The organism is Methylotetracoccus oryzae (assembly GCF_006175985.1).
GTDB lineage: Bacteria > Pseudomonadota > Gammaproteobacteria > Methylococcales > Methylococcaceae > Methylotetracoccus > Methylotetracoccus oryzae.
The window spans coordinates 1-57,671 of sequence record NZ_SRSH01000009.1; the positions used below are offsets into that span (position 1 = coordinate 1).

At 62.2% G+C, this 57,671-nt stretch carries 43 protein-coding genes (1 of these 43 running past the window's edge); 25 read left to right on the top strand and 18 right to left on the bottom strand.

Annotation, left to right across the window (positions count from 1 at the left end; genetic code table 11):
• The first annotated feature begins 171 nt into the window (after nt 1-171).
• The 3 genes from BWR02_RS10330 (at nt 172) to BWR02_RS21470 (ending at nt 2,444) form a co-directional block, all read left to right on the top strand.
• Nucleotides 172-1,416, top strand: a complete 1,245-nt coding sequence (locus BWR02_RS10330; RefSeq protein ID WP_236102118.1) for a glutaredoxin family protein — start codon at nt 172-174, stop codon at nt 1,414-1,416.
• Nucleotides 1,417-1,464: 48 nt separating this feature from the next.
• The gene (locus BWR02_RS10335) at nt 1,465-1,995 is read left to right on the top strand and encodes a DNA-deoxyinosine glycosylase (protein WP_139557664.1); all 531 of its coding nucleotides are present in this window, start codon (nt 1,465-1,467) and stop codon (nt 1,993-1,995) included.
• A gap of 323 nt (nt 1,996-2,318) precedes the next feature.
• Nucleotides 2,319-2,444, top strand: coding sequence for a hypothetical protein (locus tag BWR02_RS21470; RefSeq protein ID WP_268921412.1), 126 nt, complete (start codon nt 2,319-2,321; stop codon nt 2,442-2,444).
• Between the two features lie 96 nt (nt 2,445-2,540).
• Here the strand turns inward: BWR02_RS21470 and BWR02_RS10340 are convergent, their stop codons facing one another.
• Genes BWR02_RS10340 through BWR02_RS10355 form a run of 4 tightly spaced genes read right to left on the bottom strand, consistent with a single transcriptional unit; the run spans nt 2,541 to nt 6,789 of the window.
• Nucleotides 2,541-3,413 carry a metal ABC transporter substrate-binding protein gene (locus tag BWR02_RS10340; RefSeq protein ID WP_139557665.1) on the bottom strand — a complete coding sequence of 291 codons (873 nt, stop codon included), beginning with the start codon at nt 3,411-3,413 and terminating at the stop codon, nt 2,541-2,543.
• A 50-nt stretch (nt 3,414-3,463) separates the two neighbouring features.
• Nucleotides 3,464-4,651, bottom strand: coding sequence for a hypothetical protein (locus BWR02_RS10345; protein WP_139557667.1), 1,188 nt, complete (start codon nt 4,649-4,651; stop codon nt 3,464-3,466).
• Between the two features lie 6 nt (nt 4,652-4,657).
• Nucleotides 4,658-5,314, bottom strand: coding sequence for an ABC transporter ATP-binding protein (locus tag BWR02_RS10350; protein WP_139557668.1), 657 nt, complete (start codon nt 5,312-5,314; stop codon nt 4,658-4,660).
• The gene (locus BWR02_RS10355; protein ID WP_139557670.1) at nt 5,311-6,789 is read right to left on the bottom strand and encodes a hypothetical protein; all 1,479 of its coding nucleotides are present in this window, start codon (nt 6,787-6,789) and stop codon (nt 5,311-5,313) included. The genes BWR02_RS10350 and BWR02_RS10355 overlap by 4 nt, the downstream gene beginning before the upstream one ends.
• Before the next feature lie 1,266 nt (nt 6,790-8,055).
• Here BWR02_RS10355 and BWR02_RS10360 point away from each other — a divergent pair.
• From BWR02_RS10360 to BWR02_RS10400, 9 genes are all read left to right on the top strand, one after another.
• Complete coding sequence (locus BWR02_RS10360; RefSeq protein ID WP_139557671.1) at nt 8,056-8,433, top strand: hypothetical protein; 378 nt, start codon at nt 8,056-8,058, stop codon at nt 8,431-8,433.
• A 1,383-nt stretch (nt 8,434-9,816) separates the two neighbouring features.
• Nucleotides 9,817-11,946, top strand: a complete 2,130-nt coding sequence (locus BWR02_RS21075; protein WP_201276227.1) for a LamG-like jellyroll fold domain-containing protein — start codon at nt 9,817-9,819, stop codon at nt 11,944-11,946.
• A gap of 216 nt (nt 11,947-12,162) precedes the next feature.
• Nucleotides 12,163-12,774, top strand: a complete 612-nt coding sequence (lexA, locus tag BWR02_RS10370; RefSeq protein WP_139557672.1) for a transcriptional repressor LexA — start codon at nt 12,163-12,165, stop codon at nt 12,772-12,774.
• An 8-nt stretch (nt 12,775-12,782) separates the two neighbouring features.
• Entirely contained in the window at nt 12,783-13,400 is a 618-nt protein-coding gene (gene imuA, locus BWR02_RS10375; RefSeq protein WP_139557674.1) for a translesion DNA synthesis-associated protein ImuA, read from the top strand.
• 223 nt (nt 13,401-13,623) lie between these two features.
• Nucleotides 13,624-15,117 carry a Y-family DNA polymerase gene (locus tag BWR02_RS10380; protein ID WP_139557675.1) on the top strand — a complete coding sequence of 498 codons (1,494 nt, stop codon included), beginning with the start codon at nt 13,624-13,626 and terminating at the stop codon, nt 15,115-15,117.
• A complete protein-coding gene (locus tag BWR02_RS10385; RefSeq protein WP_139557678.1) occupies nt 15,101-18,214 on the top strand; it encodes an error-prone DNA polymerase in 3,114 nt (1,037 codons plus the stop codon). The genes BWR02_RS10380 and BWR02_RS10385 overlap by 17 nt, the downstream gene beginning before the upstream one ends.
• A 142-nt stretch (nt 18,215-18,356) precedes the next feature.
• Nucleotides 18,357-19,064 (top strand): fluoride efflux transporter CrcB, encoded by a 708-nt coding sequence (gene crcB, locus BWR02_RS10390; protein WP_139557679.1) that lies wholly within the window; start codon nt 18,357-18,359, stop codon nt 19,062-19,064.
• On the top strand, nt 19,040-19,354 hold the full coding sequence (locus BWR02_RS10395; RefSeq protein WP_139557681.1) for a putative PII-like signaling protein: 315 nt from the start codon (nt 19,040-19,042) through the stop codon (nt 19,352-19,354). Before crcB ends, BWR02_RS10395 begins: the two co-directional genes overlap by 25 nt.
• A 1,624-nt stretch (nt 19,355-20,978) precedes the next feature.
• Entirely contained in the window at nt 20,979-22,451 is a 1,473-nt protein-coding gene (locus BWR02_RS10400) for an FG-GAP repeat domain-containing protein (protein ID WP_162560102.1), read from the top strand.
• 224 nt (nt 22,452-22,675) lie between these two features.
• Here BWR02_RS10400 and BWR02_RS10405 read toward each other — a convergent pair whose 3' ends face one another.
• On the bottom strand, nt 22,676-22,891 hold the full coding sequence (locus BWR02_RS10405; RefSeq protein WP_139557684.1) for a hypothetical protein: 216 nt from the start codon (nt 22,889-22,891) through the stop codon (nt 22,676-22,678).
• 312 nt (nt 22,892-23,203) lie between these two features.
• Nucleotides 23,204-25,639 carry a LamG-like jellyroll fold domain-containing protein gene (locus BWR02_RS10410; protein WP_139557686.1) on the bottom strand — a complete coding sequence of 812 codons (2,436 nt, stop codon included), beginning with the start codon at nt 25,637-25,639 and terminating at the stop codon, nt 23,204-23,206.
• Nucleotides 25,640-26,128: 489 nt separating this feature from the next.
• Here BWR02_RS10410 and BWR02_RS10415 point away from each other — a divergent pair, with 489 nt between their 5' ends.
• The 9 genes from BWR02_RS10415 (at nt 26,129) to BWR02_RS10455 (ending at nt 38,851) form a co-directional block, all read left to right on the top strand.
• On the top strand, nt 26,129-28,441 hold the full coding sequence (locus BWR02_RS10415) for an NADP-dependent malic enzyme (RefSeq protein WP_139557688.1): 2,313 nt from the start codon (nt 26,129-26,131) through the stop codon (nt 28,439-28,441).
• A gap of 7 nt (nt 28,442-28,448) precedes the next feature.
• Nucleotides 28,449-29,816: an aldehyde dehydrogenase family protein gene (locus BWR02_RS10420; RefSeq protein ID WP_139557690.1), complete on the top strand. Its 1,368-nt coding sequence runs from the start codon at nt 28,449-28,451 to the stop codon at nt 29,814-29,816.
• 200 nt (nt 29,817-30,016) lie between these two features.
• Nucleotides 30,017-30,412: a CBS domain-containing protein gene (locus BWR02_RS10425; RefSeq protein ID WP_139557691.1), complete on the top strand. Its 396-nt coding sequence runs from the start codon at nt 30,017-30,019 to the stop codon at nt 30,410-30,412.
• Between the two features lie 122 nt (nt 30,413-30,534).
• Entirely contained in the window at nt 30,535-30,951 is a 417-nt protein-coding gene (locus BWR02_RS10430) for a hypothetical protein (protein WP_139557693.1), read from the top strand.
• Nucleotides 30,952-31,186: 235 nt separating this feature from the next.
• Nucleotides 31,187-31,393, top strand: a complete 207-nt coding sequence (locus BWR02_RS10435) for a hypothetical protein (RefSeq protein ID WP_129883781.1) — start codon at nt 31,187-31,189, stop codon at nt 31,391-31,393.
• A gap of 801 nt (nt 31,394-32,194) precedes the next feature.
• Nucleotides 32,195-32,470: an RNA recognition motif domain-containing protein gene (locus BWR02_RS10440; protein ID WP_139557695.1), complete on the top strand. Its 276-nt coding sequence runs from the start codon at nt 32,195-32,197 to the stop codon at nt 32,468-32,470.
• Nucleotides 32,471-32,568: 98 nt separating this feature from the next.
• On the top strand, nt 32,569-32,859 hold the full coding sequence (gene rbp, locus BWR02_RS10445) for an RNA-binding regulator (RefSeq protein WP_139557697.1): 291 nt from the start codon (nt 32,569-32,571) through the stop codon (nt 32,857-32,859).
• 590 nt (nt 32,860-33,449) lie between these two features.
• On the top strand, nt 33,450-37,142 hold the full coding sequence (locus BWR02_RS10450) for an FAD-dependent oxidoreductase (RefSeq protein WP_139557699.1): 3,693 nt from the start codon (nt 33,450-33,452) through the stop codon (nt 37,140-37,142).
• 260 nt (nt 37,143-37,402) lie between these two features.
• Entirely contained in the window at nt 37,403-38,851 is a 1,449-nt protein-coding gene (locus BWR02_RS10455; protein WP_139557701.1) for a response regulator, read from the top strand.
• Between the two features lie 20 nt (nt 38,852-38,871).
• On the opposite strand, the gene hemE is transcribed toward BWR02_RS10455, so the two are convergent.
• From hemE to BWR02_RS10495, 8 genes are all read right to left on the bottom strand, one after another.
• Complete coding sequence (gene hemE / locus BWR02_RS10460) at nt 38,872-39,936, bottom strand: uroporphyrinogen decarboxylase (protein ID WP_139557703.1); 1,065 nt, start codon at nt 39,934-39,936, stop codon at nt 38,872-38,874.
• Between the two features lie 79 nt (nt 39,937-40,015).
• Nucleotides 40,016-41,101, bottom strand: coding sequence for a 3-dehydroquinate synthase (gene aroB, locus BWR02_RS10465; RefSeq protein WP_139557705.1), 1,086 nt, complete (start codon nt 41,099-41,101; stop codon nt 40,016-40,018).
• The gene (gene aroK, locus BWR02_RS10470) at nt 41,098-41,625 is read right to left on the bottom strand and encodes a shikimate kinase AroK (RefSeq protein ID WP_328591517.1); all 528 of its coding nucleotides are present in this window, start codon (nt 41,623-41,625) and stop codon (nt 41,098-41,100) included. The genes aroB and aroK overlap by 4 nt, the downstream gene beginning before the upstream one ends.
• 83 nt (nt 41,626-41,708) lie before the next feature.
• Complete coding sequence (locus BWR02_RS10475; protein ID WP_139557707.1) at nt 41,709-43,985, bottom strand: type IV pilus secretin PilQ; 2,277 nt, start codon at nt 43,983-43,985, stop codon at nt 41,709-41,711.
• Nucleotides 43,982-44,515 carry a pilus assembly protein PilP gene (locus BWR02_RS10480; protein ID WP_236102120.1) on the bottom strand — a complete coding sequence of 178 codons (534 nt, stop codon included), beginning with the start codon at nt 44,513-44,515 and terminating at the stop codon, nt 43,982-43,984. Before BWR02_RS10480 ends, BWR02_RS10475 begins: the two co-directional genes overlap by 4 nt.
• Nucleotides 44,516-44,612: 97 nt before the next feature.
• The gene (locus tag BWR02_RS10485) at nt 44,613-45,257 is read right to left on the bottom strand and encodes a type IV pilus inner membrane component PilO (protein WP_236102122.1); all 645 of its coding nucleotides are present in this window, start codon (nt 45,255-45,257) and stop codon (nt 44,613-44,615) included.
• Nucleotides 45,254-45,829, bottom strand: coding sequence for a PilN domain-containing protein (locus BWR02_RS10490; protein WP_201276228.1), 576 nt, complete (start codon nt 45,827-45,829; stop codon nt 45,254-45,256). Before BWR02_RS10490 ends, BWR02_RS10485 begins: the two co-directional genes overlap by 4 nt.
• Nucleotides 45,826-46,890 (bottom strand): pilus assembly protein PilM, encoded by a 1,065-nt coding sequence (locus BWR02_RS10495; protein WP_139557710.1) that lies wholly within the window; start codon nt 46,888-46,890, stop codon nt 45,826-45,828. Before BWR02_RS10495 ends, BWR02_RS10490 begins: the two co-directional genes overlap by 4 nt.
• Nucleotides 46,891-47,141: 251 nt before the next feature.
• On the opposite strand from BWR02_RS10495, the gene BWR02_RS10500 reads away from it, so the two are divergent.
• Together BWR02_RS10500 and BWR02_RS10505 are read left to right on the top strand one after the other, a co-directional pair.
• Complete coding sequence (locus BWR02_RS10500) at nt 47,142-49,541, top strand: penicillin-binding protein 1A (protein WP_236102124.1); 2,400 nt, start codon at nt 47,142-47,144, stop codon at nt 49,539-49,541.
• Nucleotides 49,542-49,576: 35 nt separating this feature from the next.
• Nucleotides 49,577-50,203, top strand: coding sequence for a hypothetical protein (locus tag BWR02_RS10505; RefSeq protein WP_139557712.1), 627 nt, complete (start codon nt 49,577-49,579; stop codon nt 50,201-50,203).
• Nucleotides 50,204-50,329: 126 nt separating this feature from the next.
• Here BWR02_RS10505 and rpmE read toward each other — a convergent pair whose 3' ends face one another.
• Nucleotides 50,330-50,533: a 50S ribosomal protein L31 gene (gene rpmE, locus BWR02_RS10510; RefSeq protein ID WP_129883770.1), complete on the bottom strand. Its 204-nt coding sequence runs from the start codon at nt 50,531-50,533 to the stop codon at nt 50,330-50,332.
• Between the two features lie 157 nt (nt 50,534-50,690).
• Here rpmE and BWR02_RS10515 point away from each other — a divergent pair, with 157 nt between their 5' ends.
• On the top strand, nt 50,691-51,470 hold the full coding sequence (locus BWR02_RS10515) for an exodeoxyribonuclease III (protein ID WP_139557714.1): 780 nt from the start codon (nt 50,691-50,693) through the stop codon (nt 51,468-51,470).
• Nucleotides 51,448-52,767: an AmpG family muropeptide MFS transporter gene (locus tag BWR02_RS10520; RefSeq protein WP_139557716.1), complete on the top strand. Its 1,320-nt coding sequence runs from the start codon at nt 51,448-51,450 to the stop codon at nt 52,765-52,767. Before BWR02_RS10515 ends, BWR02_RS10520 begins: the two co-directional genes overlap by 23 nt.
• A 7-nt stretch (nt 52,768-52,774) precedes the next feature.
• Here BWR02_RS10520 and lpdA read toward each other — a convergent pair whose 3' ends face one another.
• The 3 genes from lpdA to aceE all read right to left on the bottom strand — a co-directional run.
• The gene (gene lpdA, locus BWR02_RS10525) at nt 52,775-54,214 is read right to left on the bottom strand and encodes a dihydrolipoyl dehydrogenase (RefSeq protein WP_139557718.1); all 1,440 of its coding nucleotides are present in this window, start codon (nt 54,212-54,214) and stop codon (nt 52,775-52,777) included.
• 151 nt (nt 54,215-54,365) lie between these two features.
• A complete protein-coding gene (gene aceF, locus BWR02_RS10530) occupies nt 54,366-55,703 on the bottom strand; it encodes a dihydrolipoyllysine-residue acetyltransferase (protein WP_139557719.1) in 1,338 nt (445 codons plus the stop codon).
• Nucleotides 55,704-55,713: 10 nt separating this feature from the next.
• Nucleotides 55,714-57,671: the 3' portion of a pyruvate dehydrogenase (acetyl-transferring), homodimeric type gene (gene aceE, locus BWR02_RS10535; protein WP_139557721.1), read on the bottom strand. Its footprint extends 727 nt past the window's final position; 1,958 of the gene's 2,685 nt are visible here — the last part of the coding sequence; its start codon lies beyond the right edge, outside the window — the gene reads right to left on this strand; its stop codon occupies nt 55,714-55,716.

The window sequence follows — 57,671 nt, forward strand, 5'->3', positions numbered from 1 at the left end:
GCTGAGGAAATTCCGTTCCCGCTTTGAATGGCTTGGGCGCACTCTCGCGGTGCCATCGTCACCACCGGTAGCACCTACTCAAGTGCTCGGAACGGCAACGTATTGAGCTTTTACGACACCCTCCAGGAAAGGGGGGAATGGTTACGCTTCGAAAAGGGGTACGAAGATATGATGCAGCATCGTAAACAGACGCACCTGGCCAGGGTGATCGCCATCGGTATCCTTGGCGCTCTGCTGGTGGGGTCGGGGCCCGCGGGTGCGGTTGACCGGCCGTCTGCCGAGGTTGCGACCGAGGAAATCGAGGTCTTCATCCGCGAGGGCTGTCCGCATTGCGACCAGGCAAAGGAATTCCTCGCCCGGCTCGCCCAGGAACGCCCCAATCTCCGTATCGTGCTGCGGGACATCCGGCGGGATCCATCGGCCCTGGCTCGTCTGCAGCAGCTGGCGGAGACCCACCGCCAAAGTGCGCGGGTGCCCGCGTTCTTCGTGCACGGGGAGTTGATCGTCGGGTTTTCCGATGACGCGACGACCGGGCGGATGATTCGCGACGGCCTGTCCGCCCTATCGCCGGAGAGCGTTGCCGCGGGCGATGCCGGCAGTTGTGAAGCGGAAGAATCGCTTTCCTGCGAAGCGCCGACCGAGGAATCTTCTGTGACCGCGGCGAAGACGCATGGTCCGGCACCCTACGAGATCGAATTTTTTGGTCGCAAACTGTCGGTGGAACAGATCGGGCTGCCGCTGTTCACGCTGGCGATGGGGCTGCTCGACGGCTTCAATCCCTGCTCGATGTGGGTCTTGTTGCTGATGATTTCGCTGCTGGCCCCCCTGGGTGACCGGCGGCGGATGCTGGCGATTGCCGGCACATTCATTGCTGTGGAGGGCCTCGCCTACTTCGTCTTCATGGCCGCCTGGCTGAACATGTTTTTGTTCATCGGGCTGTCACGCATCTCGGAACTGATCATCGCGGCGATCGCGCTGTTGGCCGGTCTGCTGAACCTTAAGGATTACTTCGCTCTGGGTTGGGGGCCCAGCCTCTCCATCCCGCAGTCGGCGAAACCGGATATCTACGCCCGGATGAGAGCCATCCTGCATGCCGACAATCTGGCTGGGGCCCTGGTCGCGACCGTGGTCCTCGCGCTGCTCGTGCAAGTCGTCGAATTCATGTGCACCTCCGGTTTCCCGGCGCTCTATACCCGCATCCTGACCTTGCACGATACTCATGGCATCGGTTACTACGGTTATCTGCTGCTGTACAACCTGGCCTACATGTTCGACGACCTGGTCATTCTCGGCATTGGCGTCGCCACGCTGAGCCAGCATCGCCTGCAAGAACGGGAAGGTCGCTGGCTGAAGCTGATCAGCGGTCTGGTCATGGTGGCGCTGGCGGTCTATCTGGTCGTTGCCGGCCAAGCGTGAGAACGGCGCGCGTGTCGCGGTGGGGCTGGTGAGGTCAGAGCCTCCGGCATGACCACCGTCTGCAGTTTCCCTCCGGTGGCCGACTGCAACGCGCGGGTGCTGATACTCGGCAGCATGCCGGGTGTCGCCTCGTTGCAGGCCGGCCAGTATTACGCCCATCCCCGGAACGCGTTCTGGCCGATTCTGGCCGCTCTCCTCGACTGGCCCAGCGGCGTGGCTTATGCGGAGCGGCTGGCCCGGCTACGTGCGGCGCGGATTGCCCTGTGGGATGTGCTGCAATCATGCCGGCGCGACGGAAGTCTCGATGCCGCTATCGACGATGCGTCCATCGTACCGAATGATTTCGGTGGGTTTCTGCTGCAGCACACCCGCATCACCCATGTCTTCTTCAACGGCAGCAAGGCCGAGAGTGCGTTTCGCCGATATGTCCTGCCGGAACTGTTCTGCGCCGACCGGCTGGTCTGCGAACGCCTCCCGTCGACGAGCCCGGCGCACGCGGCTCGCGGCTTCGACGAGAAACTGCGCGCATGGCGTCGTGTGATTCAGAGCCCTTGCGTCGATCCTTCCGACGGCACTTGATCGCTGCGGCATCTGCGGCAGTCGGCACGCGAAATGCCTGATCCGGATCCGCCGTTCCACGTCCCGACACCCAGAGCTTCCGTTGTCCATTACGCCATGTCGCAGTGCTGGAGCAAGCGGCACACATTCTGCTTCGTACAGCAAACGGACAGACGCCGACATGGTCTGTTCGGCAGCTTCATCGGGCATGATTCGCTCCGGGCAACCAGGTTTCCCGTAGTCGCCCTGGAGCCAACGAGGGTGCTGGCAGGCTAAAGTCGTTGCGCCCGCCACGCTATCCGCCCATTCCATGGCCCACTTCCCAATCCAAACGAGAACGACGAGTGATTTCCCATACGATCAAGCTAGGTGCATTGTTGATTACCGTTTGCCTGCTGACTGCCTGTGACAGGGAAGGTCCCTTCGGCAACACCCCGGGCCCCAAGAAGCCGGACTGGCTGCAGCACTGAAGCGTACTTGAACCCGAGAGCGGACTGGCTGCTCTCCGGCAAGGAAGGCCGGGGGGTGCCGCTGCGCTGAACCTCCCCGGCGCCCCTCTCGGAGCCTCAGTGACGGTATGCCGTGCGCAGGTTTTCGACGTTGGTCCGCATGACGCTCAGGAAATCGCCATCGGCCGGCCGGTTTCCGCAAGGGTTGAATACCAAGCTATGCACGCCGAGTTTCACGAGGCGCCCGGCGATCGCCAGGCTCGGTTCGGCTTCCCAGATCATCGTTCGTGCCGGGTGCCGGGCCAGCAACTGTTTCAGCGCAACCCATTCGGTCTCCGGAGGCATCTCGTTGGGTTCCCAGTGCACGCTTTGCAGGTTGAGGCCGTAGCGCCGCGCGAGATACTGGTAGATGGGGTGGGATCCCAGTAGCGGAAGTCCCGGTTTTTCAGCCGCAATGGTCTTCAGTTCCCGATCCAGTGTGGCCAGATCCGTCTTCAGCGCGTCGAGGTTGGTGTTGAAGCGGGTAGCCAGCGTGGGGCGCTTTCGTCTCATCGCCTGGCCGGCTGCATCGGCCTGCTGTCCGGCCAGTTCCAGGTCCAGCCATGTGGTGTAGGCCGTGCCCGAATGGGTGTGCTGTCCTCCGGGGCCGTGGCTGTGTGTCACGGCATTGTCGACCACGATCAGGCGGTCCTTGAAGCCAGCCGAGGTGTCTACGAGCTTCATCTGGGGCAAGGTCGCGCGTGCTCGCCATTTCTCCAGATCGGCTCCGTTGAGAAGGATCAGGTCGGCCTTCTGCAGAGCGATGATGTCGGGGATGCCTGGTTGCCAGAAGGGCGGGTCCACATCGGCCGGGATCGGGAACTCGACCGTGACGGCCGGCCCGCCGATGCGTTCGGCGAAATACGCGACCGGGTAAACGGTTGCGGCCACCCGCAGCGTGCCGGCGGGGGGCGCGCCAAGGGCGGTGGTTGCGGCGATACCCATAAGCATCGCCAGGGTGTGTTGCAGTGCACGCGTTCGAGAGAGCACGGAGACCTCCTTCAGGGGATGACGAAATGACGGACGAGTTCCGTCGACTGGTGACGGACGAGTGCGAGCAGCAGCAGGCACAGTCCGGAACTGGCGATCGCAATCAGGACCAGCTCGGCTGCGGCGAGTCGCAGCACGGTCAGGCGGCTGCAACCCAGCAGTACGATAGTGTCGATCTCCCGCTGTCTCAGCCGTAGCGACAGCGCGAACACCAGCGCGACGATCAGCAGTGTTGCGATGCCCACGAGCAGCAGCACGCCGTCGAACAGCGCCCCGACGCGGAAAATGTTCTGCAACAGGGATTGTGTCGTTGCAGCCGGGTCGACGATCTGAACGCTGTTTAGGGGGGCGAGATAGCGTCCCCGCAACAGCGTCGTGGCCCGTTGATCCGGCGGCACGGCGATCACGGCGGTGATCGGGTAGGTCGCCGGGTCGCCGTGGAAATGAAAGGAACCGACATTTTCGGGGGTGATCTCGGTGTAGGTCAGCAGCTTCGTCTGGTCGACCTGAATGTTCGTGGCCGGGACCGCAGCTATTCGAGGCGTCATTCCACCGCCCTCCGTGACGGCGGTGTGCCCATGCCCCAGCCCCTCAATGACCCAGGCGGTCTGCAGGTCGAGGAACACCGCCTCGTCGTCGGGCGTGTGGCTGCGTCCAAGGATGCCGGCGACGTGCAGTTTCAGCGGATAGATGCCCGCGAGGTCGAACAGATTCTCGGGCGTCGTCAGCAGCGGATCGCCGGGTTTGAGCCCGAGCTTGGCGGCCGCTTCGAAGCCCAGCACGCAGTCGCCCAGCATCGCCAGCGGTGCACCCGCGACCGGTTTCAACTGACGGAAATCGAAATAGTCCAGCGTGACACCGACCAGCGGCTGACCACGGACCCTAAAGCGCGAGTAGATGGGCAGCGCCTCGGCCCAGCCGGTGGCAGCGACCTGCTCGGCGTCAGCCATCCGGATCATCGGCGGGTGCGCCGCGTTGAAATACAGCGCGCTGAGGGTCAGGTCGAGCGCGCTGCCTCGTGCGCCGACCAGTAGCGGTGTGGATTTGGCTCGGGCCGTCATCAGCGCCTCGCCCGCGTCGAGGATACGGTGCAGGGCCAATGGCAACGTGATCAGCAGCCCCAGCGATGCGATCAGGATCAACGAGCGTGTCCGGTGGTGACGCAGGTAGCGCCATGCCAGGTAGAAATCGTGCCGCATCGGTGATCAGGCGTGGAATTGGGCGAAGTCCACGACGCGGTCGAAGTGCGGGAGCAGTTCGTGGTCGTGGGTGACTGCAATCAGCGTCGCGCCGCGGCGATCCGCTGCCCTGACGAGGAGGTCGACGATGCGCAACTTGTTCGCCGGATCGAGATTTCCGGTCGCCTCGTCGGCCAATAGCAGGCCGGGTTCGGTCAGAAGTGCGCGGCAGACGGCGGCCCGCTGGCGCTCGCCCTGTGAAAGATCGCGTGGCATGCGGCCCAGCTTCCCGCCCAGGCCGACGTCCTCGGCCAACGCCCGTGCCCGTCGGCGGACTTCGGCGTCCAGCGTCAGGATGTGGTTGATCCGATAAGTGTGCACGATGTTATCGAACACATTCAGATAGTCGAGCAGTTCCAGTTCCTGAAATACGAACCCGATCCGGCTGATGCGGAAGTTGCGCCGTTCGCTGTCGCTCATCCGATGTATCGCCCTGTCATCCACCTCGATCGCGCCGTGTTGGGAGGTTACGATGCCGGCAATCAGTTTGAGCAGCGTCGTCTTGCCGGTGCCGCTTGCGCCGATGATGGCCACTTTTTCCCCGCGGGACACGGCGAAATCCGGCACGCGTAAAGAGAAACCCGACCCAGGGTAGGAGAACGCGAGGTCGTCAATACGGATCATGTCCGTTCGCCGCCATCGAGGCGCTGGCCATCGAGAAAGGTGAGCCCGACGATCTTCCAGCGCCCGTTTCGGTCTCCGCTCAGCGCGATGCGGGCCCGGTACGCATTACGGCGCGGGTGGGAGTGGCCCCAGTGCGATACCGTCCCGTGCGCGATCCACTGCGCATCCATCTCGCAGGTGTCGGGCCCGGTACCCGCGTCGACGATCTCGGCCGACAGGATTTCGATCCGGTCGACCTTGCCCTCTCCCCCCAGTCCTTCCTGCTGACGCAACAGGGCCCGCCGCTGTTGCAGATAGATGTCGTCGAGCAGTGGCGATCCCAGGCTCAACGACAGCCGGTCATAGGCCGCTTCCTCGCTGCGTAACTGGAAGGCCCGATAGGCGTTGTGCAGCAGCGGTTCCAGTGTCGCCACCACAGCGCTCTTCGTGACCGGTGGCGTGTCCGATGGGGCTGATCGCCAATAGGCCACGATCCCCGCAACGATGGCGCTGCCTGCGAGGGCAACGAACCACGGTGCGGTCCGACGGCTGCGGTGGTCGCGCAGGACCCGCCACAGAAGTCCACCAGCCAATGCTGCGGTCAGCGTCAGAACGATACCGTGGGGACTTGTGGGAATGCTTCCTGGCTCAGCCGGGGCTACATCTTTCAGCGGGAGGGATGTGTCGATCTCATCCGTAGCGGGCAGTGGTTCGAATGTATCGTCCTGAGTCCACTCGAAGACCGGGTTGGCCGGAGTCGCGTAGCCGTCGAACGACTCCTGACCCTGGATCACGCTGATCGGGCGGCTGGTGGAGCCTTTGCCGAACAGGTCCCAACGGAGCCGTATGGCGCGCGCAGGACTTTCGGTCAGGTAGACCAATTGAACGCCGAGCAGGGCGCTGCGCGCGTCGATGCGGCCGGTCTCTTCGATCGGTCGCACGCCCTCCCGGGTGTAGCGGACGAAGTCCAGGCGATCGAGCTGCGGCAAGGCGTCTACACCGTCAATCTGCAGGGCATTGTGCGTCTGCAGGTACGCGCCGATGCGCTGCAGTACCGATGGCCGTTCGCTGGCCGTGATGATGCCTGAATCTGCCGTGCCGAGGTCCATGAGCGGCAGCAGGTCGGCGGTGCGAATCAAAAGTTCGTGGCGAACCTCGTATGGCTCCACGTAAAGAAAGGACCGGGGTTCGTTATGCCGGCGAACGAAGCCCGGATCGTCGATGCGGGACCGCCAGGGTTCGTCGGGATCGAGTGTGACTCGCACAGCCTTCTGCAGTGCGCCGAGATCGCTGACGGGGACGCCATGGTGTAGCACCATCAATGCCAGAGCATCCGTTCCGGCGCCATCGTAAGGGTGAATAGTCAGATGTCGGGCAGCAGGCGGCAGCGGCTGTGTGAGCCTGACGGCATGGACGTCGCCAGACGCCACGCTACAGTCGCCGGGGGTTGCCTGCCCGGATGTGATCGTGCGTACGCTGTCGATGTGCGGAGTCATGGCAGGTCCCTGTTCGGCTGACAGCTGCAGCAGCCCCTGCGCAATGAGCGCCGGTTCAGCCGGGGTAGCCGGTGTCCGCCCTGCGGACGCGGTAAGTCGACGCAGGGCGGCATCCGGCATGCATATCTCCACGGTCGCTGCATCATCGCCGACGTCGACTTCAATGACTGCAGCGTAGCGTGAGTACCCGGACCAGTCGCCGTGGGCTGGTAGGCAGAAAACCACGGTCAGCAGTGCGCGGAACGAGAGCCGGCGCATGGCGGCGAGATCAAATGCTGGACAATTCATACTCGTCGTGGGATGCCGCTGATGTTTGCAGCGGTGACGGACGACCAGGGCATCGGACCCTCAGAGGGCTGGGCGCTACGTGCCGGCGCGAAGCGCCTGGGTCCTGCCTCGAGCGCCAGTCGGGATGAGTCGGCTCGCGCGAGCCACTCGACCCGAACTATCGCGGTCGCCGGGTTTTCTGGTGTTCGCGAACGGGCAGCCGGCGATGATGGCCGGACCGTCGACGGATTTGGCGCTGAAGATCCGGAACGGAGTCGTCCAAATATCCAGCGCCGTTGCCACTTCGGATCTGGTGGAGCCGAAGTCTGTCCTGATTGCTACAGCGGGGGCAGGTACGAAATGTTCTTCAACCGGCCGGAATCTCCGTCCGGAGAATTGCCGCAGCCCGTCATAAGCAGCGACCCGAGGATAATGCCCAGAAGACATACGATCTTTCTCATTTCCACCTCCTTATTGTTTCGGAAAAACGTGCGATGTGAAAGGTCTCGAAGTGCCCTTCGCGGGCAGAAAATGCGCGTATTCCGGAGGATTGTCAAGTCATGCCATAGCGCCATGGAAGAGTTTATCAATATGGTCTCTTAAAGGCACCTCATGTTGAGGTTGTGGTCTGGCCGGATTTCAGTGGCGTTGCTCAGCGGGACTGAAATTGCGTCGACATAAAACATTATGTCTTTTGCCTCAATGACTGCGTGAAAACACGCATTGCAAAATGCGTTGTATGACTCACTTCCTGTGTGAGAAAACTCAGAAAACATATTTAAAAAGCGATGAAAACACCCTGGGATCGTTTATATCCTTCTATTTTAAGGATTCGCCGGCAGTCGTGAGTCCATGGCACGCGCATTGCCAAGGAAAGTCGCGGTCATTGGACCGGCTAAAGGAGTCCTGCGCGTGGGGTTTGCCATGCCGTAACGGTAACCGGTCGCCTCAACGAAGGACGGACCACTGCAAGCATCATCCAATTCAAAGGAGCATTCGATGAGGTTCACTCTCAGCCAGATTTCTGCAGTTCTGTTACTCGGCTCGATCGCTTCGGTCGGCTTTGCCGGCGGGCGTTATACCAATCCGCCCGTAGGCCTGGTTGAAACCCAGGAGGCCTGCACCAAAGGGCTGGAGGCTGCGGAGAAGGGTGATACGGCTACCGCTCTGGAAATGGCCAAGAAAGGGCGGAAGATCGCGCTGGAATCCTATAAGGAAATCAGCACGATGCCGATGGAGATCGGTTCCAGCTCGATGAAAAAGGCCATGATTTTGCTCGACGAAGGCAAGGTGGCCGAATCGGTAGAGCATTTCAAGCATTGCAAGGACAAGATGGACAGCGAGGTCGACTACTACAAGAAGGAAGGCAAGCTCTGACAGGGCCGCTTTCCGAGCCTTGATCCAGGTCGGATGTTTGCGAGGGCCGAGCGGCCCTCGCGAGCCGTTCGGACTCCGTTCTTTGCTCAAGAATGGGTATGACACGATCCGGGCCTGCAGTCGTGTAGCCCGAATCCGTCTTCTACGGTCTCTCCGCCAAGGAAATGCGGCGCGTACTCAGCCATGGTTGCGCTGTTGCCGCTTCCCGGTCTGCCGGGACGGGATTTCTCTTTCCTGCCACCGGTTATCGGATCCGGATTCGTCGGCAAGCTTCCGGCCTTACCTAGTGTATTGACGAAGCCTAGGGGCTTCGTACTGCTGTTTCCATTATCGGTGATGGTTACAGCGGCTTTCGTGTACCTCCCCATTACCGTGCGCGCGGATTCATGGCGAAATGCCTGTATGCCGTGAGGCGTGCCAAACAGTCGATGAAGGAGGTTTCGGGTACTGCTTCCGATTTACCTACGCGTCAGGATACGCTGGGAAAACCCATGCACGAGTCGTTGCGCTTGCTGCAGGACGCCAAGGCGGTTTCCGCGCCTGGAAAAAGGGCCCGAGCGATGTCGACCTTTGGGTGCGTTGACGAGCGGCTGCAGGAAGGTCCTGGCCATAGCTGAAATGCGCTCAGGGTTCGCCCGAGACACAGCCGACCCGGATCGTTTCCGCTTTGGGTACGACGACAGGGGATGGTCTTGGCTCGCGACGGTCCGCGACCGTAGCATGAAAGTCGCAAATTACCTGCTGCGCTTCCCCGGTACGGCGTTCAATCGAACCGATGAGCCCGGGAAATCCTGTTGTCGCCTTCGGTAAGCAGAACGCACTGCCGTGCGTCGTATTCGGCAGACGGTATGCCGCCTCCTTGAGTCACGAGGGCGGGCATGCGAGCGCGATTCCGCTTCCTTCCAATAGGCTAATCCGGCCATCTGCATCGGCTTCGCGCGCGGCCCTGGTCCTGCTATTCGTTCCGGTGACATCGAAGGGCAGAGGTCTTCGGTATCATGGCCATTGAACTGGCAGCAATCCATCGCACGAGAGCGAAGCTCTTGTTCCTCATAGGGTCCTGCGTACATTTCCGGACTGTCTCTGCTTCTGCAATGAACCGGCGGGCCTGATCCGTTACTGCTGCGGCGAAGCTCGCCCATCTCTGGCCGTGGAGCCTATTCTGCGTGGCCACGGCTCGGGGTCGATTCCACCCGATGTACGCTCGGCGCGCCGCTGGCTGACCCAAGCGCGCCGCTGCCCATGGCCTATCTTTCCGGTCATCGGTTTTTCACTTTTCCCGCTTGCCCCCATCTAATGCCTCTCGATCGCCCGGATCGTCGGTTCGGTGGCTCGATATGGTCTTCACCCACGGAAGGCGGGCAAGGCAGGACGGAGGTTGCCATGTCTTCATTCAGACCGGAGAGTTACGCCCTGGCTGGCGTGTTGGCATTCATGCTGTGCTTGTCAGCGGCGAATGCCGAAGAGCCGCTGGTCTTCGTCAGCATGCCGGATACGGCCATGTCCGACTGGTTCTTGGAAGAAGATTTGCCCGCCGACGTCAGCCGATCGGCAGACGAGATTTTCGGCAGTGTCGCCGCGCTCGCTCCGACTTTCGTGTTGATGGACGGTGATCTCGGGGCGCAGCACTGGTGGAAGCCGGAGTTCCAGGCATGCGCCCCTGAAGCCGATCTGCAGGGTGTCGTAGCGGCTTGCGCCGATCAAGCCTGGGGCGGACTGAGCGCATACCTGTCGGCCGTGGGGCTCGAGAATCTGCATGTTGCCATGGGGGATCATGAGATCGGCGGCAATGACTGGCCGCTCGGTCCTCATTCCGACGCGGTGCCGTTCTTCAAGGCGGCTTTTGCCAAACACTTTACGCGGAAGCCGGAAGGGGAGTCGCGGTACGATGGCGACATCGGTGGTGTGCCCATGCGTCCGGTAGGTACTCCCTACGAGCACACGTCGCATGCGTTCCAGGCCGGCAACCTGTTGGTCGTGTCGGTTGACGAATACCAGCAAATCGACCCGGCACAGGTTCTCGGTCCGCGCGGTTCGGTGCTGATTTCCGTGAATGCGGCCGATGGTCATCTGCAATGGCTGGATGCCCTGCTGGGGGCCGCTCGCCAGGATCCCGGCATCAGCCACATCATCGTGCAGGGCCATGTACCGGTCATCTCTCCGGTCAGGGCGTTCGCGTCGAGCATGAATTTCATGGATGAATACGATGACTCTGCCTTCTGGCAGGTGTTGCGCAAGCACGCCGTTGATCTCTATTTTGCCGGTGATGTCCATGAAACGACGGTTACCAGGGACAAGGCTTCGAATCTGCTCCAGGTTACTCACGGTGCCGGATTCCGGGGGAATATGGGGTTTCTGGTCGTCCGTGTCTACGGCGACCGGATCGAGTTGGAGCAGCGGTCTCGTCACGAAGACCCCGGAGGCGGTGTGTCGTTTGTCCCCGAAAGCACGCTACTCCTAGACAAGTCGTCGGGAACCCCGCAGCACTCTTTCACCGGGGAAGCCCTGAAGCCTATCGATCCGGCGGGGTTGCAGGTGCACTACTCCTTCGACGACGACGCGGCCGGTCTCGCCAAGAACAGCGGTGGGTTCGGTCACCGCTACGACAGTAGGAAGGTGAACGTAAAGCGTGTCGCTGCCGGCAAACTCGGTGCGGCTGCCTACTTTCGGCATGCGGATCGAAGCAGATTGCTCAGCACCGGGATCACGCCGGTCGCCGGCGACCGTGCCCGAACGGTCGCGATGTGGATCAAGAAGCCTTCCGACCGACCCGGTTATCTCTATCCCTCGGGCCAGTTCTGGAAGAACGACTATGGGCTGTTTCGGTTCTTCGTCGGGAGCGGCCAACTGGGTTTGGAAGTCGGGGTCGGGAAGCGAGTGATGGCTGCGCAAGGCGACGTGCAGGTCAATGACGGTATGTGGCATCACGTTGCCGTCACGTTTCCGGGCAGGGGAGCCACTTTGGATGATGTGCGCTTCTACATCGATGGCCTGGCCTATCTGCCGCAAGGCGAGAATCCTGAGACCATCTTCACCGAAGCGGAGGTCAACTCGATGATGGTCGGGGGTACGCCGAGTCCCCGGATGATGCCCGGCTGGACGGGCGGCATCGACGACTTCGCAATCTGGTCATCGGCACACACGGCACCGATGGTCGCCGCGATGGTCAGTTGCGCGAACCAACTGGGCTATGACGCCGGTGAAATGGAGAGCCTGTTCAGGCTTTATAGGGACGGACAGGGGCAAGCGTCCGTCAAGGGAGTCACCTGGGAATACGATGCTGCCGTGGGCGGGGAAGCCGGTGTATGTGCTCAGGACGGAGATTCGGGCCGTCTTACGCTCGCGCTGGATGGCGAAGGCCGAGGTGTAGCCGTCCGTGTCGCCGATGACCCCACGGATCCCACGGATCCCACGGATCCCACGGATCCTGTGGTCCCTACGGATCCTGTAGTCCCTGCGGATCCTGTAGTCCCTACGGATCCTGTAGTCCCTGCGGATCCTGTGAGTCCATAGCACTACCGCGCCCGACATGACATGCTCCGGCGCCATGACCTCATTCTTCGATGTGGGCTTATCCTTTCTTTGGATAGGCATTGTTAAGTCGATGTCTTCCGGTCCTGTTGGTGCTGAAGTGGCCGGGGAGTGAAAGAATGGCTTACTCTCCGGCTTGAACCCCCGCCGGCGCCTCGGTAGACTGTCCATAAGAACAGTGTTCTTATGGACAGAAAAATGAAGCCGATTTCACCCCGTCAGCAGGATATCCTCAACTTCATCCGGCAGTTCATCGAGCAGGAAGAGTTTCCGCCGACGATCGCCGAGATCACTCGGGCTCTGGGCCTCAAGTCCCCGCACGGCGTCCGCGAGCAATTGCAGGCGCTGGCGCGCAAGGGGGCGATCGAGCTGATACCTTCGGCTTCGCGCGGTATCCGCCTGCTGCAAAAGGCAGCGGAGCAGGACGGTTTGCCGCTGATCGGCAAGGTTGCGGCCGGCCGGCCGCTGATGACCGAAGCGAACGTCGAGCAGTACTGCAAACTCGGTCCCGAACTGTTCCAGAACAAGGCGGATTACCTGTTGCGGGTGCAGGGCTCGAGCATGCGCGATGCCGGCATCCTCGACGGCGACCTGCTGGTCGTGCAGCAAGCGGCCGAGGCGCGCAGTGGCCAGATCGTCGTGGCGCGGCTGCATGATGAGGTCACCGTCAAGACGCTGCGGCTGGCGGGCGAGATGGCCTATCTGGAACCCGCCAATCCGGAGTTTCCGGTGCTCGCCGTGGACTTGAGCAAGCAGGAACTCAGTATCGAAGGCGTCGTCGTCGGCGTGATCCGCAACCGCATCGACTGAAGGTGGCCATGAACGCGGATCTGGAGTCGCTGTTGCGGACCGACCGCCGGATCTGGCGCGGCAAAGGCGGGCCTAAGGCGTCGTTCCCGGTCATCGCGAGCGGCTTTGCCGAACTGGACCGGCTATTGCCGGGCGGCGGCTGGCCTTACCCGGCGCTGATCGAGATTCTGGCACCGGTCTGGGGCATCGGCGAACTGAGTTTATTACTGCCGGCGATGCGGCAACTGAACCGCGACGGCCGCTGGCTGGTCTGGATTGCGCCGCCGTTCGTGCCCTATGCGCCGGCATTGGCTGGCCAGGGGCTGGACCTGCGGCGCACGCTGGTTGTCGATATCCCGGATTCGGACACGGATCGCTGGTGGAGCATGGAAAAGCTGCTGCGTCATCCGGGGGCCGGGCTGGTCATGGCCTGGCCGCAACGGATCCAGCCGGTGATGCTGCGTCGCCTGCAACTGGCTGCGGAAGAAGGCGGAACGATCGGCGTGCTGTTTCACGGACAGCACGCCAGCAGCACGGTGGCCGCGCTGCGGCTGGCCTTGGCACCGACGGAGGGTGGGCTGGAGGTGCGGGTGCTCAAGGCGCGCGGCGGATGGGCGGGAGGCGCGGTGAGGCTCGGGTTCGGTTGATCGATGCTCGAACCGCTTCCATTGAGGAAACGGCATTCGGGTGATGGGCGGCCGGTCGATATCCCCCGCTGGCTCGCCTGTTGGCTATCGATTCCGAGCCGGGTACCGTCCTCGACGAAATCCCGTACCTACCCTCCAGCCTCGAATACGCCCGCCACGTCGCAGTTACCACGGATGAGTCGCCTGGCGGGATTCATTGCAGGCGCTTCGGAGCGATCCAACCATGCTGGCTGAAGTTGCGATTACCTCTTTAAGGAGCCCGGATCGCGTGCCGGACGACCCTCGGGGTGTGTGTTCGGGGTCGCCGGGTCCGCTCTGGCTGTGCGCTCACTTCCCGGATCTGTCGCGGGACGTGCTGCCGCTGCCGGCCGATCGGCCGGCAGCCGTGATCGAGACCGCGAAGGGCCGACCGCTGCTCCAGGCAACGAATATCTGGGCCGCCGGATACGGCTTGGCACCGGGCCTGCCTTTGTCGGCCGCGTACGCGCTGTGTCCGGACCTGGTTATTGCCGAGCGCGATCCGGACCGGGAGCGACAGGCTTTGGAGCGCCTTGCCCGCTGTGCGCTCGGTTTTACGCCGTGGGTCAGCCTCGATTTGGCGCCGGCCCTGCTGCTCGAAGTCCGCGGCAGCCTGAAGCTGTTCGGTGGGCTGGAGGTGCTGACGAGCCAGTTGATGGACCGGCTGGCAGCCTCAGGCCACCGCGCAGTGTGCGCGGCGACGCCGTCCCCTTATGCCAGTGCGCTGCTGGCTCGATGGGGACGGGAGGCGGCGGTCGAGCACGTCGAGGAGTTACGTTCGGCCCTCGGCGATCTGCCCGGCGCTGCGCTGGGGCTCGATGAACGCACGCACGAGCGTTTGCTGAAGGCCGGGCTCGCGACGTTGCGCGATCTGTGGCGGTTGCCGCGCGAGGGTCTGGTCCGGCGCTACGGTACCGAGTTGCTGCTGCGTCTGGATCGAGCCGCCGGCCTGCTCGCGACGCCGCTGCGCGAATTCCGCTCGCCGCCCTGTTTCCATGCCCGGTTCGAACTGTCGTCCGAAACCGATCGTCTGGCCTATTTCTTTCCGGCCATCGAGCAGTTATTGCAGCGTCTGAGTGACTTTCTGTACGAGCGGGATGCCGGGCTAACCCGCCTGCACCTTGCCCTGGAGCATCGCGACCGGCCGCCGACCCGCTTGAAGCAGGGTTCGCGCCGGCCCGAGCGCGCTGCCGCGCATTTCGGCCGCTTGCTGCGCGAGCGCCTGGAACGGCTGTCGTTGCCGGCCCCGGTCTGTGCCGTCGCAGTGTCCAGTGCGGCGCTCGTGCCGTGGGCTGCCGTGGCGACGGATCTTTTCGGGCAGTGCGCCGATGAGGCGGCCGATTGGCAGCAACTGCTCGATCAACTGGAGGCCCGACTCGGCCCGCAGGCGCTCAAGCCTTTGGTGCTTCGCGCCGATCATCGGCCGGAGCGGGCCTGCGGCGGTACCGCGCAAGCGCTGGCGGCGCCGTCCAGGTTGGCACCGCGTCCGCTATGGCTGCTAGCCCGGCCGCGTCGGGTGCCGCGCGGCGAACTGGCCGTCATTCGACCGCAGCCCGAACGCATCGAGAGCGGCTGGTGGGACGCGGCCGGTATCCGTCGCGACTACCACGTCGCGACCGACCGGCGCGGCGCGAAGCTCTGGATCTACCGCGAACTCGAGCGTCCCGACCGGTGGTATCTGCATGGCCTGTTCGGATGATTGCGGGGATCTCGATAATTCGGGAATCTCCTATGCCGAGCTCCATGCGCTAAGCAATTACAGCTTTCTGCGCGGTGCCTCCCACCCGGAGGAACTGGTCGCAGAAGCCGCCCGGCTCGGCTATGCCGCGCTGGCCCTGACCGATGAATGTTCGCTGTCCGGGATGGTCAAGGCGCATCAGGAAGCGCGCAAACAGGCCCTGCCGCTGATTATCGGCAGCGAGTTCCGGCTCGAGGATGGGTTCAGGTTCGTGCTGCTGGCAACGAACCGGGCCGGCTACGGGCAGTTGTCGGCCTTCATCACGCTGGGCCGGCGGCAGGCCCCGAAGGGCTGTTACCGCTTGAACCGCGAGCAGTTGGCCGAGCATCCATTAACGGATTGCCTGGCGATCTGGTTGCCGCAAGCCGCCCCTGTCGACGCGGATGGCCTCTGGCTGGCGCAGCGCTTTCCAGGGCGCTCCTGGCTCGCCGTAGAACTGTTCCTGAACGGTGGCGATCGTCAGCGCCTTGCCGAATTGCAGGCGCTGGCTGGTCGTGTCGGGCTGCCTCCGGTTGCCTGCAATGACGTGCATATGCACTGCCGTGAACGGCAGATTCTGCAGGACACGTTGACCGCGATTCGCTTGAAGCGGCCGGTTGCCGAACTGGGTTATGCGCTGTTTCCGAATGCCGAGCGGCACCTGCGCCCGCGGCCTCGCCTGACCCGGATCTACCCGGCGGAACTGCTCGCCGAAACGATGCGCATCGCCGAACGCTGCCGTTTTTCCCTGGACGAACTGCGCTACGAGTATCCGCAGGAACTCGTGCCGGAAGGCCATAGCCCGACCTCGTGGTTGCGGCATCTGACAGAGGATGGGTTGGCGCTGCGCTGGCCGGACGGCGCGCCCGGTAAGGTGCTGAAGCAGGTTGAGCACGAACTGCGGCTGGTCGCAGATATGGCTTACGAGCCGTTCTTCCTGACGGTTCACGATGTGGTCGGGTTCGCGCGGCAGCGCGGCATCCTGTATCAGGGCCGCGGTTCGGCCGCCAATTCGGCAGTCTGCTATTGCCTGGGGATCACCGAGGTGGATCCCGGCCGGCTCGACCTGTTGTTCGAACGCTTCATCTCCCGGGAGCGGGACGAGCCGCCCGACATCGACGTCGACTTCGAGCACGAGCGGCGCGAGGAAGTCATCCAGTATCTCTATCGCAAATACGGCCGGCACCGCGCTGCGCTGGCGGCGAGCCTGACGACCTACCGGGCCAAGAGCGCGGTGCGCGATGTCGCGAAGGCGCTGGGCCTGGGGCTGGCCCAGGTCGATGCGCTGGCGCAGACGCTGGATTATTGGGATAGCTCCGAGACGCTGGCAACTCGCCTTCGAGAGGCCGGGTTGTCGCCCGACAGCCCGACGACCCGGCGACTGCTGTCATTGTCCCAGGCCTTGATCGGCTTCCCGCGTCACCTGTCGCAACATGTCGGCGGTTTCGTGATCGCCGCCGACGAACTGTCGAATCTGGTGCCGGTCGAGAACGCGACGATGCCGGAGCGGACCGTGATCCAGTGGGACAAGGACGATCTGGAGGCCTTGGGGTTGCTGAAGGTCGACGTGCTCGCGCTCGGCATGCTGACGGCGATCCGCAAGGCCTTGGGCTATCTCGAGACCAGCACCGGCCGGCCATGGTCGCTGGCCGCGATTCCGCCCGAAGACCCGGCGGTCTATGCGATGCTGCAGCGGGGCGACAGCATGGGCGTGTTCCAGGTCGAATCGCGCGCACAGATGACCATGCTGCCGCGTCTGAAACCGGCGAATTACTACGACCTCGTGATCGAGATCGCGATCGTCCGGCCGGGCCCGATCCAGGGCGAGATGGTTCATCCGTACCTTGCCCGTCGCAGCGGCAGGGAGCCGGTAACCTACCCGAGTCCGGCGGTCGAAAAGGTGTTGAAGCGCACGCTGGGCGTTCCGATCTTCCAGGAGCAGGTGATGCAACTCGCGATGGTCGCCGCCGGCTTCACGGCCGGTGAGGCCGACCAGTTGCGCCGTGCGATGGCGGCCTGGCGCCGCCGCGGCGAGCTGGACCGCTTCGAGCAGAAACTGCTCGCCGGCATGCGCGCGCGCGGCTATACGGAGCAGTTCGCGCAGCAGATCTACAAACAGATCCGCGGCTTCGGTGAGTACGGTTTCCCGGAATCACATTCGGCTAGTTTCGCGCTGCTGGCCTATGCCTCGGCGTGGTTGAAATGCCACCATCCGGCCGCCTTCGTCTGCGCGCTGCTGAACAGCCAGCCGATGGGCTTTTACGCTCCGTCACAGTTGATTCAGGATGCGATGCGCCATAGTGTCGAGATCCGGTCGTTGGACGTACGTTACAGCGATTGGGACTGCACGCTGGAACCGCCGGAACAGCTCCATCCCGCCGTGCGGCTCGGGCTGCGGCTCGTGAAAGGGCTGTCGTGGGCGGGTGCCGGGCGGATCGTTGCCGCGCGTGCCGCGAGGCCCTATGCCGACGTGCAGGATCTTTCCCTGCGCGCGGCGCTGGATCGCCGCGATCTGGAGAGTCTGGCCGCGGCCGATGCGCTGCACGGACTGACCGGCCACCGCCGGCGGGCCTTCTGGGAAGCGGCTGGCGTCGAGGCGCCGACGCCGCTGTATTCCGAGCCGGCCCGCGACGAGGCAGTGCCGCTGCTGCGCGCGCCGCGCGAGCATGAGGATATCGTCGCCGACTATGCTTCAACCGGCCTGAGCCTGCGCCGCCATCCGCTGGCCTTGCTGCGCCCTCGTCTGGAGCGCCTCGGCATCCGGACGGCACAGGATTTGTGGGGGTTGCGGAATGGCACGGCGGTGCGGGTTGCCGGGCTGGTGCTCTGCCGCCAGCGACCCCAGACCGCTGCCGGTGTCACCTTCGTCACGATCGAAGACGAGACCGGTCATGTGAACCTGATCATCTGGCCGAGCACCGCCGAGGCGCAGCGCAAAGCCTTGTTGCAATCCCGGATCCTGCTAGTCGCTGGTACGGTGCAGCAGGAAGAAGGCGTGCTGCATCTGCTGGCCGGCAAGCTGAACGATCTCGGCGACTGGCTGGATGGGCTGGAGGTTCAGTCGCGGGATTTTCATTGAGATTATCCTCCGGTTCAGGCCCGACCCACAGGGCCCGCAAGGCCCGCTTCGAGGTATTCCGGGAGCAGCGCATTCACTGCGCCGAGGGCTTACAATGGCGCCGGCGGAATTCAACGCGCTGGGGAGAGATGCGGAGCAGCGGATGAGAGAACTGGTCGCGATTGCCTTGGGCGGTTCTGCGGGTGCCGTCGCACGGTTTCTCGTTGCGAACGGTATTTACGCGCTGCTCGGCCGTAATTTCCCGCACGGGACGCTGGTCGTGAACGTGTCCGGGTGCATGTTGATGGGGTTGCTGACCGAGTTGATGCTGCAGCGTTTCGCGCTGGCCACGGAGTATCGGGCGGCTATTTTGATTGGCTTTCTGGGCGCCTACACGACGTTCTCGACCTTTGCGATCGAAACGCTCTACCTGTTCGAACAGGGCGATGTCCTGAAGGCCCTTTTGAACATATTTCTCAGCACCGTGCTGTGTGTCGCCGCGGTCTGGTTCGGAGTCGTTTGGGGGAGGACGCTGTTTGCAAGTGATGTCTACCCTTTGTGGGGGCATGGCCTGCCGTACGGCCGACTGCTGCTGGTTTTGGTCAGCGCGTTCGCGCTCGCCGCCGCCGCAGGCTTCCTGTTCCACTATCTCGGCGTCGCACCGCAGCATCGAGCCATTGCGTTGATCACGATGCTCGGCCTGCTGACCATGGGTTCGACCTTGTGGCTGGCGCTGGCGTTGTCCGAGATACGGCCCGAGTTCCACGGGCTGCTGGGTCTGTTCGCCATCAACGCGTTGTGCGGCGCTCTGATGGTTTGGCTGGGTTCTTTCGCGGGGAACTGGTTATGGCAACTCAACCTGTCACGGTAGCGCGGATCTACACCCGCGAAGGGGAGCACCTGCTCGCCGAGATCATCCGGTACTTGCACGACGATGCCAAGGTGGCCGGCGTCACCGTCATGAGAGGGCTTTCCGGTTTCGGGCCGGACGGCAAAGTCCACACGGCGTCGCTGATGGACCTGTCCATGGATTTACCGCTTGTCGTCGAGTTTTACGATAGTCCGGAACGGGTCGAAAGCATTATCGCCGAGTTGGAGCGCCATCTGAGTTTGCCCCACGTCGTGACCTGGCCCGCGCAGTTATACAGCAAGGCGGACTGACGTCCATTCCTGCCCTTACTTCAATCGAATGATCGGTCTCCCGACGGATTTAGCTGCGCCGAAGCCCGATCGAGCCACCTCTTTTTGTTAGTGCATGCGCACCGGTGATGCCGGTCCGCAATCCGCGAACAGGCGCTGCACGCAGGGCCATTCGGCCAAGGTTTGGGCGACCACCGGATGTGCGACGTTGCGATTCTCCAGGCTCGCGGTAGTTAGCTTGCGGCGACTAGTCATGCCAAGTGGTCGCACACCCAGTTCGGCTTAGTTGGGCGTCCCTCGCGCTCGCGTTACCGTGCGCGCAGGCGATCATGCAGCGCCGTACCCAAACCCCACCTGCGCTACCACCCGCCGGATGCATAACCCCTCGCTCACGTGCGAGCCCACCAACATTGGTACGTCCGCCTGCAGTTCCATCCACTGAGTCAATGCACTCTGCGACCCGGCCAGTGTTGCGATCGAATCCTCGCTCACGATCACTTTCGGCTCCTGCTACTCACCCGGCCTGATTATCGCCGGAATCCTTCGCTTCCTCGTCAGTCGTCCTCCTCATGCCTCACTCGAGACCCGATTGACGATATCAAATAGCTAAATAAATTATTATTTATTCAGGAATTTAACGTGCATAAGAAACCGCATGATCTGCCGATTAATATTGATACGATTTAGCCGTCTACGTTTAACTTTTCGAGTTTATAAAATGCCTGGTTAAAATAGGCGTCATATACAGTCTTTGGTATATTTATTCCGTTTTTTCCGTGAGATATGGCTGTCATTCCGCTAGTGATCATCTTGTTTCTAAAAGCAAGGTATTAACCATATTCACCGGATGTCATCCGGTGGGGCTGGTCGGTTGACTGTGCGAGCATAAATCCGTCGTACACATTCAATTTGAATGCATCGGCATCATTTGATGCACAGCGCTCGTTGCGGGATTCCTGGCTAGGGTAAGGTTACGTCCCGACCATGCACCACACATGAGCCATAGGTACATGCGATCAACTCGCTGTCTACGTTACAACGTATGTGCCGAAGATTCATCAATGCCCAGTAGCAGGGCGATATTCGCGCTGATGCAGTGAAGATTACCGGCAACGTCCTTCTTGTGTTACCGGCGTTTTTGGGCTCATCCTGCGGTTATGTGTGGTCTGATTTCATCGGTATTGGTGTATGGAAACACTTCAGGGAGGGTTTTGCTGGTGATAAATACCTATCTCTAAAGAGATACGTAACGATACCTATTGACCGACATGAGCCGGTTCAATTCCAATGACTATCAGGCTAAGTCAACATTCGCCGGAAAAATGGCGGGAGGGTATCGCTTGTGTAGTGCGTTCGGCTTGTTTAGGGGCGTTTCAGGTATCCAATATTCGGGGGGTGTAATCCGGTCTGCGTAATGATCATATCGTACGTCGTTCGTGCTTTTGTCCGAGTTGGTTCGATGGGTCAGCGTTGGTCGGCGGTAATCTTAGGGATGACAGCAATGTTGACTGCAAAAAATTTTGAGACTCGGGTGTTTTGGGCCGCTCTAATTTCGTTGGGCTCGGTCGGTGGAGACGCGGCGGCTGGAGCTCTCGTCGATACCGCTGCCGAAATCGGTATAGCCGAGACGACCCCGGCGTATCACATGACAGCTGCCGACTACGATGGAGACGGATGGCCGGACATCCTGGTGAATCGACGCTGGACGCTGCCGTTCCGCCTGTATCGCAACGTCGGCGGGAGTTTCGTCGAGGACACTCGCATCGACTTCGGCATACGCGACCGACTGGATTGTCAATGGGGCGATCCGAACGTCGATGGACGGCTGGATCTGTACTGTGGCAGGGGAGCGTCCCACGGCACGGCGACGAAGGCCAATCAGCTGTGGATCCAGCAGCCGGACGGTTCGTTTCAGGACCAGGCGGCGGCCTGGAATGTGACCGATCCGCATGGACGGTCGCGGAGTGTGGTTTGGCTCAACTTCAACGGCGACGGGTTTCCCGATCTATTCGTTGGCAACCACTTTCCCCGCCAGGACGGCATCCCAAGCCCTAATCGTCTTTTCGTGAATCAGGCTGGTAGCCGCTTCAGCGAACTGGTGATTCCGGGGTTCACTGAGGAAATCGGCGGCGCTCCTGCTTTTGCGGTCGACATGGACGCAGACGGCCTTGACGACCTCCTGGTCTGTGGGGCCTCGACGCTGTACGCATTCAGGAATACGGGCGGCACGGGCTTCGTCGACATGACGACAGCGCTGGGCTTGCGGTATTACGCGCGCAGCGCAATCGCCGCCGACGTCGATCAGGACGGTCAGCTCGATCTCGTGGTCACGATCCCGCGCGAGGTTCGCATCTACCCTGGCCAGGGCCCCTGGAGCTTCGGTGAGCCCCAGCGCTTCGCCGGGCAGAATCTCTTCGACACGGTAACGGCTGATGTCGATGGCGACGGTGATCTGGACATCTACGTCTCCAGCACGAATCCGTCGGGTTCGGCGAATCCGGCCGATCTATTGTTACGTAACGGCGGAAGCGGGGTGTTCACGCCCGAGGTGGTGGCCTCGTCGAGCCAGGGCTCCGGTGGGCGCGTCGCCGTTATCGATCACGATCTCGACGGCCGCGCCGGCATTTTGCTGGTGAACAGTCGCGGCGTAGGCGACGGCGGGCCGCTGCAATTCTTCCAGGACTCGCCTCCGGTGCAGCCGTCTACGAATCTGATACCCAATGGTGATTTCGAGACGGGTCGGCTGACTCCATGGGTCAGCTGGCGCGGTGCATTGCAGATCGTGCGCGATGAGACTCGCGGTGGCAGTTGGGTCGGGACTGTCCGTGTCCGCGGCGGCGGAGGACAGGTCATCGCGGCGAACGCCAATACCCGCTATACCCTTCGGGTTTCCGGCAGGGTAGACCTGTCCCACTGGGCCGCGGCGGGTTATCAGTTCCAGGATGCGTCCGGCAAACCGATCGCTGCTGGCAGAAATCTGGCACCATTCGGCACGTCCTACGCGGAGCAAACCGTAAGCTTCGAGACGCCTCCGAATACCACATCAATCTTGGTGCAGATCTGGAATATGGCCGGTGGATCCGTCTATGTCGATGACTTCTCATTGACTGCCCCATAAATCCTTCCTGACGCACGGCGTGCCATGGGATGGGCGCGCCGCGCAGGCAGAGCGCGGTCACTTTCGATCGCGATCACTTCGGCCCGCCTTAATTCGTACGTGAGATTGGCGGGAAGCCGCGGCTGCCGTGCCCTGTACGTTGAATTCGAGCCGGCGCAATTACGGCCGTCTCGGCTTGGCCGGCAAGACTCATACAAGCACCGTTTGGCTGTCTTTGTTCGTAATCACGCAAACTGCAAAAGGCTGAGGTCGAGACGCCCGACATGATCGGGATGGCTGCGCTTTACAGTGGGCAGAACGGGTCGGACTGCATGGAACTGGCTGGCCGAGGCCTGCTGCATGCCCGACCGGATCTTGCCTGACGGCCAGATACGCCGCCACACTCCGGAGCGGATGCCCTGTTCTTGATCAGTCTTCGTTGTGGTCAACAGGTCAATCACGGTTCCTGTCGTCGGGCCGGAATGCTTGGGAGCAGGGGGCGCGTGTTCGCCTTGGTCGAGGTTGCGCCCCATCCGTCGCGTCGGCGACCTTGGTTCCAGCTCAGGTTGCTGCGGACGACCCTGGAGGAAGAGCCGCCCCGCGCTGCCGTCGCCGCTATCCGAGCAATGTCGAGTGACGCCCGCATCGAATGCCCCGGCGCTACCTCGACTTCATTCGGTCTGCATCCGAAGACCGAGTGCCCACCTGTGACGTAAAGATCCTTCGTCGGGGCCGGGGGATATCGGTGCCCGGGGCGGTTCGTGATCCGCGCGTCATCTCAGTTGTGCGTCATCGAGGTAAAGCGTCCCGCCAGCATTGATTTCCATCCAGATATTGAATTGCAGTGTCTGCCCGGTTGTGACCGGCACACTGCCGAGGACGGCTTCGGTCCAGCCGCCGATCGAACTCATCGGGACCGTGTTCTGATACGTGACCTTACCGGTGGCCGTATCGCGTACCTTGACACCCAGGTGCGCCCACTTGATGCCGTTGAGCCGTTGGTACCAGATGGAGAGGGTATAGGCCCCCGGGGGCAGGGCACCCTGGCTCTGGTATAGCATGGTCTTGGTGGCCACCGGGCGGGTGTAGAGGGCGGCTTTCTGCCCGCTGTGAACGTTGGCGCCGGTGATGGTGCCGTTCCCTATGCCCTGCCAACCGGCGAAATCGTTTTCAAAACCCGGATTCGTTAGCCGGTTGGGAGGCGGGCCATCATGGGTGACGGTCGTTACCCCCGAGCCATCGGGGCCGAGGACGATGGTGAAGTCGCCGGAAGGCTCCTTCGTGATAGTGCCCGCGCTTCCCGTCAGCCCTGCAGCCGGAGACCAGTGCGCGCCGTCCACTTCGGCGGCTCTCCCGGTGCGGTATACGGTAAAGATCCTGTCTAGCGTCGCCGCGGCAAATCCGATTCCCGGATCCCGTCCGGAGCGATGTAGGGCCGAAATCATGCCCTCCGATAGCGCCGATGACCAGACACCACAATCGTCCAGTGAGCCGCTGAAGCCATTGGCCTTCTGCCCATCGGCGCCGACCGTAATGCCCCCCCAAGGCAGGGTATCCAGCTTGGTCGCGGAATTGCTCGCGGAGACGGCGAGTGCGACGCCATCGACATACAGCTTGGCCGCCATCATGGTCGCCCCGTGGCCCGGATGTGTGGTCGCGACATGATGCCAGAGGCCATCGCTCAACGTGGGTAGTACGGCTGTCGGTTTCACTGTGCTGCCATGGGCGACCAGGGAGGGTGTTCCGTTGTTCATCTGCAAAGCGAAAGCGCTGGATCCGGCTCCCAGCGAGATGAGGGTCTGCCTGCCGGCGGCGTTCGTATTGATCCAGCACGCGAGGCTGCGTGGGTGGTCCGAGATGATTGGGTTCAGGTGGACTGGTGCCTTGGCAACGGGAAGTTCGATGTAAGACGGTGATGCGCCGGAAAATCGCCCTGCGTTACCAATTATCCCCCCTGTGCTCGTAACGTTCTTGGCGAGTCCGTAATAGTATTCAGATAACTGCCCGTTGTTGGGAATGTTGCTCGAGTAATCCGTTCCGTCCATGTTGTAGTTGAGCACGATTCCGGCGCGGTCTACTGGCTTAAGATTGCCTGTTCCCGTGATCACGTTATTGCCGTTGTCAGCGCTCTTGGTTATGGTCATCGTGCCGGTGGTTTCGAATGTCGTATAGGTTGTATCCGAGTGCTCGCGAAGCTGTATGTCGATCCGGTTCTCTGTGACGTCAAACAGCAAGTGCGAATGGCTATATCCCTTGAATCCATTGACCAGTTGTACGGTTCCGCTGCTTTCATCGACGGATGGGGTAAGTGAATGGACTTCGCCGGTCAGATACACGTCCACCTTATGCTTGCGGATGACCTGCCAGAGGGATGACCTTTCGGCGCCTTTGATAATCATCGCGCTCGTGTCGATCAGATTTATGGGCAGAATGGCTGGCGTATGCCCGGCAACAACGATGAAACGGATATCGGACAGGTTCCTTCCGGCGGCAAGCACGGCATCGAGCCAGTTGAGGTGATCGCCAACCAGTTCGGGCGAAGCAACGCCGGTACGTGGGTCGAGCACTTGGCTTTCGCCTTCGAAGCGAAAGACATCGAGAACGACGAAGAGAATGTTGTTCTTGATGAATGCATAGGATGTGTTCGCGTACGGTGTACCGACGGGCCTTTGTCGTACCGCGCCGATCCAGCCGTCATAGCGGGATGAGCCGTCGGAATTCAGCGTAAACGCCTTGGCAAAGGCTTGTTTGAAATAGATCATCGCACGGGCTTTCTCCGACCCTGAAGGCCAGTTGTTATCGCCCAGTTCGTGGTCGCCCGGTGCGCTGATCAGGGGAAGGCCTGCCGGCGGATCTTCGAGACGGCGCTTGATGTCCCCGTAGCAGACCTGTGCGCAATTGTCGATGAAATACGGCAATGAGAAAGTGCCATTGGGAAGTATGCCATAGGTCGATCGGGTATTCTGGTTACTGAGCCAGATGCCTTCAAACAAGTCGCCTGTTTGAATGATGAACTGCGCGCCACTGTCGTGAAAATCGAGTAGTTGTCGATGGTCACGATTGACTACCGCGGTTGGTGCCGGACCGTATACTGCATCGTTGGAATGGATGTCGGAGGTGGCTCCAAAGATCCACGCCGACACAGGTATCGGAAAAAGACATAAATACCCAGTCAGGAGCGATGCGAAGCTCGTATTTACGTGGTTCATGGGTGGGTATCTCCATTGCAGGTTTCCAGGCACACTTATGCCTGGTTGAGACTTTCCTAAAGTGATCTCGAATTGACGTCCGGTTTTCTTGTTGTCCGGGGTTTGGCTAAGTTCTCACTAAAACTTGTCGTCGCCGAAACAAGTCAAGCACTTAGGGTTTAGTCCGTAAATGGGCGTGATTACCTAAGAAAATGCTCCCAGTGAACGGAAGGAGTAGGGAAACTTTACGACGCAGGTAGGTCGGCGGGCGCTGGCGACGATACCCTCTCGCCGGAGCTCAGACGATGAGCAGCAGCGCGCCGGGCGGCACGACGTGCGCAGCGTCGTTCGATCGTTTACCCTGCCCGTCTGGAGGGCGCGATCGTCGAAATGAGCCTCTTGGTAGACACACGGTTTCCTGGATGGGCCCGAAAAGGGCCCATCCCGATGCCGCCGCTCGATGGGACTGGGCTAACATGGCGGCTCCAGAAAATTCCGGAGTCGATCCCAATGGAAGAGGCACTGCGCAAAGCGGCGCTCGATTATCACGAGCACCAGAAGCCGGGCAAGATTTCGGTCGCGCCGAGCAAACAGCTGACGAACCAGCGCGATCTTGCGCTCGCATACTCTCCCGGCGTCGCAGCTGCCTGCGAAGAGATCGTCGCGGACCCGGCCAACTCGTACCGCTACACGACGCGCGGCAATCTGGTCGGAGTCATCACGAACGGCACGGCGGTGCTCGGGCTCGGCGACATCGGCCCGCATGCTGCCAAACCGGTCATGGAGGGCAAGGCGGTACTGTTCAAGAAGTTCGCCGGCATCGATGTGTTCGATATCGAGATCAGTGAGCGGGACCCTGACCGACTGGTCGACATCATCGCCAGCCTGGAGCCGACCTTCGGTGGCATCAACCTCGAGGACATCAAGGCGCCAGAGTGTTTCTACATCGAGCGCAAGCTGCGGGAGCGAATGAAGATTCCGGTCTTCCACGACGACCAGCACGGCACCTCGATCATCGTCGGTGCGGCCTTGCTGAATGCGCTAAAGATCGTCGGCAAGCCCATCGAGGAGATCCGCATCGTGTCGTCCGGTGCCGGTGCCGCGGCGCTGGCGTGCCTCGATATGCTGCTCGTGCTGGGCGCGCGGATGGAAAACATCCTCGTGACCGATATCAAGGGCGTCGTCTACGCCGGTCGCGTCGAGGAGATGGACGACAACAAGGCGCGGTTTGCCAAGGATACGTCGGCCCGGACGCTCGCCGAGGCCATCGGTGGTGCCGACGTGTTTCTCGGCTTGTCCGCGGGCGGCGTGCTGAAGCAGGAGATGGTTGCCCGGATGGCCGAGCGCCCGATCATCTTCGCGTTGGCGAATCCGACACCCGAGATTCTGCCCGACGAGGTCAAGGCGGTGCGGGATGACGCGGTGATCGCGACTGGCCGTTCGGACTATCCGAATCAGGTCAACAATGTGCTGTGCTTCCCGTTCATCTTTCGCGGTGCGCTCGACGTCGGTGCGACCACCGTGACCGACGAGATGAAAAAGGCCTGTGTCGAGGCACTCGCCGGACTCGCCCAGGCGGGCCAGGCCGACCGTGTGCGCGAGGCCTATGGGACCGAGACGCTGACCTTCGGGCCGGACTACATCATCCCGAAGCCCTTCGATCCGCGTCTGATCTCCGAGATCGCACCGTCGGTTGCACGCGCGGCGATGGCATCGGGGGTCGCGACCCGTCCCATCGCCAATTTCGAACAGTACCGGCAAAGCCTGATCGAATTCGTTTATCAGACCGGCCTGGTCATGCGCCCGGTGTTCGCCCAGGCGAAGCGCGAACCGAAGCGGATCGTGTTCTGCGAAGGCGAGGACGAACGGGTACTCCAGGCGGTCCAGGTCGTCCTGAACGAGGGACTGGCGCAGCCGATCCTGATCGGTCGCCCGGCTGTCGTGCACAAGCAGATCACGCGCCTCGGCCTGAGCCTGCAGCCCGGCAAGGATTTCGAACTGGTCGATCCGGATGCCAACCCTCGCCATGAGGAATACTGGACCTGGTATCACCAGCTGATGTGGCGTCGGGGCGTGTCGCAGGAACTCGCCCAGCGGGAGGTTCGTCGGCGCACGACCCTGATCGGCGCGATCATGGTTCGCTTCGGGCTGGCCGATGGCCTGATCTGCGGCACCTTCGCGCAGTACGGCCTGCATCTCCGTTACATCCACAACGTCATCGGACACAAGCCGGCGACCCGGAACTACGGCGCCATGAATGTACTGATGTTGCCGGACCACACCCTGTTCATCTGCGATACCTATGTGAATCCCGATCCGACGGCCGAGCAGCTCGCGGACATCACGGTGCTGGCTGCCGAGGAGATCCGCCACTTCGGCATGACGCCGAAAGTTGCGCTGTTGTCGCACTCCAGTTTCGGCACCCATGAAAACCCCAGCGCCCAGAAGATGCGCGACGTGCTGCGGCTGATTCACGACATTGCGCCCGAATTGGAGGTAGAGGGTGAGATGCACGGCGATGCGGCGCTGTCCGGCGACATCCGGCAGCGTGTTTTTCCTTACGCGCGCATGCACGGCCAAGCGAACCTTCTGGTCATGCCGACGCTGGATGCCGCCAACATATCGTTCACCTTGTTGCGCGCAGCCGCGGCTGGCGCGATTACGGTCGGCCCCATCCTGCTGGGTGCCGCCAGGCCGGCCCATATCCTGACGCCGAGTGCGACGGTGCGCCGTATCGTCAACATGACGGCGTTCACCGTTGTCGGCGCGCAGGCGGCGGAGTCGCACGAGAGCGCCACTCAGGCAAGCCTGCGCATTCGTTGACGAGCCGGTGTTCACCACCGTCGATCCGTACTCGGGAGAGCCGCTGGCGACCTATCCCGAAATGACGCCGGCCGCACTGGAAGATGCGCTGGAGCAAGCTTACGTGGCACAGCTGACGTGGCGCCGCTGGACAGCGCGGGAACGCGCCGAGCGCGTGTTCCGGCTCGGTCATTTGTTGCGCGACGGCCGCGACCGGTACGCCGACCGGATGGCTGCCGAGATGGGCAAGGTATTGCGGGAGGGCTGCGCCGAAATCGAGAAGTGCGCAAAAGCCTGCGAGTTTTTTGCGGAACGCGCCGAGGAGTGGTTGCGCCCCGAGGCTGTTGCAACCGAGGCATTCGACAGCCATGTGGATCTGCTGCCGCTCGGCGTGGTGCTCGCGATCATGCCGTGGAACTTCCCGTTCTGGCAGGTGCTTCGCTTCGGCATTCCCGCGTTACTCGCCGGCAACGGCATTCTGTTGAAGCATGCGCCGAATGTGTTCGGCTGCGCGCTGGATATCGAGCAGCTGTTTCGCGCAGCGGGGTTTCCGGAGGGTCTGGTTCGCGCACTGTTGATTGATACACCGCGGATTCCGCAGGTGATCGCGGACCGGCGAGTGGCCGCGGTGACCATCACCGGTAGCTTAAGGGCAGGACGCATCGTCGCGGGTCTGGCCGGTCAGTCACTGAAAAAGTCGGTGCTCGAACTCGGCGGCTCCGATCCGTTCCTGGTGCTCGAGGATGCCGACGTTGAAGCGGCCGCGTCAGCGGCCGTGGCGTCGCGCTTCCAGAATTGCGGGCAGGTCTGCATCGCGGCCAAACGCCTGATTGCGGTCGAAGCGGTGCGGGAAGCCTTCGAGCATGCGCTGCTGGAGCGGCTTGCGGCGCTGCGCGTCGGCGACCCGCGAGCGGCGGAAACCGATCTGGGGCCGATGGCCCGCGGCGATCTGCGGGAGCAGTTGCACGGCCAAGTCGAGGCGGCGCGGAAGGCGGGTGCCCAGCTTGCGCTGGGTGGGCGCGTGCCTTCCGGACCGGGCTTTCTGTACCCGCCGACCTTGCTGACCCGGGTGATGGCCGATGCGGCTGTTGGGCGTGACGAAGTATTCGGCCCGGTGGCGGTGTCGATCGGGGTTCGCGATGAGGCCGCGGCGATCCGCGTGGCCAATGCGAGCGAATATGGGCTCGCGGCATCGGTCTGGACCCGGGATCTCGAACGGGGTGCATGCGTGAGCGCCCAGCTGGATGCCGGCGCGGTGTTCGTCAATCGTGCGCCGTTCTCCGATCCTCGTCTGCCTTTCGGGGGGGTCAAGCAGTCCGGCTATGGCCGGGAACTGTCCCGTCAGGGCATGCTCGAGTTCTGCGCATCCCGCTCGGTCTGGATCGACCCTGCCTGAATCGGGACGTACCGGGACTAGCAGTTTGGGTGCTTCGGCACCGCGTTATTCGCCCGACCTCCCTCGCTGCACGTCAAAAAACTGCCGCTAGCAGCTATTGCGGCGCCGCCTACGATCTCAGACAATGGCGCCCTCCCGGACCGCGCCTAAATCACGGGGCGGTGCTGCGCGCCGCCGCAAGACAGCGAGGAGGTAATCCCATGTTGCGACAAATCAGCGTCCGCAGTTACATGACCACGCGTCTGGTTTCGTTCACGCCGGAGATGAGCGTCTACGAAGCGATCCGCAAGATGCTAGAGCACAAGATCACTTCAGCGGTCGTCATGGACGACCATGGCAAGCTGGTCGGTTCTTTTTCCGAGTCCGATTGTCTGCGGGTCGCCTATCATGCGGGCTACCATGAGGATCCGGGCGGTAAGGTACGTGATTACATGGCCACGGATATCCCGGTCATCGATCCCGAAACCAGTATCCTCGATGTCACGGAAATGTTCATGCGGGAGCCTTATCGCAGCTATCCGGTGATGGAGGACGGCGTGCTCGTCGGAGTGATCAGTCGTGTCGATGTCCTGCGAGCGCTGATTGCCATGGCATGACGGGACGGCATGTGCCGGCGGCCCGATCGATTAAGTCGGGATGTTCGGGCCGGGTTGAGGCAGGACGCGTGTTCGCGGGCCCGCCAGCGGGCCGTCATCAAATCGCGTGACAGAGAGGGTTCATGAGCGAGTCGGGGCGGAGAATCCCCTGGAAGATCATTCTGATCGCGACGGTGATTGCCGCGATCCTGTTCGGCGGCGAAATGCTCGTCACGTTGTTCGTGGAGTTCGTCGAACTGCTGGTCGATGTGACTCACACGGCTTTCATGCTGTTATTGGAGAAGGTCTTCGGCCTTCCCTACGAAAAGGCGCAGGGCCGCGCCGCATGGATGAGTGTCGGCCTGCTCATCGCGCTTGCCTTGTTCGGCGCCTGGCGGTTGACCCCATGGATCAAGCGGGTCTCGGGCGAATGCCGACAGAGTGTTCACGATGCTCGCGCGGCCCTGATCGATTTATGGCGGTCGGCACGCTGGTATCAGAAGCTGCTCTACCTGGCAGGTGGTCTGATCGTTCTGGCGATGCTGTTGATGGTGGTCTGAAGTCTTTGCGAAGCCTCTGAAAAAAGGCGCTCCCGGCTGGGTTCAGACTCGGCGTGACAAGATGCGGTTCGCGTTGCCAGACGAGACTGGATGTTTACCGCCACGGTTCTTGGCGATGGGACTCTCTACCGCAGAAATCGCTGAATGAGTCAGTTCGTCTTCGACCGACATGCCCCGCGCCCCGTCGAATGCCGCGGTTTTTGCCTGACTGATTTAGCCGTTTCCCCAACAAACCATGCGTTACCGTGAAAATTCGGCCGAGCAGGTCGGTGCCGCTGTCGATGAACAGATGATGCTCGGCACAGCGTCGTACTCGTTGCTGGCCGGCTTGCTCCTTTGTGCTCTGGGTTTGCGAGCGCGAAAATACTGGCTCGCCATGATGGGGGCCGTTTTCGTCGCCAGCAGTTCCGCTTATCTGTTTTCGCGCCTGTTCTCTGGATGACGCGCGACCGCGTAGGACGGAACAGCCTTGCGGGCAGCTGCTGCGCGCGTTGAGATCGGAGTCATGACCACCCGAAGGCTTGCCCACGGCGGCGTAAGGTGGGCGGACGGTATCGCGCAATCACTGTCTGAAGAGCGCCCCCGATGTAACCAGAGCATCCCTGTCGCGGGGCCCGCAAAAAGCTCGGGCCGGGAAATTCAGTCGGGTCGACGACCCGTTCCCGGTGTGGGCTGGCTGATCGCCCTGATGGGCCTCCCCGTTGCTGCGTGCACCGATTGAAAGGCAACCGAAAAAAATCGATTGGCCAAAGCACACGAAGCAGGATAAGCTGTTAAGCGGTTAGCTGCTTCGCAGGCCAAATCCCCGGCTGTTCCGGTTTAGCTCTCATGGCAGAGCGCCCGGATGGCTGTATGCAAAGCCCACCTGATCCTCCAAGACCCTCCGTGGTAATCCTGGCTGCTCGCTGAATCCGGTTCGGCTGCCCGATGCCACGGGATCGTCGATCGCGTTCAGCGCTTGAGCTGCGCGCTGGCAACTCGAGGAGTCGCAGTCTCCCAACCTGTATTGGGAGAGTTTTGTGGCGTGATTTGGCGAGACGCGCCTACGAACGCCCCGCTTACATTCCCAGTGGACTATCGACGGCTTCTCCGCGACGGAACTCATCGTCGTGTCGTGGTCGGGTTCACCGAATCTGAGCGATCTATTTTGCAATACCCGGCCGGACCGGGAAGCCGACGACTGCGAAAGCCCCGCTCTCGCGGCGCGGCCCTGTGTTTCGGCACACGATGGAGGACCGTGCTCATGCTTCGAATTTATATTGGCAATCTTCCCCCCGACGTCACTGACGGCGAATTTACCGAGCTTTTCGCTGCCTACGGCCGCGTTCGTTCGATCGAATTGGTGCGTGATATTTTCTCGGGCCGTTGCCGCGGCTTCGGGTTCGTCGAGATGGAGGGCCACGAGGCCAGGGCAGCCATCGCCGGCCTGGATGGATATAATCTGCGCGGTAACAGTCTGCGGGTCAACGAAGAAAGGCCGCGCGCGCGCCGCGGCAGTGGTGGCGGTCGCCGCCGTTAGGCACGCCGGTTGTGGCTCCCTGTCGCCTTGGTTTGGGCCGGGTTTCGTGATCGGCGGCGTTTTCGCACTTGGCGTGTTGGATTTCTGGAGTGTCATTTATGAGCAGTAAGTTATACGTCGGCAACCTGAGCTACGACACGACCGATCAGGAACTCGAACAGTTGTTCGGTGCCTACGGCAGGGTCCAGTCGGTCCAGGTGATCATCGACCGGGCTACAGGGCGATCCAAAGGCTTCGGGTTCGTGGAGATGGGCAGCGATCAGGATGCCAAAGCGGCAATTGCCGGCATGAACGGAAAGGAAGTTGCGGGGCGCCGGTTGACCGTCAACGAGGCGCGTCCGCAGCAGGATCGCGGCGGCTTCGGCGGCGGTGGCGGAAGACGTTACTGAGCCTTACCGTCCTTACTCGTTTCATCCCGAGAGGGGCGACGGCCAGATAGGTCCGAGCCCCTCCAGCCACTCGAAATAGTGCCTAGGCGCAGAAGGCACGGTAACCATTCACCCTGCTGACGTGTTGGGTAGTGGGAGCGGGCTGGGAGGGCGAGACCGTCTGCGGGAGGGAACCCGCAGCCGAGCCTCCAGGGACGGATTCACGGCGTGTCTCGGCCTCCCGGACCGCTCCCGCGAGGGGGACGTGAACAGTTACGAAGGCACGTCGCTCGCCCTCGGCTCTTTCGATTGCGTTCAGGTAGGCAAAAGGAACTCGGGGGCGGCCCTGACCGCCGCTCGAAGCAACTGCCGACCGAGTCACGCAGCGTGCCGCAACTTCTGGCGGCGTCGCGCTATGCCTCTCCAGCCGAGCGGCCGGGGCCGGCCGATTCCGGCCCGCTGCGCCCTCTCCGAGTTCCGCCAGTGCGCTGGTGCGCACCACACGACGGAGAGTCGCGTTCAAAACGCTGATTCGTTAAACTAACGGGTTATTGTTATGCTTCGGCTCGCTGCTGAGCCCGTTCATCAACCCGCTGAACAAACCTAACCCTATGACAGAACTCGCTCTCGGCGTGCCGGGCTTCACCTACGCAGACCTTTATGATTCGGCGCGCTTGGCCGACTTGTCCCGTGAGTTCGATCGCGAACTCGAGGAACGCGACGCCGAACTCTTCAGCGCTTTTCGCGACTACCGTTCTTGCGAGGGCGAGGGGATGAGCCCCGAGGTCGTCTCGGATCTGCTGGTCCGCGCCGCACCCCATGTTGGTGCTTTCGTGGCGCGGTTGTTTCAGGTCGAAGCGACGCGGGAAGAGCAGATCCGGGCGATCTGCAATGAGTTCGATACGGTTTTCGTCTACCGCAACGATATCGTCGCGACGCTGGATAAAGCCTTCAAGGGTGTCGATCCTGCCGCGTGGCCGGATCTCGAGGCGCTGGATGTTCGCGTCGACGCGCTGTTGCAGGCGGCGACCGCTGCCGATGTGGACGCGGAAAGCCGCATGGGCCAGTTGGCTGCGCGCATCGTGTCGCTGCACCGCCACTTCGCGGCAGTGGCGTCGGACAAACCCGGTACGCTTGATGATGCCGCTGAGCGGATGGCTGCCCTGCGAGAGCAGTTGACCGCTTCGGCGGTCGCGCGGGAGGCCTTGTCCGAAACGCTGGCATTGACCGATCCGGCCGAGTTTGCCGATTCGCTGCTCCAAATGATCCGCCGCTGGAGCTTCGCCGCGCAACGCTTGCCAGCCTTCCAGCACAAGGTGCGGGGTTGGGTGAGCTTCAAGTTTCCTGCAAAGACCGATTTCACTCATCTGGTCGAACATGAGGTGCGGGAGCGTGACGGCTACGGTGCCTGGGCCGGCAGTGCGGAACATCACCGGCGGCGCGACGGCTTTGCGCTGACCGACCCGCGTTTCACAGAGCGCCGTGTGCTGTACGAGGTGGACCACTGCATCTACTGCCACGACCGCGACACGGATTCCTGTTCCAAGGGTATGCGGAACAAGAAGGACGGCAGCTACAAGGAAAATCCGCTCGGCGTAACCATCACGGGCTGTCCGCTCGAAGAAAAGATCTCAGAGATGCATCTGGTCAAGCGCCGCGGGGACAACATCGGCGCACTCGCCCTGATCACGATCGACAATCCGCTGTGCCCCGGTACCGGTCACCGGATCTGTAACGATTGCATGAAAGGTTGCATCTACCAGAAGACAGAGCCGGTCAACATTCCGCAGATCGAAACGAATGCGTTGACCGACGTGCTGTTCATGCCGTGGGGTTTCGAGATCTACAGCCTGCTGACGCGCTGGAATCCGCTGAACGTCAAGCGTCCGTACGCGCTGCCCTACAACGGCAAGAACGTGCTGATCGCTGGTCTGGGTCCGGCTGGATACACGCTGGCGCATTATCTGTCGAATGAGGGCTTCGGCGTCGTCGGGATCGATGGCTTGAAGATCGAGCCGCTGCCTAAGGAACTGGTCGGCGACTGGAAGACGCCGCCCAAGCCGATTCGCGACTTCCGTGACCTCTACGAGGATCTCGACAAGCGGATCATGCTGGGTTTCGGTGGCGTCGCCGAATACGGCATCACGGTACGCTGGGACAAGAACTTCCTAAAGGTGATTTACCTGACGCTCGCGCGGCGACGCAACTTCAGCGTCTACGGCGGCGTTCGTTTCGGCGGCACGCTGACGATCAACGAGGCCTGGGATCTCGGCTTCGACCACATTGCGATCGCTTCGGGGGCCGGCAAGCCGACCGTCATCGACATCAAGAACAATCTGATCCGGGGTATCCGCAAGGCTTCGGATTTCCTGATGGCGCTGCAGTTGACCGGCGCCGCGAAGGAATCGTCCCTGGCGAATCTGCAGGTTCGCCTGCCGGCGGGCGTCATTGGCGGTGGTCTGACAGCCGTCGATACGACAACCGAGCTGCTCGCCTATTATCCGGTGCAGGTCGAGAAGGTGTTGCACCGGTATGAAAAGCTCTGTGCCGCGTTTGGCGAGGACCGCGTGCGGAGTCGTTATGACGCGGAAGAAACCGAGATCCTCGACGAATTCCTGACGCACGGTCGAGCCATCCAGGCCGAGCGGCAGCGTGCCGCCGCGGCCGGCGAGAAGCCCAACTTCGTGCCTTTGCTGGAGCAGTGGGGCGGTGTGACGCTGTTCTACCGCAAGGGCATCAAGGATTCGCCCGCCTACCGGCAGAACCACGAGGAAATCAAGGAAGCGATGGACGAGGGGATCCTGCTCGCCGAGGGCATGAGCCCGCTGGAGGCGCTGGAGGATGCCCATGGCCATCTGCGTGCCGTTCGCTTCGAGAAGCTTGAGGAGACCGAGGGCCGCTGGAAGAAGGCGAGCGAACTCGAAGTGCCGCTGAAGAGTCTGTTCGTCGCGGCCGGAACCTCGCCCAACACGATCTACGAATCCGAGCATCCCGACACCTTCGAGATGGACCGGAAGTTCTACCAGCGCTACGAGCCCATCGCGACCGAGGCCGGCTTCGAGTTCGAGCCGGTCAGCGACACCTTGTGGCCAAAGATCGGCAAGCCGGCGCCCTTCACGTCCTACCGCCGCGGCGGGCGTTACATCACGTTCTACGGCGACAACCATCCGGTCTATGCCGGCAATGTGGTCAAGGCAATGGCCAGCGCGAAGGATGGGCATCCTTACGTCGTGCGGCTGTTCCAAAAGGAACTGGCGGCGCTGGACCCGGGCAGGCAGGCCGAGCGCGATCAGGCCCTGCAGGCGTTCCAGCGGAAGCTGGATGAGGCGTTATGCGCCTACATCGTCGAGATCAACCGGCTGACGCCGACCATCATCGAAGTCATCGTCAAGGCGCCACTGTCCGCGAAGCACTTCTGCCCGGGACAGTTCTATCGGGTCCAGAATTTCGAAGCCCTGGCGCCCGTCGTCGAGGACACCGTGCTGACCACCGAGGGTCTGGCTTTGACCGGCGCCTGGGTCGACAAGGAGCAGGGCCTGATTTCGTTGATTGCCCTCGAAATGGGCAGTTCATCCCGACTGTGCGCGACATGGAAACCCGGCGATCCCCTGGTCGTCATGGGCGTTACCGGCGCGCCGACCGAGATCCACACCGGCGGAACGGTCATGCTTGTGGGTGGCGGGCTCGGCAACGCCGTACTGTTCTCGATCGGACGGGCACTGCGCGCCGCTGGTAATCAGGTCATCTACTTCGCCGGCTATCGCAACCGCGGCGACGTATTCAAGGTGCGCGACATCGAAGCGGCTTCAGACCTGGTGATCTGGGCCGTCGACAAGACGCCGGGCGCCGAGGCGATCCCGCCGCTGCGGCCCCAGGATAAGACCTTCGTCGGCAATATCATCGAGGCGATGCTGGCCTACGCCAAAGGTGAGCTCGGCGCGACACCGATTCATCTGGACGATGTCGACCACATCATCGTGATCGGCTCCGACCGCATGATGTCGGCCGTCAAGGCGGCGCGGCACGGTGTGCTCGCTCCTTATTTGAAACCTCACCATACCGCCATCGGTTCGATCAATTCGCCAATGCAGTGCATGATGAAGGGCGTTTGTGCTCAATGCCTGTGCAAGCACGTCGATCCGGAAACCGGTGAGGAGTATTTCGTCTACTCCTGCTACAACCAGGACCAGGAACTCGACCGGGTCGATTTTCCGAATCTCTATGCGCGTTTGCGGCAGAACTCGGTCCAGGAGAAGCTGGCGGGACTGTGGCTGGATTATCTGCTCACCAAGAAGAGCGCCTGATGGGTTACCGCGGGGCGGGTGCGAGTTGTGACGTCGCGCTTGCCCCGCTCCGTTGGCCTGCATCGGTGCGGTGCTTTCGCCCGACGGGAGTTTTGGTGACTGGGTTTTGGGGTACGACGTTGAGGTTCTGACGACGCGCTCGAGCGCGCTGCTGTGGCTATCGACACGGACGGACGGTGTGGCTTTCGGCTCAGTGCGGGACCGTCAGGACTCTGGACTTCTGCGGCGCGGCTCCCCGGACATACTCATGAGGGAATCCATTGCAACTGCAACCCCAGATTCTGATCATCGATGATGAGCCGGTCAGTGCCGAGAGCCTCAAGGCGCTGCTTCACAGCGAAGGCTACTGTCTCCGCTTCGCCGCTGATGGTCCCTCAGGTCTCGAGATGGCCGAAGCGACGCCGCCCGATCTCATTCTGCTGGATGTCATGATGCCCGTGATGGACGGGTATGAGGTTTGCCGCCGCATAAGGCAAAGCTCCACTCTGGCCGAGGTCCCGGTCGTCATGGTCACCGCGCTCGACGACCGCGAATCCCGGATCGCCGGCATCGAGGCGGGGGCGGACGACTTCATCAGCAAACCGGTCAATCGTAACGAGCTGCGCGCCAGGGTCCGAACGATAACCCGGCTGAATCGTTACCGCCGCCTGTTGGCTCAGGAGTCCCAACTGCGCTGGCTGCTCGAGCAGTCCAAGGACGGCTATGTGCAGATGGATTCGAGCAACCGAATCGTCTATGCGAACCACAAGGCGTGTTTGTTCCTGGGCCTCGATCCGTCGAAACTGGAGGAGCAGGGCGATTTCCTTGCCAAGGCGCGGCAGCAGTACAACCTGGAGCCTCCGGCCGCCTGGGGTGCGTGGGAGGCCCGCAAATCCCATGAGCCGCTGTATTTGGTGCGACCCGAATCCGAGGTTGCGGCCGCATTCTGGATCGGCGTGGATGAGCTGCAGTGCAACGACTGCGGGCCTCTCGGACGTCTGGTGCAACTGCGCGACGTCAGCGCCGAGATGGCCAGTGTCATCGATACCGCCAAACTGAGCCGCCTGATTCCGCACAAGCTCAATACGCCGCTGAATCATATTGCGATGAGCTTGTCGTTGCTGGAAGAGGTACTCAAGGGGCATCCGCTCGAGGCAGACGCCACCGAGTTGCTGACGATCGCACGCGGCGCATCTCAGCAGCTCAACGAGTCGGTCGCTCACATCATGAGTTACATGAGCGTGTCGATGGGGCACCGCCAGCGTGGCAGGTTGGAAATTGCCGAAGCCGAAGCCGTACTCCGCGAGGTTGGTGACGCGTTGGAGTTCGCGCGGGCCGATATCCGCTTCGCGTCGGATGGCGTAGTGTCTCGTCTCGCGATCGAGCGTTCCGCGCTGTCGTTGCTGTTGCACGAGATTCTGGACAACGCGAGGAAGTTCCACCCGGAGCGGCGGCCCGTGATCGACGTCAGCGTGGATGCCGCGCGGTCGGGCAAGGTGCGGCTGCGGGTGGCGGACGATGGGGTCTGCCTCTCCCCGTCACAGATCGAACGGGCGTTTCAGCCGTTCGATCAGGCCGAAAAGTATGCCACCGGAGAAACGCCAGGCATCGGCCTGGGGCTGCCATTGGTGCGCCGCTTGATCTGGCAGGTCGGCGGGGATGTGCGGCTGTTGAATCGCGAGGATGGACCGGGCGTCGTTGTCGAGGTGGAACTGCCCGCCGCGGTCTGATCCCTGGGTATGCGGTCCCGCTAGTCGCGGTGAAATGCCGGGCTGAGCTCATGCACGGCAGCGATCATCGCACCGGCATGTTCCGGGTCTACATCCGGCAGGATGCCGTGACCCAGATTGAAGACATGGCCCGGTGCGCGGCCGTATTCCTGCAATACACGGCGCACTTCGTCGCGTATCACGTCCCGGGATGCGTAAAGCGTCATCGGGTCGAGATTGCCTTGCAGTGCGACCCGGTCGCCAACCCGGGCACGCGCTTCTCCGAGGTCGGTGGTCCAATCCAGGCCGAGTGCATCGAATCCCGCAGAGGCCATGCTGTTCAGCCACTGTCCTCCGCCTTTGGTAAAGAACACCGCGGGAATCCGGCGGTCTTCGTTCTCGCGGTTCAGTCGTTCTGCGACTCGCGCGGCATAGTCCAGCGAGAAGCTTCGATAATGGTGGTGGGCCAGGGTTCCGCCCCAGGTATCGAAGATCATGACGGCGTCTACGCCGGCGGCGATCTGCGCATTCAGATACAGCGCGACGGCATCCGCCAGCTTCGCCAGCAGGGCGTGCAGCAGGGATGGATTTTCGTAGAGCAATCCCTTGATCCGGCGAAAGTCGCGACTGCTCCCGCCTTCGACCATGTAGGTTGCCAGGGTCCACGGGCTGCCGGAGAAACCGATCAGCGGAACCCGCCCCTTTAGCTCGCGCTGGATGAGCCGCACGGCCGCCATGACGTAGTCGAGGTTCTGCTCCGGGTCCGGGATCGGGAGATTGCGGATGTCCTCGGCCCGCCTGACCGGATTGCTGAAGCGAGGACCTTCGCCTTCGACGAAGGTCAGGCCGAGGCCCATGGCGTCCGGTATCGTCAGGATGTCGGAGAAGAGGATGGCTGCGTCCAGCGGATAGCGTTCCAGCGGTTGCAGTGTGACTTCGCAGGCGAGTTCCGGGTTCGTACACAAGCCCATGAAGCTCCCGGCGAGTTCGCGCACCCGGCGATATTCCGGCAGGTAGCGGCCCGCCTGGCGCATCATCCAGACAGGGGTCCGGTCCGTGGGTTGGCGCAGCAGTGCGCGGATCAGGGTGTCGTTCTCTAGCAGCATGACAGGGTTCCGGCGGCGGCTGCGAAGGATCGGGCCGAGCGTCGTCCGAACCCGAGCGGATAAGGGTGGGGGCCGAGCCTCAACTGGAAAGGATCTCGGTCAGTGTCGCTTCGACCGTGGCCGAGTCGATTTCGAGCGGCAGGGTTGCGGTACCGATGCCTTCGAGCAGAATCAGGCGTAGTTTGCCGTCGACGTTCTTCTTGTCGACCGCCATCAGTTCCAGCATGCGTCCTGCGGACAGCTGTCCCGGTTCGAGTTGCGTCGGCAGGCCGGCAGATCGCAGCAGGCTCTCGATACGCCCGACCCCATCGTAACCGAGCCAACCGAGGCGGTGCGACAGCCGAGCCGCCATGCAGGTTCCAATGGCGACTGCCTCCCCGTGGAGATAGGTACCATACCCGCAGCCAGTCTCGATGGCGTGTCCGAAGGTATGGCCGAGATTCAGGGTCGCGCGTACCCCCGTTTCCCGCTCGTCCGCCGCGACGACCGCCGCCTTGTTCCGGCACGACTGTTCGATCGCGTGGGCGAGCGCTTCCGGCTCGCGCTGCACGAGTGCCTTGATGTTGGCCTCGATCCACTCGAAAAACGCGGGGTCGCGGATCAGTCCGTACTTGATCACCTCGGCGAGACCGGCGCTCAGCTCGCGGTCGGGCAAAGTGCACAGCGTGCCCGTATCGGCGATGACGGCCAGCGGCTGGTAAAAGGCGCCGATCATGTTCTTGCCGCGCGGGTGGTTAACCCCGGTCTTTCCACCGACCGAGGAGTCGACTTGCGCCAGGAGTGTCGTGGGGATCTGCACGAAGGGTATGCCGCGCTGGTAGCAGGCTGCGGCGAAGCCTCCCAGATCGCCGATGACTCCGCCGCCCAGGGCGACCAGTGTAGCGTTGCGACTGAAGCGTCGTTCCAGCAGACGGTCCCAGATTTCCGCTGCCGAATCCAGTGTCTTGTACGCCTCTCCGTCCGGAAGGATCAGCTGCTCGATGCGGCGGTCGCCCAGAGCGGCGTTCACCCGGGCCAGATAAAGGGGCGCCACCGTCGCGTTGGTCAGCAGCAGAACCTGCTGCGAGCTGACATGCCGCGCCAGCAGTTCGGCACGATCGATCAGTTCGCGTCCGATGTAGATCGGGTAGCTTCTGTCGCCGAGCTCGACATTCAGCGTCTTCATGTGTCGCCCCGCCCGCTGCAGGCATTCTGATAGGCCTTGGCGATGGACCGGACGGCGGCCTGTCCCGACAGTAAACCCGTGTCGACGGTCACATCCGCGATCTCGGTGTAGAGCGGCTCACGCTCATGGAACAGATCTTCGAGGCGTTGGCGCGGGTCGGCCGTATTGAGCAGCGGGCGGTGCGAGTCGCGTTGGGTGCGTTCGAGTTGTTTCTCGATGCTGCACTTCAGATACGCCACGAAGCCTCGCCGTCGCAGCAGGGCACGGTTCTCGGGCAGGATGACGGCGCCCCCGCCGGTGGCCAGGACGATTTCGTCGCGCGCGCTCAGCTGCGCCAGCATCTCGGCTTCGCGGCGTCGGAAGCCCGCTTCGCCTTCGTATTCGAAGATCATCGGTATCGTGACACCGGTCCGTCGTTCGATTTCCCGGTCGCTGTCGACGAAGTCGCGGCCGAAAGTCTTGGCGAGCAACTTGCCGATGGTCGACTTGCCGGCGCCCATCGGACCGATCAGGAAGATATTCACGTTGACGGCACAGCTCTCGAAACTGGGGCGCAAATCATAGCACGGTGCCCCGCCTGCGGCGGACGCCTTGGGCCTGCATGCGGTTAGCGCGCGGCACCGAGGCTGTCGTTCAGCAGCTTCGGGGTGATGAAAATCAGCAGTTCGCGCTTGTTGTCCTGCACTTCGTCGCGGCGGAAGAAGAAACCGATGCCGGGCAGATCGCCGAAGAACGGGACCTTGTCCACCGTGTTGATGTTGTCGGTTTCGTATATGCCACCCAGCACGACGGTCTCGCCATTGGCAACCTGGGCCGTCGTCTGAATCTCGCGCTTTTCGATGATGATGTTGCCATTCGTCGTCGTGCCGCCGGGTGTGTCCTTTTTGATCAGCAAGTCCATCAGCACGAAATCGTCAGGCGTGATGTGCGGTGTGACGTTGAGTTCGAGTACGACTTCCTTGAACTGGACATTCTGTACGGGCAGGCCCCCGGTCGTGCCCTGCTGGGTGATCTGGACCGGTATCTCGACACCCTGCTTGATGGTGGCCTTGGTCTGGTCCCCGGTAATGACCCGCGGATTCGACAACAGTTCGCTGCGCCCGACGCGCTGTGCCGCCGACAGTTCCAGGTCGAGCAGATAATCCCCGGCTTTCAGCAGCGTGAATCCGGCTGCCGCCGGCGTCACGAAACTGCCGCCTTTGGCGGCGAGATCGACCAGAGCGCTGCCGTAGGTTGCGCCCTGCGTGGCGTCGACGGGCAGCACGCCCTCGGTCGGTACCAGGTAGGCACGCTGGGTTTGCAAGGCACCGGGCACGACCCGGTTGAGTCCTATCTTGGCGCCCAGTTCCCGGAAGAAGTCGTTGCGGGCGATCACGATACGCGACTCGATCAACACCTGCCGAACCGACTTGTCCAGTTGATTGATCAGGTCGCGGATCCGCTCCAGGTTGCGGGCCGTGTCCTTGACGATGAGTTGGTTCGTGCGCGGGTCCACGGTGACGTTCCCGCGGCCCGACAAAATCGATTGCGTCACTTCGGCCGTGGCGGGTCCTTCCGGTGGTTCGTTCAGGTTGCGGAGGTCCTTCAGCGTTGTCGGGTCCGAACGCATCGGTGTGGTCTGGTCGATGGTGCCCATCAGCACCTTCTTGATCTCGTCGGCACGGGTGTATTTGATCTGGATGATCTCGGTGCGCAGCGGCTCCAGGTCCTCGACGATGCGTTGGGCTTCCAGGTCCTCCTTTTCCAGGCGATTGATCTCGTCTGTGGGTGCGACCCGAATGATGTTGCCATCCTGGCGCTTGGCCAGGCCTTTGGATTTCAGCACCAGATCCAGGGCCTGATCCCACGGGACCTCGTTCAGACGCAGCGTGACATTGCCTTGGACGCTGTCGCTGGCGACGATGTTGAGGTTCGTGAAGTCAGCCAGGATTTGCAGCACCGAGCGGACCGGAATGTCCTGAAAATTCAGCGACAGGCGCTCGCCCGAATACTTGATGCCCCGCTTCTTGCTGACTTCTTCGCGTTCGGCGCGGCTCAGTGGCCGGAGTTCGACCGTCAGCACTGTGTCGGTTTGATAGCTCGAGTAGTCGTAGTCGGCCGTGCCCGGCGTAATGACCACTTTCGTGCCGGAACTCGCATCGATGGAGCGGACGGGGGTGGCGAAGTCGGTCACATCGTACTGCCGGGCAACCTGGGACGGTATCGTCGAACCAGGCAGCGTAACGACGATGCGTCCGCCTTCCGGACGCACGTTGACTGCGGCATCGCGGTCGCTCAGCGTGATGATCACGCGCCCCTCGCCACGATCGCCGCGGCGAAAATCGATGCGGTTTACCCGCGAAACGCCGATCGGATCGCGCATGGCTGCCGGTGCGGCATAGCCGGGACTGATCTGGCGGCTGGGCGCTAGCGGTGGATTCGGCGCGCGCCGGTAGGCGCCGTGGGACTGGTCTCCCGTTTTCAGTGTCAATCGGAAGCCGTTGCCTTCGACTTCGCCGGCATAGGGAACCATCGACGCGAGATTCAGAATGACCCGTGTACGACCACCGGCTTCGATCGCCTGCAGGGATTCCGCGCCGTGGGACCGCACCGGAATGAGCGTCTGTTTGAGCCCGTTCCGCGCGCCCGGGAAATCGATCGCCAGCCGAGTCGGATTCTCGGTCATGAACATGCGGGGTGTTGCGATGGGGCTGTCGAAGCTGAACCGGAACGTCAGGTCGCCGTCGGCGGAGGTTGAGAAATCGACGTCCCGTAGCGTACTCAGCTGGGCCCACGCGGGCGCTCCCGCATGGACCAGCAGTACCAGCGCGAAGTACAGCCAGCGTCCAACGCGACTGCGGCCGGGGAAGCGAGTGTGGGTGGGGGGGCAGGGTATCCCTTTCATCGCGTTTTTCGTTCTGCGTCGGGGGTGGCCGAGTCATTCAGGTCGAGGGCAGCCTGCCGCTCTTCCCATGACCCGTTGTTCACGGAAACCAGTTCAACCAGAAAGATGTGGTCGGACGTGATTTCCTGGATTCGCCCGTAGTTCCGCCCCATATGGTTACCAGGGCGTACGCGGTAGATTGTTCCATCGGCTGCCTTGACCAAGCCCCAAAGGGCCCCCTGAAGTCTGATGGTGCCAACCATGCGCAGGCTGTCGAGTTCGTATGCCTCCAGGTCTTCCTTGGTGCGTGAAAGATCCGGGCGGGGTCCAGCGACCGGATGCGGCCGCTCGCTGGTTTCTTCCTTCGCCTCCGCACGGGCGAATGGATCTCTGCGTCCGCTGCCCTCGAAGGTGAATGGCTCGATGGAATGGAATTCCGGCAGCGGTTCGATCCTGCCCTGCTTCCGCGACTTCACTTCGGTGACATACGCCTGCAAATCGCTGATCTCATCGTCCGCGCAGCCGGCAAGCGCTGCCAGGGCACACCACAACGTGGCCCATCCCAGGCGCCGGGGATGTGTTTGTGTTCCTGATCCAGTCATGGTCGCTCGTATTCAGTGAGCCCTTTCGGTCGCGTAATCCGTATCGCTATTTCGGTTTGGGCGGCACCTTGGGTGCCGGTGGTTTGGCCGCGGTTTCGTCCAGGTAGCGATAGGTCTTCACGACGGCATCCATCAGCAACTGTTCCTTGCCGCCCTTCGTGTTGCCTTCGGTACGGCGCGAGATCTTGATGTTGTGGATCGTTACGATCCGGGGCAGTGCGGCCAGTCCGCTGACAAAGGTTCCGAACTTCAGGAAGTCACCCACGACGCGAATCTGGATCGGCAATTCGGCATAGAACTCCTTGTTGACCTCTTCCGCCGGCTTGAACAACTCGAATTCAAGTCCGCTGGCCAGGCCGGTCTGAGACACGTCGACGAGAACGTCCGGTACCTGCGTCTTGTCGGGCAGTTGCTTCAGCAGGTCGCCGAAGGTCTGCTGAATCTCGACCAGTTGCTTCTTGTAGGCTTCGAGGTTTACCGCCTTCTTCTGTTTGATTTCGAAGGTCTGCTTCAGCTGGCTTTCCTGCGCTTCTTCCGCGGCGAGCTCTTCCAGTTGATTCCGTGTATCGAGGTAGTACCAGACCCCGGTGGTGGCGATGCACAGCACGCCGATGACCAGCGCCTTGACCGCCAATGGCCACGTGCCGGCCCGCTCCAAATCCCAGTCGATCTGGGTCAGGTCCAGGTTCATCGGGGCGTTCCTTCCGGTACGGTCGAGATCTGCTCCACGCGGACCGTGAACTGCTTAGCGAGCGGGGTCTTCGTGTCCTTCTCCTTTTCGGTCTGGATCACGTTGAGTATTGGCCGGGTCAGCCAACGGGACGATTCGAGATTCCGGAGATAGGCGGAGACGCGTCCGTTCGATTGTGCGCTACCGTTGATCACCATCTTCTGATCAGTTTGCGTCAGATCGCTCAGGGACACCCCCTCCGGGACCGTTTGTACGATCTCGTCGAACAGGTGCACGACGGCGGGGCGGCTGGTCTGCAACTGCTGGATGACTTCCATGCGGGCTACCAGACGTCGCTTCTGCGTATCCAGGTTCTGGATTTCCTTTATTTTTTCATCCAGCACGCGGATCTCCGACTTCATGAACTCGTTCCGTCGCACTTGGCGATCGATGGTGCGAGCGATATGAAGGTGCACACTGAGCATGACCAATAGGGTACAAAAAACGGCCAGCGCGACCCGCGCGAAGAAATCGCGCTTCTTCTGCTGACGCAGTTCGGCGCGCCACGGCAGCAGATTGATGTGGACGGTCAATCGAAACTCCTTAATGCCAGACCGCAGGCGACCATCAGCGCGGGCGCCTCGGCGCGCAGCGTCGGCGCCTTGATTCTGTTCGCCAGGGCCATGCCGGCAAAGGGATCGGCGATCAGCGTCGGAATCTCCAGCGCGGTTTCCAGATATTCGCGGATGCCCCGGATCTGGGCGCATCCACCGGCCAGCAGCAGTCTGTCCAGCTGGCGGTTCGCGCCGGAGGAGCGAAAGAACTGCAGCGACACGTTGATCTGTCGGGCCATGGCTTGCCGGAACGGGTCCAGCACCTCCTCCAAATAGCTTTCGGGCAGGCCTCCGAGTTTTTTTGCGAGCCCGGCTTCGGCAAAAGAGAGGCCGTACTTGCTCTGGATCTCTTCCGTCAACTCCTTGCCGCCGAACCCCTGCTCGCGGACGTAGACGCTCCGTCCGTCATGCACCACATCGAGTGTCATCATCGTCGCACCGACGTCGGCGATGGCGGTCGTTTGGCCCGCGCCGTGTTCAGGAAGCTGCTCGAGCATCACGCTGAACGCATTTTCCAGCGCATAGGACTCGACATCGACCACGCCGGCTCTGAGGCCGGCCAGATCGAGCGCGGCCAGACGATCGTCGACGTTTTCCTTGCGCGAGGCAACGATGAGCACGTCCATCAATTCCGCATTCCGGGCATTCGGCCCCTGCACTTCGAAGTCCAGGCTGACTTCATCCAGCGGGTACGGAATGTACCGGTCGGCCTCCAGTTCGATCTGCAGTTCGAGTTCGTCATCGCCCAGGGAGGCCGGCATCGTGATGATCTTGGTGATGACCGCCGAGGTGGGTACCGCGACGGCTGCCGTCTTGAGTCGGGTGCCGGATTGCTTGACGACCGCCTTCAAGGCATCGCCCAGGAGTTCCACGTTGGCCACCGTCCGGTCGACAATGGCGCCGGGCGCCAGCGGAGCCACCGCGCATGCCTCGACACGAATCAGCCCGGCTTTATCGCGGCTCAGTTCGAGTAGCTTGACGGCCGCTGTGCTGATGTCGATTCCGAGCAGTCCCGGTTTCGGTCTCTGTAATTGAAACATCGTGTGCCTTCCGTGCGTCCGCTGACCATCAGGAAGCCGGGGTCCGGATCGCCTTAATCGGTGCGTTAGACTGGTACAACCCTGCGCCCGATGGTAATCTGCTGCGCAAACCGATCCTTCGCAACACAATCTCTCGGGCCTCCCGTGGGGCCTCCGTCCAGATCAGCGCCGAGCCTGCGCCCACTTTCCCCCCACTGCTTCACAAATCTTCCTCTCCACGCGTGGCAATTCGCAAGAAAACTGGCTCCTCGGTGTTCGTCAGATTGCTGAAGGGGCTTATAGCCTTCGTTCTGTTCGCGATCCTGTTCGCCGCCGTCGGGTTGCTCGGATTGTACTCCTATCTGGAGCCTCAGCTGCCCGATATCGCTAGCCTGAAGGACGTACGCTACCAGGTACCCATGAGTATCTTCAGTCGCGACGGCAAGTTGATGGCTCAGTATGGCGAGGCGAAACGCTATCCGGTCGCGATCGCCGACGTGCCTGAAGCCATGAAGCAGGCTTTTCTGGCAGCGGAAGATGACCGCTTCTTCAACCATCCCGGGGTGGACTATCAGGGCTTGCTCAGAGCCGTATACACGTTTGCCAGCACTGGCGAGAAGAGGCAGGGGGGCAGCACGATCACGATGCAGGTCGCGCGAAACTTTTTCCTGACCAGCGAAAAGACCTTGGCACGGAAGATCAAGGAGATTCTGCTGGCCATCAAGATCGAGTCGACCCTGCCGAAGGAACAGATCCTCGAGCTTTACCTGAACAAAATCTATTTCGGCCACCATGCGTATGGGATCGCGGCTGCCGGGCAGATCTATTACGGGAAGGAGATACGTGACCTGACGCTCGCAGAGATTGCGATGATCGCCGGCCTGCCGAAAGCGCCGTCCCGCTACAATCCGATCGTCGACGCGCCGCGGGCCTTGGAACGGCGCAATTACGTTCTGCAGCGGATGGGCAAGCTCGGTTTCATCTCCCCGGAGCAGTTCCGGGAAGCGCTCGCACAGCCGAATACCGCGCGACTGCACACTCGAGCGATTGAACTGTCGGCGCCGTATGTCGCCGAAATGGCGCGCAATGAAATGGTCCAGCGCTACGGTGAAGACGCCTATGTCAATGGCTATCAGGTTCACACGACGATCGACAGCCGCTTGCAGCTCGAAGCCGAAAAGTCGCTCCGGAAGTCGTTGCGGCGTTACGACATGCACCGCGGTTATCGCAGCAGCAAGCAGCGCATAGACCTAAAGAAAGCCAAGACCGATGCGGACTGGGAGGAGGCGTTGCGCAAGATTCCGAGCGGTGGCGAGACCGTGCCGGGGGTCGTGATCTCGCTGAAGGACCGTTCCGCAACCGTTTATGTGGCCGGTACCGGACTGACGGAGGTCGACTTCGATCAGAGCGGTTGGACGCGTAATCCCCGTGAAGGCCTCAAGCCGGGGTCCATCGTCCGGCTCTCGGTCAAGGATGGGGGCGCCTGGGTGTTGGCGCAAGTGCCGGAGGTCGAAGGCGCCATCGTCGCTTTGGATCCGAAGGATGGGGCTCTGATTGCCTTGGTGGGGGGTTACGATTTCGCGTTGAGCAGCTTCAACCGCGCCACTCAGTCCCAACGCCAGCCGGGTTCCGGCTTCAAGCCCATCGTTTATGCGACGGCCATGGAGAACGGTTACACCCCGGCCAGTGTGGTCGTCGACGGTCCGATCGCGGTCAAAGACGAGTCGCAAAGCGGTGGGGTCTGGCGCCCGAAAAATTCGGGTGGCAAGTTCATGGGGCCGGTACGGCTTCGGGTGGCTCTCGCGAAGAGCCGGAATCTGGTCTCGGTGCGCCTGATGAAGGATGTGGGCACCGACAAGGTGCTCGAGATGGCGAACCGCTTCGGCTTCACCAGCGACGAACTGCCACGTGGTCTGTCACTGGCGCTGGGCAGCGGTCATGCCAGTCCGCTCCGGATGGCGCAAGCTTACGCCCCATTTGCCAACGGCGGCTTTCGAGTCGATCCTTATGTGATCGCCCGGATCGAGACACCCGACGGTGAAACGATCTTCGAGGCGAAGCCGCCCAGGGCCTGCCCGGAATGCCCGCTGGACGCCGAGCCGGCTGAGCCGGTCGCCCCGCGAATCCTGTCGCCGCAGGTGCATTACATGATGAACTCGATGTTGCAGGACGTCATTCGCACAGGTACGGCGAAGAAGGCGTTGCAACTCAGACGGAAAGACCTTGGTGGCAAGACGGGTACCACCAACCGCTCGCGTGACGTCTGGTTCAACGGCTACTCCCCGGCCCTGGTGACGGTGTGCTGGATGGGCTTCGATTCGTTCAAGTCGTTGGGCAAGCAGACAGGGGGTGACTTGGCGCTGCCAATGTGGATCGATTTCATGAAGACGGCGCTCGCCGACGTGCCTGAGGAATCCTTTCAGCAACCGGAAGGACTGACGGCCACCCGTATCGACCCCAAGTCGGGTATGCTCGCAGGGAAGGGCCAGGACGCCGGGGTCATGGAGCTGTTCCCATCGGACAAGGTTCCCAAAAAGCGTGCGGTGCCTAAGCCGGCCAAACGCAAGCCGAAGCCCGGCGAGGGAGGGGAGTTCAGCGAATTCGGTGGCTCATCCCGGGCGCCCAGTCGCGGTGGTGGCGGTTCCAGTCGGTCTATCGAGTCCCTCTTTTAACGTTTCGAACGCTTTGCCAACAGCGGGGAACCGCCGTGAATGCTCGCGACAGGGTCCAGTTCCGAATCGCCCAGGAAGCGGCTCGGGTGATGATCGAGGATGGCGTGGAGGATTATGGCAGGGCCAAGCTCAAGGCTGCCGAGCGGCTGGGGTTGCGTGACGTCCGGCAACTGCCGCGCAACGATGTGATCGATCTCGCGCGCCAGGAGTATCACCGGCTCTACCGGGATGCATCACACGAGTGCAGGTTGCTGAGCTTGCGGCGCATCGCGGTGGAAATCATGGCGCAGCTCGAGGCCTTTTCCCCCTGTCTCGTTGGTGATGCCGTCGCCGGCGACGCCGGGCCGCACAGCCCGGTCACGATTCAGGTTTTCCCCGAAGCGCCGGAGCAGGTCATCACGAAGCTGCTCGATGCACGCATTCCCTTTCGGGAGACCAGCCACCAGATCGCGGGCCGGATAGGGTTCGTGGAAGTACCCGGACTCCGTTTTTTTGCTGGCCAGTCGCGCGTGGACATCGTGATCCTCGCTCCAGACGGAGCGGGTCGTCATTGGGTGCGGCGCAAGAGCCAGCTTCCGAAGCTGTCGCTGGCCGAGTTGCGCAGACTGCTCGAGGATCAGCCGGGTTCGTCGCCGGACCGAAATACCAGGTGGACTACCTGAGGTGAGTGCGGCGCCGAGAAGGCCGCACTGTGGACGTGCCGGAGCGAGGCCGGAGGCGTGGGATGACGCTGGTAACGACCGGTCGGCGCGGCGAGCCGCGCCGATGCAGCGCGCTGCCCCGAGTGATCAGCCGCGGGCGTACTTGCGGCGGAACTTGTCGACCCTGCCGGCGGTGTCGACGATTTTCTGCTTGCCTGTATAGAATGGATGGCAGGCCGAGCACACTTCGACGTGTAGCGGCTCGCCGAGGGTGGAGCGAGTCTCAAACGTGGCGCCGCAACTGCAGGTCACGGATATCGTCTTGTACTCCGGGTGAATATCGGGCTTCATGGACTGGGTCTCCCAACTGGGCTGGCGCGAAAAGCCCCTAAGTCTACTTGACTAACCGCTACGCATCAAGCAAACCGAATCGGGCCAAGGTGACAGCCGCTTCGGTCACCGACCTTGCGCACTGATTCGCCCCGCCATTTCAGTTCTTTACCAGAGCATGCGCATCATCACGTTGAACGTTAACGGCATCCGGGCGGGTGCCCGAAAAGGGTTTTTCGACTGGCTACCACAACAGAATGCTGATGTCGTCTGCCTCCAGGAGATCAAGGGACAGACGCATCAGCTGACGGATCCCTTGTACTGGCCGGAAGGTTTGAGCTGTTATTACCTGGACGCCGAGAAGCCAGGGTATAGCGGCGTCGCATTGTATGCCGTGCGCGAACCGGATGAGGTCATCCAGGGGCTGGGCTGGCCGGACATGGACCGCGAGGCACGCTATCTGGAGGCTCGTTTCGGCAAGCTCAGCGTCGTTTCGCTCTACCTGCCATCCGGTTCGTCCAGCGAGGAACGGCAGGCAGTCAAATTCGACTTTCTGGAACGCTTCCTGCCGGTTATGGCCGAATTGATGCAGTCCGGTCGTGATTACGTCCTGTGCGGCGACTGGAACATTGCGCACAAGCCGATCGACCTGAAAAACTGGCGTTCCAACCAAAAGAACTCCGGCTTCCTGCCCGAGGAGCGTGCCTGGCTGGACAAGGTGTTCGACGAGCAGCGTTGGGTCGATGCGTTCCGTGTCGTGAACCCCGAGTCCGATCAGTACACCTGGTGGTCGAATCGGGGGCAAGCCTGGGCCAAGAACGTGGGCTGGCGGATCGACTATCAGATCGTGACGCCGTCGCTCCGGGACTGTATCCGTTCAGCGGCCATTTACAAAGATGAGCTATTCTCCGATCACGCCCCTCTGACCATCGATTATGACTACCCATTCCCCGCGTGAGGCCTTGCTGAACCGGCGCATGCTGATTTGCGTGTTGACCGGGTTTTCCTCCGGTCTGCCGTTGTTCGTGCTGATCAGTCTGCTATCGGCCTGGCTCCGGGAGGGGGGCGTCGACCTGAAGGCGATCGGCCTGCTGGCGCTGGTCCAGTTCCCCTACATCTGGAAGTTTCTGTGGGCGCCGCTATGCGATCGCTACGGTTTCCGTCTCGGTCGCCGCCGCTCGTGGATGCTCGTGACGCAGCTGGGCTTGTTGCTGACGCTGCCGGCCTTCGGGTTTTTTGCGCCGCAGCCGGATCTCGGGACGATCTCGGCGCTGGCGGTCGTCGTGGCGTTCTTCTCCGCGACTCAGGATATTGCGATCGACGCTTACCGACGCGAACTACTGCGGGATGAGGAGCAGGGTCTCGGCAACGTGATCCATGTGAATGCCTACAAGGTGTCAAGTCTGATTCCCGGTTCGCTGTCGCTGATTCTGGCGGATCACCTGTCATGGCAGGCGGTCTATTGGATTACCGCTTTGTTCATGCTGCCCGGCTTGTTGTTGACGCTGCTCGTGCGCGAACCCGAGGCCGCCGAGCGGGTGCCGACGACCCTGCGGCGCGCCGTGGTCGAGCCTTTTCGGGAGTTCGTCGGCCGGAACGGCTGGGTTTCCGCTCTCACCGTGCTGGCCTTCATCTTCTTCTACAAGCTGGGCGACAGCATGGCGACCGCGCTGGTCACGCCCTTCTACCTGGACATGGGCTACTCGAAAACCGAGATCGGCATGATCGCCAAACATGCCGGCTTGTGGCCTAACGTGGCCGGCGGCATTTTCGGTGGGATCTGGATGGTCTACCTGGGCACGCACCGGGCGTTGTGGGTCTTTGGCATGCTGCAGGCGCTCGTGATACTCGGCTTCGCGTGGCTGGCGACGGCAGGGCATACGCTGGTGGGCCTGGCGTCGGTGATCGGGGCCGAGGCCTTCGGCGTCGGGCTTGGCACCGCGGCCTTCGTGGCTTATATCGCCAGCACGACGAATCCGGCTTATACGGCAACCCAGTTCGCGCTGTTCACGAGTCTGGCCGCGACGCCGCGGACGCTGGCCAATGCCTTCACCGGGTTTCTCGTCGAGGGCGGGGATCTGAAGCTGGGCGGCCTGACCTTGTTCCACGTCGAGGCGCTGGGCTGGGAGCGCTTCTTCTGGCTGTGTTTCATGGCGGCGGCCCCGGGAATGCTGCTGCTGTTCTTCATCGCGCCCTGGAACGGAACGCCCCGGAGCTTTGGCAGGCCGGCGGCCGAGTCCGACCGCGCGGCCTGAAGCGGCGCTACTTCTTGACGTACAGATCGGTGATCGAGCCTTCGATCATCTCTGCAGCGAAGGCAAAGGTCTCGGACAGGGTCGGATGAGGGTGGATGGTCAGCGCGATGTCCTCGACGTCGGCTCCCATCTCCAGTGCCAGCATCGCTTCTGCGATCAGGTCGCCGGCATGCGGCCCGACCATGCCGACGCCGAGCAGACGCTTCGTGGCCTTGTCGCTGATCATCTTGGTCAGCCCCTCGCGCCGTCCCATGCCCAGCGCACGTCCGCTGGCGGCCCACGGGAACACGGCTTTTTCGAACTCTATCCCCTGCGCCTTGGCCTCGGCTTCGGAAAGCCCCATCCAGGCGACTTCCGGGTCGGTGTAGGCCACCGATGGAATCGACAGGGCCTGAAAGGCGCTGGGGTGTCCGGCGATCACTTCCGCGGCGACCTTGCCCTGATGCGTGGCCTTGTGCGCCAACATCGGGTTTCCGACCACGTCACCGATGGCAAAGATGTGTGGCACATTCGTGCGCTGTTTGTCGTCGACAGGGATGAAGCCCCGTTCGTCGACCTGAATGCCGGCGCTGGTGGCTCCGATTGCCGTACCGTTCGGTTTCCGCCCGACGGCGACCAGAACCCGGTCGAACAGATCGGACGCAGGCGCCCCTTCGCCCTCGAAGGCCACCCGCAGACCGGCCTCCTCGGACTGAATGGAACTGACCTTGGTCTTCAGGAAGATGTTCTCGTACTGCTTCTGGATCCGCTGCGCAAGCGGCTTCACCAGTTCCGGGTCGCAGCCCGGAATCAGTTGGTCCATCAACTCGACGACGGTAATCTTCGAGCCCAACGCGTGATAGAAGCACGCCATTTCGAGGCCGATGATGCCGCCGCCTACGATCAGCAAGCGGGTCGGCACGTCCTTGAGTTCCAGTGCGTCGGTCGAATCCATCAGACGCGGGTCATCGTATGGAAAGCCCGGAATCTTCACCGGCGTGGACCCGGCCGCGATGATCGCGTGGTCGAACGTGATCGTCGTTGCGCCCTCGGGCGATTCGACGCGGATTTCCCGATCCGAAGCGAAGCTGCCCAGGCCATGCACGACCGTGACCTGGCGCTGCTTTGCCAGCCCGGCCAGACCGGTATTGAGAGTCTTGACGATACGGCCCTTCCAGTCCCGCAGCTTGTCGAGATCGATTTCCGGCGGCGCGAAACGGATGCCGAACGGGGCGCTTTCCTCGGCGTCGTGGATCACGTGTGCGACATGCAACAGGGCCTTCGACGGAATGCAGCCGACGTTCAGGCACACGCCGCCAAGTGCGGCGTAGCGCTCGATCAGCACGACGCGCTTGCCGAGGTCGGCAGCACGAAACGCGGCCGTGTAGCCGCCCGGTCCGGCGCCGAGCACGACGACCTCGGCATGCAGACTATTCCCTGATGTAGTGGCGGAGGATTCGGTGGCCATGGTGCTCCCTAGCGTTGGTGCAATGGTGTCTCGGAGGAGTTCGTGTTGTCCGTGCCGGGCCTCGGTTCGGGCTGCGCGTGCTGCCGCAAGAAGTCGGTGACCGCCGTGGACGCGGTCGTTGCGGAGCCAAGACTCCGCAACGAGCAAGAGATCAGAGCAGTACGCGCCGCAGGTCGCCCAGCAACTGCGCCAGGGTTGCGGCGAACCGCGCGGCTTCGGCGCCGTCGATGACCCGATGATCGTAGGACAGCGACAGCGGCAGCATCAGTCTCGGAACCCACTGGCCATTTTGATAGACCGGTTTCAGTTGAGCCTTGCAAACGCCCAGAATGGAGACTTCGGGTGCGTTGACGATGGGCGTGAACGACGTGCCGCCTATGCCGCCCAGGCTGGAAATCGTGAAGGTACCGCCCTGCAGGTCCGTGTTGCGGAGCTTCCGATTGCGCGCACGCACGCCCAGTTCGGCCAGCTCCGCGGCGATTTCGTAGACGCTCTTGCGGTCGGCATCGCGTAGCACCGGCACCACGAGCCCATCGGGGGTGTCGACGGCAAAGCCGAGGTGGTAGTACTGCTTGAGGATCAGCTCCTCGCCGTTGGCCGCCAGAGACGCATTGAAGTTCGGGAAGGCCTTCAGCGTCGCGATGACGGCCTTCATGATGAACGGCAGCAGCGTCAGCTTGACCTCGCGCCGTTCGGCCTCCTGCTTGAGTGACACGCGGAAGGCTTCCAGGTCGGTGATGTCCGCCTCGTCCTGATGGGTGACATGTGGGATCCCCACCCAGGCGCGATGCAAGTTGGTGGCCGACAGCTTCTTGATCCGGGACATCGGCTTCCGGTCCACCGGGCCGAACTGCGAGAAATCGATCTCGACCGGCTCCGGCAGCGAAAAGCCAGACGCTGCGGTTCGCTCCGGTTGCTGGAGGCGCTGCTTGATGAAATTCTGCACATCCTCCTTCAGGATCCGCCCCTTGATGCCGGTTCCGCGAATCTGAGCGAGATCGGCGCCCAGTTCCCGCGCGAACTTCCGTACGGACGGGCTGGCGTGCGGCGGCGCCCCCTCGCCAAGTGGAGTGGTCGTTGGTGGCGGCGGTGCTACCGCGGCGGTAACCTGAGCCGGTTGTGGCGTCGCCGCCGGGGCGGAAGGGGGCGCCGTGGCGGCAGCGGGCGGCTCCGCTGTGGGCTCGGGCTTTGGCGGTGCGGCAGCTGCTGCCGGTGCCGGTTCGCTCGCGGCAGTCGGCGCGTCCCCCTCTTCGACCACCAGCGTGAGAATCGGGGATCCCTGGCTGACGCGGTCACCCAGTTGCACCTTCACTTCCTTGACCGTGCCCCCGAACGGGGAGGGCACTTCCATGGCCGCCTTGTCGCTCTCCAGTGCGATCAGTGAATCATCCGCCTTGACCGCATCACCGGTCTTGACCAGGACCTCGATGATTTCGACGTTCTTGTAGTCACCGATATCCGGAACGGATACCACCGCTTCTCGACCCATAGATGAATTCCTAGACCGTCAGAGGATTGGGCTTTTCCGGATCGATCTCGTAGCGCTTCAGCGCCTCCGTGACCTTCTCCACCGGGATCTGGCCTTCATCGGCCAGGGACTTGAGCGCGGCGACCGCGATGTAGTAACGGTCAACCTCGAAGAAACGGCGCAGCGCCTTGCGGCCGTCGCTGCGGCCGTAGCCATCGGTGCCGAGGACCGTGTAGTGCCGCGGTACCCAGGCGCGGATCATGTCGGGCACGGTCTTCATGTAGTCCGTTGCCGCGACGATGGGGCCCTTGGTGGGCGCCAGACATTCCTCGACGTAACTGATTCGCTTCGGCTGGTCGGGATGCAGGAGGTTCCAGCGTTCCTTTTCGAGCGCATCACGCCGCAACTCGCCAAAGCTTGTGGCGCTCCAGACATTGGCCTTGATGCCGAAGTCGTCGTCGAGGAGCTTTGCCGCGGCGATGCTTTCGCGGAGTATCGTGCCGCTGCCCAGCAGTTGTACCGATGCCTTTTTTCCCGAGTCATGGATCTGGTACAGGCCCTTGATGATCCCTTGCTCCGATCCCTTCGGCATGTCCGGATGCGTGTAGTTTTCGTTCATGACCGTGATGTAGTAGAAGACACTCTCGCCTTCCTGATACATCCGGCGCAGGCCGTCCTGAACGATAACCGCCAGTTCGTAGGCGAACGTCGGGTCGTAGCTGACACAATTGGGAATCGTCGACATCGTCAACAGGCTATGACCGTCCTGATGCTGCAGGCCTTCTCCGGCCAGCGTCGTGCGACCGGCCGTTCCGCCCATCAAGAAGCCACGTACCTGCATGTCGCCCGCGGCCCACAGCAGATCGCCGACCCGCTGGTAGCCGAACATCGAGTAGTAGATGTAGAACGGGATCATCTGCACGCCGCAGCTGCTGTAAGCCGTTCCTGCGGCGATCCACGAGCAGGCGGAGCCTGCTTCGTTGATGCCTTCCTCGAGGATTTGCCCGGTCTTGTCCTCGCGGTAGTACATGATCTGGTCGGCGTCTTCAGGCGTGTAGAGCTGGCCGACCGACGAGTAGATACTGTACTGGCGGAACAAGCCCTCCATGCCGAAGGTACGCGCCTCATCCGGCACGATGGGGACGATGTAGCGGCCCAGCTTCTTGTCGCGCAGCAGGATCGTCAGCATGCGGACGAAGACCATCGTCGTCGACAGCTCCCGGTCCTCGCTGTTCTTCAGCAGGCTTTCGAACAGGCTGAGATCCGGTACCTGCAGCAACGGCGCCTGCTCCCGCCGCGCCGGCAGGTAGCCGCCGAGCGCGTGCCGGCGCTCCTGCAGATACTTCATCTCCGGGCTATCCTCGGGTGGCTTGTAGAACGGGATTTCCGCCAGGCGGTCGTCCGAGACCGGGATGTTGAAGCGGTCGCGGAAGGCGCGCAGCGCCTCCTCGTTCATTTTCTTCTGCTGGTGCGTGATGTTCTGGCCTTCGCCTGCGCGGCCCATGCCGTAGCCCTTGACGGTCTTGGCCAGGATTACGGTCGGCTGACCCTTGTGGTGCACGGCCGCATGGTAGGCCGCGTAAACCTTGTGGGGGTCATGACCGCCGCGATTGAGTCGCCAGATGTCCTCGTCGGACATGTTGGCGACCATCTCGAGCAACTCGGGGTATTTGCCGAAGAAGTGCTGGCGCGTGTAGGCCCCGCCCTTGGCCTTGTAGTTCTGGTACTCGCCGTCCACGGCCTCTTCCATGCGCTTGATCAGCAGGCCGGAATGATCCTTCAGGAACAGCGGATCCCAGTATGAGCCCCAGATGACCTTGATCACGTTCCAGCCGGCGCCGCGGAATTCCGCTTCCAGTTCCTGGATAATCTTGCCGTCGCCGCGCACCGGACCATCGAGACGCTGCAGATTGCAGTTGATCACGAAGACCAGGTTGTCCAGCTTCTCGCGTCCGGCCAGGCCAATCGCACCGCGGGATTCCGGCTCGT

Excerpts from the sequence above, each read along its gene's own strand:
- BWR02_RS10440 (WP_139557695.1), top strand. The coding sequence starts at position 32,195 with ATGCTTCGAATTTATATTGGCAATCTTCCCCCCGACGTCACTGACGGC.
- BWR02_RS10485 (WP_236102122.1), bottom strand. The coding sequence starts at position 45,257 with ATGAACCTGGACCTGACCCAGATCGACTGGGATTTGGAGCGGGCCGGC.
- BWR02_RS10430 (WP_139557693.1), top strand. The coding sequence starts at position 30,535 with ATGAGCGAGTCGGGGCGGAGAATCCCCTGGAAGATCATTCTGATCGCG.
- BWR02_RS10385 (WP_139557678.1), top strand. The coding sequence starts at position 15,101 with ATGGCCTGTTCGGATGATTGCGGGGATCTCGATAATTCGGGAATCTCC.
- lexA (WP_139557672.1), top strand. The coding sequence starts at position 12,163 with ATGAAGCCGATTTCACCCCGTCAGCAGGATATCCTCAACTTCATCCGG.
- BWR02_RS10395 (WP_139557681.1), top strand. The coding sequence starts at position 19,040 with ATGGCAACTCAACCTGTCACGGTAGCGCGGATCTACACCCGCGAAGGG.
- BWR02_RS10515 (WP_139557714.1), top strand. The coding sequence starts at position 50,691 with ATGCGCATCATCACGTTGAACGTTAACGGCATCCGGGCGGGTGCCCGA.
- BWR02_RS10400 (WP_162560102.1), top strand. The coding sequence starts at position 20,979 with ATGACAGCTGCCGACTACGATGGAGACGGATGGCCGGACATCCTGGTG.
- BWR02_RS10340 (WP_139557665.1), bottom strand. The coding sequence starts at position 3,413 with ATGCTTATGGGTATCGCCGCAACCACCGCCCTTGGCGCGCCCCCCGCC.
- hemE (WP_139557703.1), bottom strand. The coding sequence starts at position 39,936 with ATGCTGCTAGAGAACGACACCCTGATCCGCGCACTGCTGCGCCAACCC.
- BWR02_RS10360 (WP_139557671.1), top strand. The coding sequence starts at position 8,056 with ATGAGGTTCACTCTCAGCCAGATTTCTGCAGTTCTGTTACTCGGCTCG.
- rpmE (WP_129883770.1), bottom strand. The coding sequence starts at position 50,533 with ATGAAGCCCGATATTCACCCGGAGTACAAGACGATATCCGTGACCTGC.
- BWR02_RS10450 (WP_139557699.1), top strand. The coding sequence starts at position 33,450 with ATGACAGAACTCGCTCTCGGCGTGCCGGGCTTCACCTACGCAGACCTT.
- BWR02_RS10335 (WP_139557664.1), top strand. The coding sequence starts at position 1,465 with ATGACCACCGTCTGCAGTTTCCCTCCGGTGGCCGACTGCAACGCGCGG.
- BWR02_RS10410 (WP_139557686.1), bottom strand. The coding sequence starts at position 25,639 with ATGAACCACGTAAATACGAGCTTCGCATCGCTCCTGACTGGGTATTTA.
- imuA (WP_139557674.1), top strand. The coding sequence starts at position 12,783 with ATGAACGCGGATCTGGAGTCGCTGTTGCGGACCGACCGCCGGATCTGG.
- BWR02_RS10435 (WP_129883781.1), top strand. The coding sequence starts at position 31,187 with ATGCGTTACCGTGAAAATTCGGCCGAGCAGGTCGGTGCCGCTGTCGAT.
- BWR02_RS10495 (WP_139557710.1), bottom strand. The coding sequence starts at position 46,890 with ATGTTTCAATTACAGAGACCGAAACCGGGACTGCTCGGAATCGACATC.
- BWR02_RS10345 (WP_139557667.1), bottom strand. The coding sequence starts at position 4,651 with ATGCGGCACGATTTCTACCTGGCATGGCGCTACCTGCGTCACCACCGG.
- BWR02_RS10425 (WP_139557691.1), top strand. The coding sequence starts at position 30,017 with ATGTTGCGACAAATCAGCGTCCGCAGTTACATGACCACGCGTCTGGTT.
- aceF (WP_139557719.1), bottom strand. The coding sequence starts at position 55,703 with ATGGGTCGAGAAGCGGTGGTATCCGTTCCGGATATCGGTGACTACAAG.
- BWR02_RS10380 (WP_139557675.1), top strand. The coding sequence starts at position 13,624 with ATGCTGGCTGAAGTTGCGATTACCTCTTTAAGGAGCCCGGATCGCGTG.
- aroB (WP_139557705.1), bottom strand. The coding sequence starts at position 41,101 with ATGAAGACGCTGAATGTCGAGCTCGGCGACAGAAGCTACCCGATCTAC.
- crcB (WP_139557679.1), top strand. The coding sequence starts at position 18,357 with ATGAGAGAACTGGTCGCGATTGCCTTGGGCGGTTCTGCGGGTGCCGTC.
- BWR02_RS10520 (WP_139557716.1), top strand. The coding sequence starts at position 51,448 with ATGACTACCCATTCCCCGCGTGAGGCCTTGCTGAACCGGCGCATGCTG.
- BWR02_RS10350 (WP_139557668.1), bottom strand. The coding sequence starts at position 5,314 with ATGATCCGTATTGACGACCTCGCGTTCTCCTACCCTGGGTCGGGTTTC.
- BWR02_RS21075 (WP_201276227.1), top strand. The coding sequence starts at position 9,817 with ATGTCTTCATTCAGACCGGAGAGTTACGCCCTGGCTGGCGTGTTGGCA.
- BWR02_RS10330 (WP_236102118.1), top strand. The coding sequence starts at position 172 with ATGCAGCATCGTAAACAGACGCACCTGGCCAGGGTGATCGCCATCGGT.
- lpdA (WP_139557718.1), bottom strand. The coding sequence starts at position 54,214 with ATGGCCACCGAATCCTCCGCCACTACATCAGGGAATAGTCTGCATGCC.
- BWR02_RS10355 (WP_139557670.1), bottom strand. The coding sequence starts at position 6,789 with ATGACTCCGCACATCGACAGCGTACGCACGATCACATCCGGGCAGGCA.
- BWR02_RS10415 (WP_139557688.1), top strand. The coding sequence starts at position 26,129 with ATGGAAGAGGCACTGCGCAAAGCGGCGCTCGATTATCACGAGCACCAG.
- BWR02_RS10475 (WP_139557707.1), bottom strand. The coding sequence starts at position 43,985 with ATGAAAGGGATACCCTGCCCCCCCACCCACACTCGCTTCCCCGGCCGC.
- rbp (WP_139557697.1), top strand. The coding sequence starts at position 32,569 with ATGAGCAGTAAGTTATACGTCGGCAACCTGAGCTACGACACGACCGAT.